This is a genomic window from Sporomusa aerivorans (assembly GCF_041428895.1).
Lineage (GTDB): Bacteria > Bacillota > Negativicutes > Sporomusales > Sporomusaceae > Sporomusa > Sporomusa aerivorans.
This window is the reverse complement of the sequence record NZ_CP156926.1, coordinates 1,937,611-1,995,281: the sequence shown is the minus strand read 5'-3', so window position 1 is coordinate 1,995,281 and position 57,671 is coordinate 1,937,611. Positions and strand designations below refer to the sequence as shown.

The following is a 57,671-nucleotide window of genomic DNA, read 5'->3' as shown; positions in this document are numbered from 1 at the left end:
GCAACGGCAAACCCATTGCGGCCGTTCATAGTTATCAAGAGATTATCACTGTTAAGTTCAATCGAAGTTCCATCGGCATCAATTGTGATGCTTTGTCCGGAAGATACCTTAAGCGCCAGTTCCACCTGATCGGCTTCAGTAATTGCTTTTTTAATACCCGCCAGCAACTTACCGTAAGTCTTCCCTAACACCGGCAAATTGGGCTTGGCCGTGTAACTTACATAGTCGGACATACTGGCATTTACCACTATTTCTTTGATATTGAGTTCTTCTTTAATGATGTCAAGATAGTAGTCCGGCAGTTCCTTCGTGCTGACGAGCATCTTGGGAAGCGGTTGTCTGTTTTTGATATTCGCAAGGTTCCTCGTGCTGCGGCCCAGTCCACAAATCCTATAAGCCAGCTCCATTTCTTTTTCCAGTTTGGCATCAACCAGCGTTTCGTCATATTCCGGCCACAGGCATAAATGTACGCTTTCCGGAGCCTGTGAATTGATACCGAATACAAGATTTTGATAAATTTCCTCAGTGATGAACGGCACAAAGGGAGCGGCAACAATCACCAGTTTTTTCAGGACGGTGTGCAGAGTACAGTACGCATCAATTTTGTCCTCGGTCATTTCCATGGACCAATATCTTACTCTATTACGCCGCACATACCAGTTGGAAAGTTCATCAGTGAATTCTTCAATCAGTTGTGCAGCACCGGTGATTTTATAAGCATTTAAATACTCATCGACCTTGTTAATCAGGGTGTTGAGCTTGGAGATAATCCATCTGTCCATAACGTGACTGCTCTGTCTGCCCTGATATTTCGCCGGATCAAACTGGTCGATTTCCGCATATAGCACGTAAAAGGAATAAACATTCCACAACGTATTGATAAATTTCCGCTGCGCCTCAATTACAGCCTCTTCATAAAAACGTGAAGGCAGCCAGGGAGCACTGGCAGTATAGAAGTACCAGCGCAGGGCATCGGCGCCTTGATTGTCTAATACGGTAAACGGATTTAGGACATTGCCTTTATGTTTAGACATTTTTAGGCCTTGTTTATCGAGTATATGCCCCAGTACAACGCAATTTTCAAATGAACTTTTACCAAAAACAGCAGTCGAAATCGCCAGCAGAGTATAGAACCAGCCGCGTGTCTGGTCAACAGCCTCGGAAATAAACTGTGCCGGGAAGTTTTGTTCAAACAGTTCTTGGTTCTCAAACGGGTAGTGATGCTGGGCAAACGGCATCGACCCGGAATCATACCAGCAGTCGATGACTTCACTGACTCGCTGCATCCTTTTGCCGCAATGATGGCAATTCATCTGTACTTTGTCAATGTATGGCTTATGCAGGTCGATGCCATCAGGCACATCCAACCCCTTTTCCTTAAGTTCCGCTATGCTGCCGATGCATTCCTTATGTCCGCATTCGCATTCCCAAATCGGCAAAGGTGTGCCCCAGTAGCGCTCACGGCTGAGCCCCCAGTCTATTACGTTTTCCAGGAAATTGCCGAAACGGCCTTTTCTGATGTTATCCGGATACCAGTTAATCTTGTCGTTATTTTCTAAGAGCTTATCCCGCAACGATGACATTCTGACAAACCAGGATATGCGGGGATAATATAAAAGCGTGGTATCGCAGCGCCAGCAGAATGGATAGGAATGCAGATATTTTTCCGCCTTATACAGAACACCATTTTCTTGAAGGAATGCCAGTATCTTTTCATCAGCTTTCTTGACAAATGTCCCCTGCCAGAGAGTCACTTCTTCCACAAAATTACCTTGCGCATCCACCAGATTTACGAGCGGCAGATCATGCTTTTGTCCAACCCGGTTGTCATCTTCCCCATAAGCCGGAGCGATATGCACAGTTCCTGTACCGTCACTCAGAGTAACAAAATCTCCGTGCACAACATAATAAGCTTTTTTCTCCGGTTGAGTGAAACGGAACATCGGCTCATATTCCCTGCCCAGCAATTCTTCCCCTTTGAACTCGCGCACCAGTTCGTATTCGCCTTCCAGGCAGTTTAGCAGTTCTTTCGCCAGAATTAAATGCTCTTCTTTATTGGTAACTTCAACATAATCATAGGCCCGGTTAACAGCCAACGCTACATTGCTGGGCAGTGTCCACGGGGTAGTCGTCCAAACGAGAATCGCGGTATTTTCCCCTTTGAGTCTGAATTTGACATAGGCCGAATTGTCTTTAACATCCTTATAGCCCTGTGCCACTTCATGAGAAGACAAAGCGGTGCCGCAACGCGGGCAATACGGAACAATTTTGTGTCCGTTATATAATAAATCTTTATCCCAAAGTTGCTTCAACGACCACCAAACCGATTCAATATATTTGTTATGGTAGGTAACATACGGGTTCTCCATGTCAATCCAAAATGCCACCCGTTCCGACATTTCCTTCCATTGTGCAGCATAGGCAAACACGCTTTCTTTGCACTTTTTCACAAAATCTTCAACGCCATATTTTTCAATTTCCGGCTTGCCGGAAATGCCCAGCTTCTTCTCAACTTCAAGTTCAACCGGCAGGCCATGTGTATCCCAGCCGGCTTTTCGCAAAACCCTATATCCCTTCATGACCTTATATCGTGGAATGAGATCTTTTATAACCCGGGTAACGACGTGACCGATGTGCGGAGCGCCATTTGCAGTCGGCGGTCCGTCATAAAATGTAAAATACTCCTTGCCCGCGTTCATGTTAAAGCTTTTGGCAATGACCTTTTTCTCTTCCCATAAGGCCAGTATTGATTTTTCCATTTCTACAAAATTATTTTTGGGACTTACTTTCTTATACATATTCTGTTGCTCCTTCCTCTTTTGCTAAACGCTTCAAAGTCTTGTATACCGGAGAATATCTATAATAAAGAAAACACGGCTTGCGCCGAGCCTTTGGCGAAAGCGGAAGCCGATGTTGCCCTTATCCAGGCGAAAGTTATACTTTCTATCAGGAGAACAAAAACGCTTCGTCCATTAGTCAGGACGAAGCGTTTACTTCGTTATACCACCTTAATATTCTCAGGTACTGCATACCTTATCCTTTAACGCAGGAATACGGATTAACCTACTAAGCATTCAGTCATCAGCTCTCAGGTGATTTTCTTCCGGCAACTCCCTGCAGGTTCTCAGCACTCCCCGCTCTCTGTACGGTTCTATTCCCGCAATACTCTTCCTGTTCACAGCTTTTCAAGAAATTATATTAAAATGTTATTCAAGATTATACTTCTTCAATTGAGGAATGTCAAACTTTCCTGCTCAATTATCCGTGGCGTTTGTCAAAAGGTACTTTAACAAGACTAGGGACGGTGGTTGCGTCTTTATCTCATAAGACGAACCACCGTCTCTGCGTCTAACTTTTTAATTGCCTTACTTGTTCCTTGCTCATCTTCATTTGTGGGGCTGATTGTAATATATTAGCAACAGCCATGACCTGTCCGCAAGCAATTATACACCCGCGAAGCTTATCTGCGGTTAGGCCAGTTGCTAAAATTGACAGACTTACTTAGAGTTGAACTCTTAATTCCGGCGGGAAACAACACCTGAAAACTACTTCCTTTCCCCAACTGACTGACTACCGCAATATTACCGTCATGTGCCTGCACAATCCATTTTGCGATAGCAAGACCAAGCCCAAATCCGCCCTTTTGCCGGGTTCTGGCCTGATCCACCCGGCAAAAGCGTTCGAAGATCTTCTGTTGGTCCTCCGCGTTTATGCCAATGCCGGTATCCTTTACAGATAATTGTACCATTTTATTAACCAGCTCCTCCGTAAGCTGTAAGCTTACATGAACAGCCCCGTCCCGCGGAGTATATTTTATCGCATTATCTAAAAGAAGTGTTAATAATTGCACCAGACGTTCCCGGTCAGCATAAATCATAGCCTGCTCGGGCACTTCCAAGGTAAGCGAAATTGCCTTATCCTGCGCTCGCTGTTCAAACTTTCTGACTACCCGTTTTGCTTCAAAACAAAAATCGAATAGACTTTTATCAATCTCAACCGTACCGGAATCTGCCCTGGCTAAAGTTAACATATCGCCAACCAATCTAGACAATCGGTTCATTTCATCTCTAATATCAGCTAATAATTGAACTGAAAAAGGAGACATCTTGTCCCCCTCCCGTTTATCAATAATTTCAAGTGCGGAACGAACAATGCTGAGAGGGGTACGAAGTTCATGAGAAGCATCGTCGACAAATTGCCTTTGACGTTCTAACGATCTACGTATTGGTATAATGGCTCTACTGGCTAAAAAGTGAGAAGCGAAAGCAACAACAATCATAAATAAGCCAACAGAAATACTTAATGCATGAACTAACTCACTTAAAAAGCTGTTATAAGCCTCAAGATTTTTTCCGGCATACAAGGTTCCTACAAAATTACTATCAAGATACACGGGATACGCCGCTACGGCAACCGAGATATTTTTTCCGTTAAATGTACTAATCTCAACAATATCACTATATATACCTTCCCATTGTGAAGCTTTCTTGTAAATTTCCTGCTGTATTTCAAGAGGCTCAGTAGTATTTCTCGCTTGTCCATTTGCATCTACAAAAAAGTAAAATATATTCCCGGGAACATCAATTGACCTGTGGCTGGGAGAAAAATTATTCCTGCTATTATTGCGGACATGGAATTCCTGCATGAACCAGTTCATATGTGCATTTGTTTCGTTCTGCGCCAGCATTATTACTTCTTCTTTTTGTTCTTTAATAAGTTGCATTGACAATAACAAATAGAGAATAAGCATACAGCCCAACAAGGATACTACTGTAATCCCGCTATAAAGTAACATCAGCCGGTTATACACTCTATGTAGCATATTTTTGCCCCGTTTTTAAAATTTGTACCCTACACCCCATACATTGCTGATAAACGATGGCCTTCCAGGTATATCAATCTTCTTACGAAGCAAACGAATATAGGCGTCAAGATTATTATCCGTTACGTCACTTTCCAATCCCCAAACCCGGTTAATTAAAAATTCCCTTGATAAAACTTTGCCTTTGTTGTCAGCCAACAGCTCCAGTAACTGAAATTCACGATTGGATAACTGTACTGTTGCATTGTCGCGTGTTAACGTTCTATTGGCACGGTTAAGAACCATGTCATAGACAGACAGCACTTCATCGGCGACAAACACTCTAGTTCGTCTGAATAAAGAACGAATACGGGCAAATAATTCGCTAAACTCAAACGGTTTAACCATGTAATCATCGGCCCCGGCATCCAGCCCGGCAACCCGGTCGGCCACTTTATCTCTCGCTGTTAACATTAAAATCGGAATGTAATTCTGATTGGTTCTAATTTGTCGGCACAGTTCTATGCCGCTAAGCCCAGCCAGCATCCAGTCAAGAATCAATAAATCATAGTGCTTCTGGCCTGACAGCCTAAGAACTTTATCTCCATTCACTCGCCAATCAACACTGTGTCCTTCAGATTCCATCATGTACTTAACAAGTTTTCCCAATCTTTCGTCATCTTCAGCCAGCAGAATATTCATAACCTATTCACTCCAACCGGATTTTATGAAGATAAGATTGCCTTTATTTAAATTATATCACGTAATACTGAAAAAAAGCTGAAATTCGGAAAAATTTGTATTTTAAGCATAAATTTGCAAGTCTCATTAGCTATATGTTTGAACTTTCAGTACTTTTTCAGAATTTTAGGCTAAAATTTAATTATAGAATATATATGCAACAGCGACTGAAATCATATAGCTGCAGATTCATTTTAATAGATTCAAGCAATCACCCTATTCTACTTTAGCAGCGCTTGTAGAAAAAATATCGCCGGGGAGCTGTACAGAACCTTTCGTTCCCCGAGTAAATGAAAGGAGGAAAAACTATGGAGAATGCAATTACTGCTCACAACAAAGTCAGCAAACCGGACTCTGCTGCAGACACGATTCTTAGATGCTGCGCTGTTGTGCTAATACTTTGTTTTGGCTTATTGGCTAACTATCTTTAGCTACGGTAACATTAACCGACTCAGACAACCTATATTCCTTTACACAAACCCGACATGCCGGCGGCATCATAATAATTAGCGCCAGCTACTATCTTTACAACTATGAGTCAGGATACTCTTTGCAGTAGACATTACGTTTACTGCATTGAGCCCTATTAGGTTGTAGGACGTCGGAGCCAACCATAAAAAATTCCGAAGGAGGCCATCTGACGTGAATGAAGACATAGCTATGCTTGTTGGCAAATGGTTGCTGGCTTTATTGCCTATTATTGTTTTACTTTTCACCATCCTTTATCTTAAATGGGATGCACCTAAATCCGGTGCAGTTGCCTGGTTTACCTCCATGCTAATCGGCTCTGTCATATTCGGAGCCGATAACCGGTTACTGGCATTAGCAAATAGCAAAGGCATGAGTTTATCGGCTTATGTACTCTTAATCGTATGGAGTGCAGTATATCTTTACAATATTGTAGAAAAGGTCGGTGCAGTTAAAGTTATCGGCGATAATATGATCAGTATTACTAAGGACAAAGCATTGCAGGTCCTCATTATGGCTTGGTGTTTTTCCTCCTTCATGCAGGGGATAGCAGGTTTTGGCGTACCAATTGCCGTTGTTGCACCTATTATGGTCGTAATGGGGTTTCAGCCCGTCGTAGCCGTGGCAACATGCTTAGTCGGCTATTGCTGGTCGATTTCTTTCGGGTCAATGGGTTCGTCCTTTTACACCATTCAGTTGGTTACTTCCATTCCGGCAGTAACTATCGGCACCTGGATGTCGATAATCTTCATTGTTCCTGTTTTCCTCTCCGGTTTTGGAACACTGTTCATCTTTGGTGGTAAATCAGCAGTCAAACATGGTATGCCCGCTGTATTAGTAACAGGTACCGTCATCTGTTCCTCAATGTGGCTGATGAACATATTAGATGCCGGCCAGCTTGCAACGATGATCCCCGCATTATTAGGTTGCTGCACGTTGGCCATAATGGCACGCACCCGGATTTATCGTGAAAATAGCCAAGAAGAAAGCTTTGTAATTGCCGCTGCAGAAACAAATACCTGCTCCACCGTCAAAAAAATGGGGTTCCATCTGGCATTTTCCCCTTACTATATTTTAATTGCACTTTCATTGCTTGCACAAATTAAAGGTGCAGCCCATCTCTTTTCCCCATTGAGCTGGGGACTTGATTATCCAGCCGAGCAAACGGTATTCGGTTATATGGTGAAGCCTGAACATATGTATGCACGTATTAACCTTTTGAACCATCCCGGACCGCTGATGATGATTGCCGCTTTGGGAGGCATTCTCGTATTTAAGCGTGCCGGATACTGGCGATCAGAGATCCTGGGGGAAGCAGCCGCCAAAACAATAAAGCAATGCATTACCACAAGCGTTGGCATCATTACCATGGTTATGATGGCAATCAGCATGAACGACGCTGGAATCACCAGCCTACTTGCTAATGGTATGGCTGGCGCAACCGGTAAACTGTTCCCGGTATTATCCCCTTATATCGGTGTGCTTGGCGCATTTCTCACAGGTAGCAATACCAATGCCAATGTAATGTTCGGCGCATTACAAGCTGAAACGGCCAAAGTGTTGGGTATAAGTTCAGTAATCATAGCTGCCGTCCAGTCAGTCGGAGCGGCAGTAGGTTGTTCGATTGCGCCGACAACTGTTATGCTCGGTTCTACTACGGTAGGAATGAACGGCCGGGAAAGCGAAGTTATGAGCCGTACTATACCGTATTGCCTCGGAATAAGTCTAATGGTTGGTATCTACGCATGGATTTTCTCGTATATAATATTTTAGTTTATTCTCAGTCTTGTCATAGAATTTTAGTGTAATATTATATAAACCAACAAACGCTAGTAACCCCCGGACCAGCCGGGGGTTACTAGCGCTTACGCAAAATTGGCTCTTTCGTTCGTGGCACTCTGCCGGGATTGATGCGGCATTATATATTTAAACGTTCTAACTTCCGGAACTACTCTTCTCAGCCTCTGTCTGCTCAACTAACTCACAGTGTTCTGAGCAACTGGTGTCTTCACTGTCACAGCGCGATTCTTCACAAACAAGAACTTTTTCAAGCTTGCTTTTATCATCTTCTTTATACACGGAACTCACCCCTTTTATTTTTTAATAGTTTTAAAAGCAGCCTATTCACAATCTACAGAATCATACCGTATTTACTAATTAATATTTGCTATTATTTAGTAATTAAAATATACACCTCACAGCAATAAAGGTCAATAGTTTTGTTGGTAAAATAATTAATTTTTAGAAAAAATCCGGGGTGCGGTTCCGTCTAATTTATTTAAACTTCAATTCTCCTCTGAAAACCGGCCCTTGGGCAAATCTTTCAATATAAATAATTTAAAAGCAAGCTTAGTTGTCATTATATTACTTTTATTTTACGGTTAAGAGCCAAGACTCAGCTTCATCAATGTTACCATAAACCCTAAAATCATTTCCTTTGTTTGATTCATTAAGGAACTCTTTGAATTTTTCGCTGATTTTTAGTTCACTTGTGAGAATCACGGCTACTTTTACCTGATAGTTAATAAATTTTTGCAACACCTGCCCTGCGAGGCCTGTTTTAAGTTTGAAAAAGTCATCCGAAAGCGCTTCAGCGTGCAGCATCAATAAATGAGTATTATTTTCAAAACAAGCAGTCAGCGGTGCTTCAGCTGAAGTACATTCAATATATTTTTTGCTATCCTTTTCTATTACTCTATAATTCATTTTGATGTCTCCTTATCCTTAACAATTAACACGCTTGACAGACACAAACTTCATCTAGTTTTCATAGCTATCCTTTAGGATTTGCTTGCACCGGGTTTTACATGCACTATATAACCCGATAAAAATTCTTTGTTAGCTGTCCTGATTTCAACGGGGATTGCACAGTAAACCAATAGCAAGATAAATAAAAAACCAGCATAAGCATGCTGGTCCAAAACAAAGTATGTTAGATCGAGATATTACGAAAGGAAGCCTTTCATATAGGCGAGTATACCGGCAAAGTAAAAGTGATTCGAAATAGTCATAGTCTTATTAAAACGTTGTCTCATCACCAATCCCAGACTTCATTCTAAGGCCACACTCGGTATATATGGCGCCGTTAACGTTATTTCGGTATGTACTCTTAAATCCATCGCTACCTACCAAGAACAAATACTCTCACCCCATGGGTACGCCCCAGCTCATATAGTTCTTCGTCTGAAGCGTCGATATGAACGTCAAACACCTTCCCTTTGACCGCCCCTCCGGTATCTTCCGCTATGCGCCTGAATACTCTGCCGTCAGGCATAACAATCTCGACTTCCGACCCTAGCGGAACCACTTCCGGGTCAACGGCTACAGTCCTGCCTGAGGTAGCAGTTGTGCCTGATGCTGTTTTGCCTTTGTCGTTATACCAAGTCACCTGGGCGCCGTCTATGTAGCGAGCCACCCGCTGCCCGCCACGGCTAGTTGGGTAAACTTCACGCTGGGCCGCCAGTTCACGCCTTAGAATTGCTATATCTTTTCGCATCTCATCAACCTCTTGCTGATTGACTTGGGCCTCGGTCGCTATTTGTGCTACTCTAGCTTCGCCTGCTTGCTTTTGATCTATGGCTGTCTTGTAATTGATGCCCACGCTAAGCAGTAAGGTAATTATAATCGTGCCAATAGTCAATTGTAGTCTCATCCTATCACTCCTTCAAAGGATATATTGAGGCTTAGCTTATATTATAGCGGTAAAATGGAGGTAATATCAATGGATAAATTTTCTTACCTTCATCATGGTCCAGCAAACTACTTAATTCTCTCAATGCTCCCCTTCCTTAAAGGGCGATGTTAGGGGCATTTAATTAATATAAAAAGACATTAGCCAATAAATTCGGCCAATGTCTATTTACAATAAATGAATCGTTATTTTTTTATGAAAACCCCGTCGTCAATTTCCTGAAAGGCCTGCTGCAATTCCTCTCGTGTGTTCATAACAATCGGGCCGCCCCAGGCTATAGGCTCCCTGAGCGGTTGACCGGAAAACAATAAAAACCGGGCACCCTGTTTTGTTGCCCAAACAGCAAGCTGCTCTCCAGCTTCAAAGAGTACCGCCTTGTGGCTTTCAATCATAGTTTGCTTGTCAGCATCAAACCATGCGGCTCCTTCGACCATGTAAATAAACAACGTGGCATTTTTATCTGTTGGGATTTGCCACTCGCATCCTGGTTCTACCATGACATCCAAGAACAAAGCTTTTACATAATCACCCGATGTCGCTCCTAACGTTTTTCCGTAGCTACCGGCTATAACACCAACAGTAGCGCCATTTTCCCGTACTTTCGGTATCATAGTCGCCGCAATGTCGCGATATTGCGGCTGTGTCATCTTATTTATACGGGGAAGATTCAGCCAGAGCTGAACCCCTAACATCCGCTCTGAGGCTTGCGGCATTTCCTGGTGCAAGATACCGCTGCCAGCTGTCATCCACTGGCAGCAGCCAGCATGAATGCTCCCCTTATTCCCTAAGCTGTCACTATGCTCAATATTGCCAGAAATCAAATATGTCACGGTTTCAATTCCCCGGTGCGGGTGCCACGGGAAACCCTTGATATAGTCGTCGGGATTGAGGGAGTCAAAAGCATCCAGCATTAAAAACGGATCAAACTCCTGAACATCAGCGCGCCCAATAACCCTCACAAGCTTTACTCCTGCTCCATCCATTTGAGTTGAACCGGTTACAATCTTACGAATTGTTCTTCTTGTAGCCATAATTATCATCCTTCCACTTATTAAATACACATTCGGATTTTAACTCTGCGAAGTCCACATACGTTTATAAATTGTTTCAAGCAATAGTAAGACAATACCTTCATTATTCCATATATTCGTACAAAGTAACACTTTCGATATTGTTGACAAATCTTCTCAATTCCTTGGCTTGCTCCCTGGTTATTTCTCCGGACTCAAACATCCTGCGAATCTCTGACCGCTCTATGTCCATTACTTTTATATGCATTTCTTCTTTTTGTTCCTCTGCCTTGCCGTTATGTCTTTCAGCCGGTGTTTTTAACCGGTCAATCATTCTTTTATAATCCATTATAACAACATGAACAAGATTGGCTCGTTCATGCTTTTTTTCATATTCCTCCAGAAAATGATATGCAGACTGCAAAGCCTTTAAGTGGATATTCTTACTTAAACGTAATTTAGCAGATTCAGATTTTCTATCATCTCTCCCCGAATATCCCTTGTACCGATTCCAATTTCTTGTTATTCTCCCAATCAGATATAATAGTCCAGAAGACGCGCTAGTAGAGAGAGCTTCTTCCCGGCGGTCAAGAAATTTCTCAACTATATCGAAAACAGCTTCACTAATCTCATGCCGCTCCATCATGCCGTTGATATATTCTCTTTCTTTTTTTAACGCTAGTAACCGTATTGCTTTTATTTCATGCTGACAATCATCGGTATCGTCTAAATCCGCTTCACGTTGAATGCGCTTAATCATGGTTTTATATTCGTCCATTAATTCATAGACTACAGATTTATTCTCATCATTCATTTCCGCATGAATCCTATTAATAGCTTCCAGAATAATTTTCCGTTTGGCTGCACTAGTATCCGTTTTATTTACCGCTTCATCCTTTGCTGACTTTCCAGTACTTAAAATAGGCAAAAATATTGTCGCCGCAACTAATGTAAAAAGAATTACGCCAGCTGCTATAAAAAGAATAAGTGAACGTTGCGGGAATGTAGTTCCACTTGCCAGAAAGTATGGTATTGAAAGGACTCCGGCCATTGTAACAGCACCGCGAACACCTGTTAAACTAATCATCAAATAGGTTTTGAAGTCTGATTTAGCCCCATTTCCTGCTTTATCGAAATGGTAATGGTAAAAGAAGATATACGACCAGCCTAAACGAATACCCAAAATAACCAGTCCAATTATACAGACATACCCAACAAGCATCCAATTATTTATACTCGGATCAGCTACTGCTTCAGTCATTGACGAAGGAATGTTCAACCCCAATAATAAAAATACCACTCCATTTAGGATAAATAATACAATAGACCATATATGTTCTGTCAATACCTGCTCTTCAGCTATTAGGGTTTCCGTCCGTTCTCTTACCAAGGCATGAACAATCCCGGCAACAACTACTCCAATAATTCCTGAAGCATGTAAAAACTCCTCGGTGATAATATAAATGACGAATGGCGTCAAAATCTGCAACAGTGAATGAAAAGTTACATCAACAATTCCTTGCTTTCGTAGAGTAAATCGTAGCCAGGTAATAAGAAAACCATTAATAAAACCAGAAATCGCACCAACTAGAAATTTATAGGAGAAATCAAGTATCGCTGCATGTATCGAGAAATAACTTGTTATAACCGCCGCTACTGCATAATTAAAGGCAACCAGACCAGAAGCGTCATTTATTAAAGATTCACCTTTAACAAGTGAGAGTACCTTTTCCGGAATTCGAATGCGTCTGGCAATCCCATTTACCGCTACAGGGTCTGTTGGCGATAAAATAGCTGTCAAAGCGAATGCTGCAGCGAGCGGAATGTCAGGTATCAGCCAATGAACAAAACAGCCTCCCATGATTGTTGTAAGAATAACAAGAATGATTGCATTGCTAAGAATAGGTACCCGCATTTTCCATAATTCTTCACGCGGGTAATGCCTGCCATCATTATATAATAACGGAGCAACAAACAATAACAAAAACCACTCCGTTTCAAGTTCAAATGGATTACCCGCAAATACCAATGCAAGGATTATACCAATAGCTATTTGAATGAGTGCTGCTGGTATAGACGGAATGTAGTGGCTCACAATATTCGAAAGCAATAAGCTGAAAAGTAATAGTAAGATTATCATCAACAAATCCACATTGATTCTCCTTTTCATCTCTTAATGAAATATAATATATCCAATATACCTATAATCTTCCGCCATATGCTAAAGAATAAAGCAGACTAACCTTCAGGGTGGGGTTTTAACCCCATCTGAAGGTTAGTCGTCGGCTAAACAGCAATAGCCGCCTGCCGGCGCGTCCCGGTGGGCGACTTTTTTGTCACTCTACTACATTATAAAACATATTATGTAAAAACAGGAGGTGTCAAATGTGTCTGAAGAAACTCGTGATGTCATTAGCGCATTTAAAAAACGACTGGAAAGATTGGAAAATCAAATCGGCGAAATAGATAGGAATGTTAACGAGATCCTCCGACTAGCTCGTAAAAGAGAAGAGGGAGAGAGCCAGGAGGATTGATCTTATTCCCCGCCCTGCACCCCAGGTTTTTTATTTCAAAAATAACAGCGATATCACACGTAAGCCTGTGGATATCGCTGTTATTTCTTTGCTTAAGCTTGAGGTTATAAGAGTGCCTCCCGGCACCCCTATCCACCTTTTCTTCCAAACCTCGCTTGTCTGGTTAAGGTTAAATAACCAGAACGACTATCCTGCAATGCACAGACAGTCTTTAACTAATAAAGCCGGACAGTTCTTTATTGGTATCCCATATTTCCGGTGTAAAATAAAGCGCAGGCCGCAGGATTGCACTTTCAACAGTCTATTGGTATATTAAAAGGCAGCAGACAAATAGTCTGTAAAGAAAAATGATAAGGAATTGAACGATGAGGAATTCGGCAAAAAAAGAATTGGACGAGGAAATCGCGGCAACAAATCAATTAGCCGAGGGTACTGATGCCCAGGCATTTTGGGACCCTGATGCCGTCCTCGATTTGGTTTTAAGTGATATTGAGTTATTGCTTGAGCAAAAGTATCCTGTTCTTGCAAAGCATACGGATCTTTTTAATATAAGCCGGTTGAATTTTTTGCTAGGCGGCCAGTTTCGTATTGCGCGGCTGGCCAGGGAGCAGGGAGTTCTGATTCAGGACTGCGAAATGTGCATCCACTATGATAAGGAGTTGTCTTATTGTCAATATTACCGGCTGATATTTACGCAGAAAGATGATCTCTATTATTACAGTGGATTATGCCCGGCTTTAAAAACCGATTGATACCGGCTTATTCCGCCGGGCATCCCTGCCGCGCCTGCCCGCAGTTTTTTGAACGCTTTCATCAGTATCTCACAGATTAACACAGCAAGGGAGGCCCGCACTTGCTAATCCAACCCGCTTAAAGGCAATAAAGGAACAGCTGTCGACAAATACAAGCCACCTGTTAAAATGTCATTTTGTACCCCATCATGTAGTTGGCCGGTGTGAAATAGTAAGCGTTAGAAGTCGACCGGTAGGAGATATCATCCCTGTCAAGCAAGTTGTTCACCGTTAGGAAAAGACTCTGGTTCTTTGTCATCGCATAATTTACGTTTAAATTTGTAACTAAATACGGTTTGGTATCAATGCCGCTCAGTACCCGCTCTGCCATATAAGAAGCATTTAGGGCAGCGCTCAGCTTGTCCTGCTGATACGTTACGCCGCCTTTAAGCTGCCAGCGTGAGTAATCTCGCTGCCATCCGGATGAAACGCCTTTATTGATGGATTCGGTTTTGGGATTGCCGTAGCTGACGGCATAGTTGTAACCAAAGGGACTGCCTGCTGCTTTAATTGTGCATTCCAGCTCGACACCGGTATTTTTTAAATTTTCGTTTTTATAGGTAAATTCTCCGGGCGTGCCCGTATATGTAGCCGTGATATTGTCGTCAATACCATAATGGAACAACGCAACACGCCACTTATGGTCGCCAGCATCTTTCTTCCAACCCAGTTCGTAGTGTGTGCCTGTCTGCGGCTTCAAGTCGGCGCCGGGCTCCGTTTTGTACATCTGATGCAAATCCGGCATTTTATAAGATTGCCCCACACTGGCATACAGATTCTCGTCTTCAGCCAGCTTATGAACAAACTGCATCTGGCCGCTGAAGTTGGTGTTGTTATAATCACCGGGCGCTCCGGTTGTCCAGGACTCGCGCGCGCTTAAGATCAGCGTATTCAGATCACTGACCTGCTTTTCATACTGGGTATAAGCGGAAAAGTTGTTTCTAGTCTGTTTTGACTCCTTATACGGGGTATATTCCTCCCGCTTAAAGGAACCGCCAAATAAGACTTTACCACTGTCTAACCCCCAGTCTTTTTGCAGATCAAGCCCGTAGTTTCTGTTCTTTTCCTCATCAACCGCACGTTTATTGCCCGAGAAAGTTAATGCGTCTTTTTCACGTGTCCGGTCTACATAATAAGCCGTTGTTTGGAAATGATCATCCCGATAAGTTAACTGCATATTATTTCTGTCAACATTCTGTTTTGTATCCGCTTTGCTTGTAATATAGCGATATTCTGATTCAATATGATTAACCGCTAAGTCTAACTTATCACTAAATGAATAAGTTAGGCTTAGATTATTATTCTCGGGGCCGACCCACTTCGTTCCATCAGTAGCGACCTTCTTACGAGTACCCCATTCCGAATATTGATAGCCGATACCCAAATTACCGGCTTGTAAACCAAGGGTATGCTCTTGCTGTCCATAATTGCCCCAGCCGGTCTTAAAATAATTATCGCGCTTTTTCTTGGTAATGATGTTGATGACACCGCCGGTTGCCTCACTGCCGTACAGAACCGAGCCGCCGCCTCTGACAATCTCTACCCGTTCGACGTTTTCAACAGGAATATCGGTTAAGTCATAGGTGGCGCGAACATTAAGCGGCACTCCGTTCAGCAGTACCAGCGTGCCGCCGGCGGCTCCTCTGATAACAATTTTGCTGTACATGTTGCCTAGGGACGAACCTGCCGTACCATATTGCTGCATTTCGATGCCGGTCGAAAACTTCAACGCGTCGTATAAATTACTGGCGCCAGTATTTTGCAAGTCCTTCTCAGTTAAAATTTCGGTAGAAGCCGCTACATCTACATCGCGTTTCTCATAACGCTGTGCAGTTACAATTACTTGTTCAAGGGAAAATTCACTTTCCTCCGCAGCAAATACCGGTATGGAAGAACAGCTTATCCCCAGCATAATTACTGAATAGATCATTTTTCCTAATATATTCTTTTTATTTTTTTTACTCTTTGTACTCATTGGCATCCCCTTTTTCATTCCTCGCATTAAGATAATTCCGCAGCAAAAAACGCCATTCTTCCCAGGCAATCAGAAAGAATGGCGTTACTCATTATAAGCACAAACCAAATAAACCCCTCCCTATCACTCGTAGGTGTAAAAGGCATTCACAAAGCAGGCAGTTCTCCTGGCTCTGGTTCTTCGCTCGCCCAAGCCTTCCCAAGACGCTTCGTCTCAGTGGCATATTTTGGGTTCGCTCCCCATTACAGTGGCGGGACCGCGCCGGTATTGCACCGTTCTTCCCTATTAAGCCCTTGCGGGCACCTGTTTCGTCCAATATGCAATTTTTTTTTGCTAGTATAGCAAACTTATTGGCAAAAGTCAATCAGCGATACCGTTCTCCGGCTCACCTCTAGCAGTAAAATTTTACTTTAGTTAATAGAAAGTGTGTTCTATCTCCTACTCCTTTATAACCACCCCAAATATATTAACAAGAGCAATTGCCTGTGCGGGAGCGATTATACAACCGCGAAGGTTATCTGTGGTTAGGCCCAGCTGATAAAACTGACAGGTGCTAAGATCGATTCCTGCAAGTTTAACGCCTGAAAATTGGACTTTATCAAGATTGCAATGTGAGAAGCTTACGTCAGTTAATGTGGCGGAGTAAAAGTCAGACTCAGTAAAAGAAGAGTTTTGAAGGCTGACTTTCTTACAATTGGTGTAACGCAGCACGGAATAAGCGGCATTGCAGTTATCAATAGCAACATTTCTCAAAGATGCCTCGGTCAGGTCAATACCAACCAGCTTGCAGTTGGTTAACCGGACACGGTCCATAAAACATTGACTGAAATCCACATTGGAGAGATCACATTGTTCAAAGATAGTGTCGGTTAGGTTGACGGAGGGCCAATGAACGGAATTAAAAACAACATTTTTAAATAAAACCTGGTTAATAGCAACGTTTTCAGCAGTCTGAACCTCTAATGTACAGTCTTGTATAAGGCTGAGTTCCAGGCAGTCTTCGTCGTGAAACCCGTTCTTATACGTCAAGGGTAATTCGGGAGGCAGATTTGGCGTTACTAATTTGGATTTAGCAAATTTTTTGACCATGATATTACCTCAAGCTAATAAAATCGTTCTGTTATTCTTCCTGTTAGCCTATCGCTGTCCTGTAACACTAAGGGCCTATTAACCTTATATTTACCGTTTAAATACAAAGATCCTGTTGAATTACTGTGATGCAGGATTTTGCACGTAGTCAGCAAATTGATCAATGCCCTTATATATAGTAGAATTCCGCTGTAAAGGTTGTGTGCAGGAATTTCTAAGAATAAATCGCATATTACTGATGGTCATTTACCAAAGCGCAAACCGGCAATCATCATTATGGATGATTGCCGGTCTATTTCTAAGAACGCAGGCTTGGGGAAATGAAACACAGGGACTCACAACTTCTACCGGGTTAAAAATTTGATACAAACCCCACTGAAACGCCGCGGGTATCATACCCGGGATTATGAGTTCTAAAACCGTTAGAAACATGCATTAGCGTATATCCTACATTTACTGAAGAGCTGTCATTGAATTTATAAATAAGTTTAGGCCCGACCCGCCACATAAAATTATAATATCTTCCTCCTGCCGGAAATGGTTTATCGTATAAAATAACTCCGCCGCTTATATCTAATGCTGCCAATAGCTTGCCAGAATAATGTTTTTCAGTGCGAATCATGTATATTGGTCCGATACCGACTGCGGAGCTTTCTTGAGAGTGTGTCTGGTTTTCAAGAGTTACGTTTCCAATCGGTCGAGTGATTGTAATCCCCCGGTATATGGACTTATTTTTTTTCTCAGAAATTTTCTCTAGTATATGCAGCGATACCGTATCCAGATCGCGGTCATTGTTGCTTGTAGTCAGGTAGTCCCAATCCAGCTCAAGCTTGGAATCAGCTGCATAACAATACTGTCCCGGCGTGAAAATCAGCAAAAAGTTAATGACTACTACTAAATAAATTAATCTACGCATATTACGACACTCCTCGTATGATTGCTTTATATTATTGACTATATGGCTACATTATGTAAAACCTCCAAAAATCCCTGTTGTACGCAAACATTATTAATATTCCATATATGTAATGATTTACCTGTTAAGTACAAAATTTTTTTTTACGAATGATAAACTCAGGACCTACACAGCGACTATCCGGGACTGCCCACGCAATAAAGCAGACTAAGCTTCAAGTGGAGTTTTAACCCCATCTGAAGCTTAGTCATCGGATAAATATTTCTTATGAAAACAAGCCACACTATGTTGAATATATTCAACGCAAAGGGGGTCTAATTACGTTCAAAATAAATGATCATGTTGTATACGGCGCAACGGGAGTATGCCGGATTACAGATATTATAAAAGATAAGTTTAGCAGCAGTAATGAAACTGAAACTGAATACTATGTGTTACAGCCTGTTTACAACACTAATGTGACCATTAAGACTCCCGTGAATAATTCCAATGCTGCGATGAGACCAATCATTTCAAAAGATGAGATTTTAGCATTGATAGCCATGATGCCCGAGATAGAACCCGTTTTAGTAGACAATGAGAAACAGCGCAGCGAGCAATTTCGGGCCGCGCTTAAAACAGGCAAGACCGAAGAATGGATAAAAATTATTAAGACGCTATATTTAGATAAAAAAGCGAAATCCGCCGTCAATAAAAAATTAACCAAGACAGAGGAAGGTATTATGAACAGTGCTGAAAAGCAATTAAATGAAGAATTTGCGACAGCATTGAACATTTCACCTGACGAGGTTGTTCCCTATATTCTCGATCGCATGCCGGAATAATCCCCCTGTGGAAACAGGGGGACAGGGACACTGTTTTCCGATACCGCTAAGGAACTGGTTGGTATTAGCAAACAGGGAACCATAATTCTACCCTGAATTATGGTTCCCTGTTTTTATCGTAATTCATATGCAGTTTGCGCCAACTTCACGCCTCATAATTTCACTGTTCAAATTGGGGGGGAACCCGCCGACTTTGGTACTTATAATGGTTATACAGCAATGCTGCAGATAATAGTAATGTTAGCATCTCAGCAACAGGTACAGTTAGCCATATGCCTCTTATACCGAATAATTCCGGTAATATGACAATACCCGCCCCTATCCAAACTATGCCTTTGCTCAATGCAATCAAGACCGCGCTTTGTGGTTTGCAAATAGCAGTAAAATAACCTGATGCAACGATATTCAATCCATTTACTATAAAGGCTGAAGCATATAGTTTGGCGCCGTATTCAGCAAAGTCAAGAACAGTATCATTATGCACATCTAAAAATATCACGATTATTTCTCTGGCAAAGGCAGAAATAGCTATGAAAAGTCCTACACCGATAACGAAGGCTGAGAAACCAGCAAGCTGCAATACTTTTTTCACCCGCTCCATTTTGCCACTGCCATAATTATAACTAATAATGGCGCCAACGCCATCTGATAATCCTATCAGAATATTATTCCCGATAAAAGACAAATAGCTAATAGCTGTGAAGGCAGCTACGCCGACTTCGCCTACATAACGCATAAGCGTAATATTAAATAAGAATGCCGTAACACCTGTGCCGATCTCGGCTAGGCCTTCCGATGAACCATTATAGATAATCTTGCATGCCAGCGTTTTTTTAAAACTGCCTTCAGACAATTTTAAAGTTGTTTTGCCCGTTATAAAAGGAAGTACCGCCATAACAAAAGCAATACTATAACCTAATCCTGCAGTCAACGCAGCCCCTTTAATCCCCAGTCCGAGCCGTGCAATCAACAAGTAGTTAAGCATCATATGACTTATAACGGCGACCACTAGAATCTGCATGGAATATACAGGCTTCCCCAGGATTTTTAACACATAGTCCAAAACAAACATGATTCCTAAAAATGGCAGGAATATACCTGTCCAGCTAATATACGTTGTTACCAGTACCAACAGTTGTTTATTGGCACCCAGGAAAACAGCCATCTGTTCAGTAAAACCAACGGCAATTACCGAGAGTATAAGCGATATGGCACCTACTGAGAAAAGAGATGTTTTAAAGGCGTCTCCCGCCTCTTTTATATCTCCTTCACCTAACTTCCGCCCTATGAAACTTTGTGCGCCAATACCGATGATTACACCAACTGCAATCATTACGCTGAAAAAAGGCATAGCAATGTTGACACTTGCTAACGCATTAACCCCAATATAATTACCGACAAAAAAACCGTCTACAATGGTGTTTAGGCCTAGAAATAACATCCCTGCAATCGCAGGAATACTGTATTTTAAAAATAATGAAATAATACTTTCTGTTCCCAGTACGTTTCCATTCATGTTTATCACCCCTTATGAGATGATAAACCTTGGAGCAACTCCAATGTCAAGGATTAGTTGCAATCCAAACTTCGTAGTAATCAAGACCATCTTTATGAGAACTTGCCATATATCTTCCAATCAGGGGACCGTTTACTTGTCTACCTTGTTTTTTTAGATAATCCAAAGCTTTGTTCAGTACATCATTCTCTTGTTCTGAGTAGTTTGTTCCCGCGATTGTATATAAATAATTCATCCCCTGTAAGGAAGAAAGCTCCTGTTGCTCCGCGCCATCCAGTAAATACAGATTTTCTTCATCAATGCTAATCCCCACTTGCGCTGAACTAAAATTGGGACTACCCATAAGTTCTGCCTGCGGGACTAATAGGGTATAGCGTATACGGTCATCTATCCAATCCTCTTTTTTATATTTTCGTATCAGAGTAATCAGGTCTTCTGCTTGCGTGCCAATCAGCTTAAATTTAAAGACCGGTGCAGAAACAATAAGAAATTCGCCTAACCGTTCTTCACACAGCTTATATTGATAAGCAGCCTGGGTAATCATATTCTTTAGCTTAGTTAATTCTTGTATCCTATTCTCGACTATCCTTTGATTCTGATAAAGTACATTCTTAATGTCGCCAATATCCATTTCCGTTATAATTTTTTTAATATCTTTAACAGACAGTTCCATATTGCGAAAGAATAGTATATCCATGAGGACTACCACTTCATCATAAGAGTAATACCTATATCCGTTCTCACTATTTTTCTGCGCTGAAAGTATACCGCTCTTTTCATAATACCGCAATGTATCTGTCGATACATCGAAAAGTTTTGCTACTTCACCGATAGTCCATTTTTCATTCATTTCGTATACCCTGCCTTAATAACTTGTGGTTATTGCGCTAGTTCGCGCATAGCCTTTATATCTTTTCTTCATTTCTATCTCTGTTAATTATACCCGCATCGTAGCAAGGTACACCATAACCAATGATGAAGAATTGCAGTTTTAGGCAATTTTTATGCAGTAACGGTAACGAGGCTGCCACTATAGATATTGTGCCTCGAAGAATACGAAGCATATGCCGTTTTTGCGTGAAAGATATGTAAAATATACTCGAAATCTTATTTTAAATAATATCCGCCGGCTGGAGTTACAACCCAAAATAAAATGCCACCCAAGTCCGGAGGCATTTTATGATTTATTCCTATACCAGACCTTCTTCTGGCTAACCGCAGTCAGCCATTTTGCATAGAAATTTTTTGGTTTCTGTATTGTTAGTGCATTTACAGGACAAATTGGCAGATAATGCCGTTAGAGAATTCGTCAGCCATCATCAATGCCTCTTTTTCGATTTTGTTGAACGTCTCAATACTTTTAGCGTAATCCTTATTAAGCATCGTGACAGCCTCCTCTTTTGTCAATGCCAAATGTGTAAACCACATATTTTTCATACGTTTCACAGACCAATTTGGATTGATACGATTTAGGAAACATACGATTTTCTCTGCGTTTTCATACCACCTTTTTTCAGCGTCCTCCACCGCTTTACTATTCCCAGCCTTTGCCGCCTTCACAAGCTCTGCTGCAATGACGAGATGGTCTGTTATCAGGCGTTCAAACTCGGATGCGATTTGATTCCCATAGGACCGGCAAAACACTCTCGCAAAATCAGGGGCGTTACGTAGAAGACGATTTGTAGTTTGCTCTAAATCAGGCAAATCAAACACAATACCCATAATAACCATTCTCGTCCAGTAAACATGCTGTGTCCAAAGCAGACGGAAACAATCCCTTAAATGAACTTCCGACTGGCTTAGACAGCAATTGCCGCTACCATAAGGTCTAGGCACATAGTCTCCCCCTTTACTCATAGTTATGTTACATAATATGTTGATGATTAGAGTAAGGTGATTAACAACCTGAAGGCCTTGCTGTCATAGGATTAGATTGCGACGAGCTTCAAAGTAAGCACAAGTCAGGAAGCTTCCAGTTGCTTGATATTTCCGATGTAAATAGGCATCACTGATTCAGTGATGCCTATGGGGCTAAAATTCATCTTCTTCATCTTCATCATCTTCATCAAAGTCCGGGAAAAATCCGAACGGGAAAAATCGGCGTCTGCCAAAGCCGCCAAAACGCCCAAAGCCACCAAATCTCCTAAAGCCGCCGAACCTGCCAAAGCCGCCAAAGCCTCTGCCAAAGCCTCTGCCAAAGCCGCCAAAGCGAGGTGGATCATCCATTTGTATGCCGCAATTTGGACAACAGTGCTGCCGGCGAGAATCAAATTCATGGCCGCAGCTGGAACAGACTTTCATAACATCATAACAGCAAGTTTCATACACCCTATATTTAGTAGTAAAAGTTCCTACACACCTTCTCTTACATCTAGGCGTACAGGCCGAACGACATTCACGGCTACCGCATCCCATGTCTATCCCCCCTCCAAAATCAGATTTGTTATATCTTATGTTTGATAGAACCAATATGTTATGTAATATAGAAAATAAAATTAGCCTGCCAAGAGCAGGCCTCTCCCATTTAGCCTCTATTTACACCCAAGACTTTACTGGAAAACACGTGAAAACACGGGGACAGGGACACTGTTTCAATAATGCCAGCTGTTGCAAGTTTCTGGAGGGGTGCGCAGGTATTGTTACCTCTGTCATCTTCCGGCCTGAGAATTGCATTTCAATCTGCAGTTTTCTCCCGCCCCACCACTCGTTTAGAACCAGTGAGCCTGTTTTGTTTGCTGTCGTTTTTGACAACTACGGCAGCAGCGAACCGTGAACCATCTCTTGTCTTAATCATTAATGAAATCTTCCTGTTGCTTGCCTTGACGCGCTAAATAACCTTTACCCCAAGTGCTGATTGATTCAAGCATGGGTTGAAGGCTCAAGCCTAGTTCTGTCAGAGAGTATTCAACCTTGGGTGGAACCTCCGCATAAACCTTGCGGGAAATAAGACCATTCTGCTCCATTTGCCGGAGTTGTTGGGTCAACATTTTTTGACTTATTCCGTTTATACCTTTTAACAAGTCACTAAAACGCTGGTTACTTCTGCTTAATAAGTTTCGTAAAATAAGAACCTTCCATTTATGCCCTATTAAATTCAGCGCCGCTTCAATGGGACAAATCTTAGTATTCACCATTCAGAACCTCCAGTAAAATCACCAATAGTTACTATTCGGTCTGTATCAAACAAAATAGTGCCTTCTTGCGAAAAGTAACTTTGTTTCTTATTATATTAATGAAAGTGGTTGCAGACAATATGTAATAGTTTGTAATATTTTATTTAAACCTTAAGGGGGACCAAAATATGAAAAAAATCAATACCGATTCTCTATTGGATTTTTCACTGGAAAAATCGGTGCGTAAAGGGCTTAGTCATGAAGGCAGTAAGCTTGATGTAGGATTACTGCTATATGCACCGGGTCAAAGCACGCCGGAACATACTCACAAGGATATGGACGAAGTTTTTTATGTTGTTGAAGGTGAAGGAAAATTAACTATTGACGGGGAAGAATTTGCCCTTAAAGAAAAAGATATAATCTTATCTCCACGGGGAGAAGGGCATGGTTTTTTCAATACCAGTTCAGGTAACCTAGTGGTTTTGCAGGTTAAAATTTTCTAAGTGTTCCTTAGTGCAAAAATTCTTTAATAAGGAGATATTTATGAGACGTGTCCGTGATACAGAAAAACAAGTTACGCGCACTGAAGCTATGAGTATTCTAAAAGCTGCCGAATACGGGGTGTTATCTACGGTCGACAAAGCTGGGCAGCCTTATGGCATACCTCTAAACTATATAGTGTTAGATGAGGCGATCTATCTGCATTGTGCTCTTGAGGGTCATAAGTTAGATAATATTTCCCAAAATAGCCAGGTATGCTTTACTGTGGTCGGATATTCGGAAATAGTGCCCAGCTCATTTACGGCCAAATATGAAAGTGTTGTTGTTTTTGGTAAAGCCATGTTGGCCGGTGAGCCTGAAAAGATCAAAATGCTAATAGAACTGGTGAAAAAATACAGTCCGGAATTTCAGGATAAAGGAATGAAGGTAATTGATGCTTTTAAAGATAAATGTGCCGTAATTAAAATTACAATAGAAGATATCACCGGTGTGAAGAAAAGATAGTTTGACTCTTAATGAAGCCAAAGAGGATGGCTCTACTGTTTCCTATAAGAAACAGGGATCCATCCTCTTGTTGTTATATTGTAGGCAAACAGGCCTTACTAGCTTGGCAGCCGCTAATATTCATTTATTTAGGCTTTTGTTTTTTAACAGCTTTATATTTATTTGCGGCTTCTTCGATCTCAGCCTTCAACTGAGTATTCTTCCGGCGACGGGCGACTTCAGCTGCTGCTATACCGTATTCAGTAGATTCTTTAAGATCCCGATTTATTTCTTCGAATTTTCCTTCTAAACTATGCGTAGAATAGGAGTTTTTATCAGTCTCTGCCGGTTGCTGGCCAAACGAGAACGCCATGCCTGAGCCGGCCATAGTCTGGACCTGCGGAAGTTTATTAATAGCAGAAAATAGCTTATTCATACTGGCATTATAAAGAACGCTTTCATGTTTGGCCAGCGCTTTTTCCCGCGCGCGTAGATTTTTAGCCATAGCTTCTTCCCGCTTTAATCTCTCCAGTTCAAGCTTTCTGGTCTCTTCTTCATACACAGCCAGTTGTAGTTGTTTATCGGTTGCTTGCAATTCTACGATGACATGCTGGGTATCTGCACGGTTGTTGTTATCGTCACTGTTAACGGTCGTCGCCGAAGTGCTGTTTCGCACCTCTTGTTCAAGCTTTTTTTGCAATCCGTCACGATATTCCCTTAATGCTGTTAAATTGTTTTTCGGATAGACCATTGCTAGCAACTTATTCAGACCCGCTTGATCTATAGACATGACATCCATCTCCCCAAAATCAGATTGCCGGAACGTACCCTTTATATAGGCATCGAATATTATCAGGAAAAAATTAAGAGTACGACGAAGAAATCAGGAAGGCAGGAACCTTTTACGTCTTTGAAAATTTAGCAACAAGGCTTGGCATAAAAAATCCTGGTTATAATAATAGCATTACTTAGAGCGTATTTATCACCTACACAGATATACTTATCCATTGACAGGGATACTTTCTTGGGGGGCCAGTCAAGTGGTGCATGATATCGCTATAATCCTTCGCACTCTTTTAATGCTGCTGTCGCTGCTGCTTATTGCGCGAATACTAGGCAGAAGGACGTTATCTGAGCTGACCTTTTATGATTTTGTAATCGGACTTTTTATCGGGAATATCGGTAGTTCTGTAATTACTGACGAAGAGTTTGGCATTCGTAACGGTCTCATAGTTCTGACAGTTGCAACATTATGGATTCTGGCGATTAGTATGCTAGCACTTAAGTCCGTACCGGCCAGAAAATTAATTGAGGCGGAACCGCTAACAGTACTGCGCAGAGGTAAGATTTTAGAAAACAATTTGAAGAAACGCTATTATAATGTCAATGATTTACTGGAAATGCTACGTGAACAAGGCATTTTTGACCCAAACGAAGTAGAAATGGCATTGATTGAATCAGACGGTCATCTCAGCGTGCTAAAAAAGCCGGAATATCAGTCCCCTTCTGCCAAGGACTTCGCCATTCAGAAACAAAACCTGACGCCAGCAAGTACTCTAGCCGGTACAGAGGTTATAATCAATGGTAAAATTATTGATCAAGGGTTAGTCCAAAGTGGTCTGACTTTGGATCAGCTCGAGTGTCAGCTAAGCAAAGCGGGCGTGACGGATTGGCAGGAAGTAACGTTGGCCATGGTTACACCTGACGGCCAGTTATACGTAGACAAACGTAACGACACGTAATAACAATAGTAGTAAAACGAGGGGCCAGGGACCGTGCTATAAGCTTTTCCCCAATGTTTCAGCTCTCGCTATTCCGTCGGTTTTCAGAATATCATCTTTGTCATGAAGACCCGGTACTATGATTATGCCGCTGTCCTTCCAACTCAGAAAATTAGCAATTAGCTTGTAGGACTTGATAATACCCTCGTAATGGTATTCATCCTCCTCACCGCCGCAGACTAAAAGTATGCAATCTTTTATCTTTAATGCCCTTTTGCCGATGAAAAAAGAATAGAACTTATCAATAGCAGCTTTCAGCTGTACCGGAAACGAGAACCAATACAAGGGTGTTGCAAACACAAGCGTATCTGCCTGCTCCAGAAGCGGCGCCAGTTCATTAAAATCGTCCGGAATAGAACAAGCGCCCCCTTTACTGTAACAAGTCTTACAGTCTAAACAGCCATTAATTTTTTTATCTGCCGTTGTATATTTTACAGTCGTGTGTCCCGCCTGCCGCGCGCCGGCAATAAATGCATCCGCCAGCTTGTCGCTATTGCCGCCTTTTCTGGGACTGCCAGTCAAAACAAGGATATTTTTTGCCATACTTAGATTCCCCCCTTAGATTTGTTTTTCTGGATACTATTCCTGTTATAATAGTACTCACTAATATCCCAATCAACAAGTACGCACTTATTTGTATTATAGTATCCTTTTATATACTTCACCACTTGCTAAATAAAAAGGCAACGACATCACACCCTATGCTGTGATGTCGTTGTTTTTTATGGTGAACCAAGCCGCAGCACTCCGCCTTAACATGCGCGCTGCAAAAAAATTCGCATACATCAGTATTTTACAGAATAACATTCTGCATTAAACATATTTAACAGAATAATATTCCGTTAAATCAATATATTCCAGAATTAATCGCTTTACTCGCAATTGCTGTTAAGTTTATAATTAATTCCGAGGTGAAAATCTTTGGATAATGTAGATAAAAAAATTCTTTGTTTACTGCAAAGCAATGCACGAATGTCTAATGCAGACATAGCACGCGAAATCAAACTTGCTCCCTCAGTTACTTTAGCCCGTATCCGCAAATTGGAGGAAAAAGGCCTCATCGCCGGCTATGAGGCTAAGCTTAATCCGCACGCGCTTGGCTTGGATATGCTCGCCTTTGTCTTAATTAAAGTAACTGGTGATAAAGATATCGAGAGTTCTTTAGTCGATATTCCCGGAGTTCAGGAAGTGCACAACGTCGCTGGCGACGACTGTTATCTCATCAAAATAAGAACCCGCAATACAGAATCCTTAAGCCAGCTGTTGAAAGAAAAAGTACGTGGAGAATCAATATCTACCAAAACTATTATTGTTCTCAGTACGTTAAAGGAGACTTCACAACTTATCTTTTAGCTAAGAATTAAGAAACGGAGGGATACATATGAATTTCTCGATTATTTTAGCTTTGTTGGCAGTCTATTTTGCCTGGGGAGGAACTTACCTTGCAATGCGGTTCGCAGTGGAAACATTGCCGCCATTTTTATTGGCAGGTATTCGTTTTACGCTAGCTGGCATGCTGCTGTACTTTTGGGAATTTGCCAGAGGTACAAAGAATCCGGAAAAAACTCATTGGCGTAATGCCGGCATCATTGGAGGCCTAATGCTCTTGGGCGGTAATTCATTGGTCGTTTGGGCAGAACAAACTATTCCCTCCGGGATTGCAGCGCTAATCGTCGCTACCGTTCCTTTATGGATAACGATATTCGCCTGGATATGGCAGGGAGGCGCCAAACCTAACAGGTACGTAATAGCCGGATTAGGCTTAGGTTTCGTAGGCCAAGTCTTACTGGTTTGTAACTCTTGGCAAAGCACAACGTATCAGCCTGAACAATTTTCCGGATATATCATATTAACTTTTTCAGCCTTATTTTGGGCAGCAGGTTCCGTTTATTCACGCCAAGCAGAGTTGCCTTCATCGTCGCTCATGTCGATTGCCATTCAAAATCTGACCGGCGGTATTCTTTGTTTGCTAGTTGGCATTTTTGCCGGTGAGTTAAGCCAATTAAATCTTGGCAATATATCAGCCCGGTCTTTATACTCATTGGCTTATCTGATTTTCATCGGCTCACTTATCGGATTTAGCGCTTATATTTGGGTATTAAAAAAAGCAGAGCCCGCCATTGTTTCCACTTATGCTTATGTTAATCCCATAGTCGCCGTTTTCCTGGGATGGTATTTTGCCAATGAAAACTTAACAATAAATGACGGCCTGGCGGCAATTAGTATAGTCGCAGCTATAATCCTAATCACTAAGAGCCAGAGAAAAGTTACTCAGCTTAAGCAAAGCTATTCATTTTCCGGCCTAGACGGCGATGGAATATAAAACTTTTTAAACTACCGGCCCAGCTTTCCGGTCATATGCTCGATATTTATTTTAAATACAGCAGTAGCTTCGATGCTTTTCTCTATGTAGGCCAGTCCCTGTGGACGATATTCGTTTGAATATTTTTCTACTAAGAGTATAAGGGCATCTTTTTTTTCTTGCTTATCAATAACTTCAGCCGCCTTTCCATAGATGACCACGCTGTCGTATTCTGTATCAAATTTATCGGGAATCAGCCTATAGTAATTTACTATTGAGAAGCAAACTTTATTATGAAACCTGATATTCTCCAATTTATTACCCGCTCTGGCGGAGTGAAAATATATTGCACCATTCTTATAGGCATAATTTAGTGGTACAGAATAAGGATAACCGTTTGCCCCTAAGATGGCTAAATTACCGAGCTGTCCCTCATTAATAATTTTAATGGCGTCCAAGTCGGCTAACTGTTTCTCTTTACGTCGCATTTCTTTAAACATTGTCATTCTCTCCTAACCTTAAAAATAGTTCCGCCAAGGTTTATTGCCTTTAGAAACTTATAGAGTAAACAGTTTTAGACGCAGATTGTAATTGAATTTTCCTTTTATGGCTAAAAGTCCTAAAATTCTAGGTCTAAATACCCAACTATTTCTTGACAATTTATTTAAATATATGCAAAAGTATATAGTATGTGTATATAAAATGACAATCTATATCCTATTGCCAAAGCTGTCTCAAAATAAGTAAGCAGAGATATATTTTTTAGAACAGTATCATATTGATTCTGAGGCTACCGTTTTAATAATTTATAAATTATGCAATCAGGCGTTGGCCTGCTTTTTTTATACATATGCTTGGTTATAACAGCGAAATCCCCTGTAAGGGCAGGTTGATTAATATATTATTAAAGGTTACTAGGTTTAACTTATTTGGTCAACGCGACGGAAAAGGGGGCAACATTCATGAGCAATCCTACAGAAAGCAGTAAAAAAGTAGAAATAAGCATGCGCTTATCCGAATTCGAAATTCCTCCCATGCAGGACATATTAATCATTGGCAAGAAGGCGCCCATCGGTCCGGAGGCAGCAAGGAGAATGGTTAATATTCTGTCGCCTGATCAGTATGAAATAAAAAAATTAGAGCATCCGGCTATTGAAGCGATTGTCATAAGAAAGTCCTTACTCAACATGTTGCCTCATGATAAATTAGTATCGCTAGTTTTAGAAGAGGGGGAAAAAATTGCTGACGAGACAATGATAATAAAGGTACAGCTGAACATTACTATCATTGTTAGCAAGTCAATAGATATATGATACGATATGTGTTTGATATAATGTTAAAAAAATATATTGTAGTTAATGTACTTGACGGTCTGCGGTATATTCAAAATCTAGTTTCCGAAAACCAGGGCGTTGGCTTTCCCGTAATGGAAGACAACCAAATTGTCGGTGTGTTAACTTATAAGGATTTATTGCAATCACATCCCAACCGGATTGCCGCAGATGCCATGTCAGGCCACATTGTCTATATCGATGCCCATTCCTCTATCTGGAAAGCCAAAGAGATGTTTGATTCCGGCGATACCGATCTGTTATTGGTTCAGGATAATAATCAGCTTGTGGGCATTATTACGAAATCTCTTTTAGAAGCTGAGTTGGGAAAGCATATTGACCTCTTAACAGGGCTGCCCAAAAAGGATTTTATCTATTATAACGCAATTCGCTTGCTCGAAAGCAAGCAAGAAATGTCTTTTGCATTTTTTGATGTTAATAACTTTGGCCTCATCGATAAGGTACATGGTCATGTCGCTGGCGACATTATATTACAAGAAATAGGGACAATCCTAAAAGCTAACATGACAGATCAAACATATGTATCCAGGTTTGGCGGCGATGAATTCCTAGTGCTTACCCCGTATTACGTTGATAAGTGCTATATTTTTGCCCAAAACCTGCTAAGAGCAATTTCCCGCTATTCATTTCATAATAACATACCTGTTACCGTTTCGGCAGGTATCGCAGAAAAAAAGGAGACGCAAGAGTGCTCGCAGAATATACTGGGCACCATATCTAATCTTATTAACCTCGCCAGCCTGGCCTCCACAAAGGCGAAAAAAGACAAATGCGAGCTAAGTGTCGCCGCCAACTATACTACCTGTAATTTTGCCGGTTAAATTGCCTGCGAAGTTTGTCATTCACAAAATCATAAAAAGCAGAGAGTCATAATTCGCCTGTCACGAATCATGACTCTCTGCTTTTTATAACTACTTCATTTTATTTAGAAGGGGTACTTCTAAATAATTTACAGCAACGCAGCTGCCTGCTCGATGGTAAGAGTGACTTCGTCGTTTTGAGCCACCGCTTTTCCGGTAAAGCGGTAGCCTACTTTTCCGGAAACGACAACGGCTTGCAACCAGCCTGTTTCAGTCAAATTTTTTCGCGTCTGTTCCATCTTGTAGACACCAAATATGAGCTGGCTATCCTCGGCTATGTTTTTAACTTTGCCAACTACAATCAAATGGGGGACGCCGACTTTGGAAACAGACGTCAGTGCAATGAACGGGGATGATAAAATCGCATCCTTCATTTCATCGGTAAGTGTGATATGACCATTCGTGGTTGCTAACTCTCGGCTCATAATTACCACTCCTCATTTCAGGTATTATTGGTACTAGCACTATAATACTTGCAATTATGAGGAGAAGCTGTTAATTATTTAACAATTCCCCGAGTTAAAAACACTTATTTTTAAGAATATAGTATCTTTTTTCCCGGCAAAGATAGTTTTTATCCGTTAATTCTTTTACAGATTGCGAAACCATCACTCTTGATGCACCAACCAATGCCGCAATTTCCTGTTGTGTTAACGGTATTGTAATCCGGATTCCCTTAGAACAGTTTTCGCCATGTTCCCGCGATAGACGAAGCATTAAGCTCAGGATTTTCTCCGCAGTTGACTGCCGATTTGATTCGGATACTTGTTCCCAGATAGTATATAGCCGGTTCCCGAGATTTTTTATAATTTCCCAGGCTATATCCGGTTGATCCTTTATTACTTTTTCAAACGTACAACGACTAATACTACGAACCTTAGCTTCTTCCAAGGCAATAGCGGTTGCCAGTTGAACAGCGCCAGGCCTGAATAATGCCGTTTCCCCTAACAGTTCTCCGGTCCCGGCAATCTGCAGGATTGATTCATTCCCGTCTTCCGAAATGCGCAATAATTTAAACCGGCCTTCTTTTATAACATAAATACGGTCCGACTCTTCTCCCTGCTGGAATAAAACTTGTCCTTTCTTAAACTGCTGCTTGCTGGCGGCAAAACAGATATGCCGAAAGAATTCTAAACGCAGACCGGAAAAAAGCGCACTGTCTCGCAAACATAAACAGGATTTGTTTGTCATCATTCGTTTTTTTTAACCTCAGCATTGATTTATTTGAGTTCTTTTAAGAATAAATAAAGGCTGATTATCGCTACCGCGATCTTTCTTCCATTTTGTTAAAAGGTTTACATCTTTCATTAGGCCATAAGTATATAATTAAAATTGCAACTCCCCATTTTCAAGGCTGTCTATAAGCTTAACCGCTACGGAGGCTGCATGTTATAAACAATAAACTTAAAGGGGGTGCCTTCGGTGACAAGCAAGCTTCTGTGCTGTAAAATATTGCGGCAGTTAAACCACTGCCAAAAGATTTTGACTGTACCTGTTATTTTACCTTAACAGAAGGTCAAATGTCTGTAAACTCTTTTACATTCGGACAGTAAAAAAACTTCTTTTATACACGCTGCACCTTAAATAGTTTCCACCCTCCAGCGAAAAGCCCCAATTGGTTTCATATATTAAAATACTGGATATAAGGAGAAAAGCGCATGAAAATACTAGGTATATCCGGCAGCCCTGTCCCTAACAGCAATACTGACCGTTTAGTATTGCAAGTGTTGCGGTCAAGCAGCCTGGATTTCGAATTTATAAAGCTAAGTAATGTACATGTTAGACCCTGTTTAGCCTGTAAGTCGTGTGTCGAAGACAACACTTGCAAAGTTAGTGATGATTTCCCTGAAATAGCTCAAAAAATGCGTGAAGTACAAGCAGTGGTAATTGGCGGCTATACGCCTTATAGAATGCTGGACGCCTATACAAAGGCCTTTTTAGAAAGGCTCTGGTCAATGAGACATAACCATAGTTTAAATGAAAAAAAATATGTTATCTCAATTATTTCAGGTTTATATAAAGAAGTCAGAGATGCGGCCCTTAATGCAATAGCGATAGAATTGCAGATGGAGCGAATGCATCATGTAGCCGAATTTGGCATTCAAGGTAATGTACCCTGCCTTACATGCGGCTATGGTGATGATTGTAAAAACAGTGGCATACCTCATATATTTACCAATAAAATAAAGGCCTCCCCAAACCACTGTGTTGACGTAGAAGAACAGCAGGTATGGGAAGAGGCCTCAAAAACAGGTCAGCTGCTGGGGCAATTTCTTAAAGGCGAAACTAATTTTATTCCCTGTATTAAGCCTGACTGATAATATGTATTTGCGATGAGGCAGTTAACATAGCCGCCAAAAAGCAAACAATCAATCCCGCCCCCTTTGACTTTTTCAGTAATGGGTTTCATTCTCGTAATACTTACTATTTTCCAATACGGTAAAAAATGTCTCTGCATGACTGTACCCGGAGCTTCTTATATGCCGGGAAATTGCAGCTGCCGTCCTATCCTGAATGTCTTGCCCCCGGTCAAACCACTTAATCTCAACCAGCGGACTTATTTCGGTCTGCTGTCCATCCATAATAAAAGAGCTGACAACGGCCTCAATTGTGAAATAATCGCGCGGACAGCCAATAATTTGCTGCAGCTCATCCACCAGTGATGTGCTGATGGCTTTTACTTTATCTAATTCCATTCCTTTGATGATAATCTGGGGCATGTCGCTTCCTCCTAATATTAAATTATAATAATACGCATACATTGATTACTAACTGTACATTCGCAGGGCTGGTAAAATCAAATCTCTGTACTATCACTGTCAGACATCCTAAGCAAAGCAGCGGCTGCTATGGAAAAATTAATGCACCCTTTGCGTCTGTTTCAATAAATGGATTCCAGGCGACCTCCCATAAGTATCCATCCGGATCTGCAAAATAACCGCTATACCCGCCCCAGAAAACCTGCTGCGCTTTTTTGATGATCCTGGCTCCCGACTGTTTTTCTTTTTGCATCACCGCATCGACTTCTTCAGCGCTATTGACATTATGCGCTAATGTAATACCTGTAAAACCTGATCTTACAGGGCTAACATTTGCATCTTTGGCAAGTTCATCAAACGAAAATAAAGCCAACCCGACACCCCCTAAGTCAAAGAAAATACTACTTTCCTGACTGCAGCTTGATGGCTTCCACCCCAATCCATCCTGATAAAATGCGCGGGACCGGTTTAAATCACTAACTCCCAAGGTAACTATAGAAAGTTTTTGCCGCATATTGAAAAACTCACCTCATCTTATTTGTTTTAACCAACCACATTCATAAATTCGAAACGAATGACCAGCCGCTCCAGATACCACACTAAAGCGCCAGGCTGAAGCTGTCCCTATCATTGTTTTGTATAAGCAGTTACTTTATTCTTATTTTTTTTGCTCGCATAGAGAGCCCCATCAGCCAATTCCAATAATTTATCTATCGAATTCGTATCCTGGGGGAATGTAGCCACCCCCATACTAACAGTACAACCATTCAAGGACTTTTCACAGGCTGAGCGAATTGCTTCCGCAACCGCTAATAGTCTTTCATCCGAATATCGCGAAGTATAACCGCAAATTCATCTCCGCCAAAGCGGAACACCGCCTGTTCGCCTGCTATCGACTTCATTATTTCAGTAATCCTTTTCAATATATAATCACCGGCCAGATGCCCGGATGTATCGTTTAAGCCTTTGAAATGATCGATATCCAATAGGCAAAGGCCTACACTCACCACAGTACAATTACTTATTTCCTGCTGCAAAATACAGAAGTGATTTTCGAAAGCCCGGCGATTATACGCGCCTGTTAGAGAGTCGATATCAGCGGCCTCCTCAAGATCGTTATGAACTTCCTCCAGTTTTTCAACCGTCTTATTATAAACATGAACAATTTCATGGAACTCTTTTTCATAGCTCCGGGAGTCAATCTTTTTGTAGTTACCGTCTTTTAAAGTATTAAATGCCTGCACCAGTTGATCGAGCGGCTCAGTATAACGCCTTGCCGTATATATGCCAACCAGAACAATGACAAATATCCCGGCGATCGACAATGACAAAATCTCGTAGATCATAATATTTCTGTTTTTTATTATATCGGCAGTCGGTGTATTAATTGTAACACTCCAGCCTAAGTCCGGCACTTTGCTATAGCCTACGAATTGGTCGCTGCCTGAAGAATCCTTTAAGATTCTTGATCCTTTCCGGCCATCCAGCCGATCAAAAATTACAGCTTTTTGGCCAATTCGTTCTTTATTAGGATGATAAACGATATCGCCTCGCCGGTCCAGAATAGAAATATACCCATTTCTCCCAAATAACGTATTATCGAACATGGATGCCAGTGAATTGCCATGGAGTTTAACAAGCCCGACAACGACGCCGTCAATTGTTTCATTTTTGATGATGGGAACTGCAATGCTTACCACTTTAAAACCCCTGGCACTCGTAAAAACGTCGCTAATATAAGTTCGGCCCTGGATTGCTTGTTTAAAATATTCTCTTTGTGATAAATTTGAAACCATAGGGCTATATTGATTGCCGGATATGAGCAAAATATCTCCCTGGCGATTAAGGATTGTAATTACGTCTACTTCAGAAAAAACCGTGTTGATTTTATCAAGTGTGTCCTGATTCTCCCTGATTTTTTCATCTGCGGCAATTACTTTCAGCGACAGCGCAATTTTTTTAAAATTCTCCGCTAATTGCATACTAACATTATTTGCAGCTTGCTCATTAATATCTAATAATAAAGCATCGGTATCCGAAATAAAAATTTTATCAAATACTATGAATTGAGCTAAACTATTCAAAACAACCAGAATGCTAAGCAGCAATGTAAATTTATATAATAAACGCATTTGATCAATCCAATCTAAGAATATCATTTGCCACAAATGAAAAGTATTACTTAATTATAACAAATATCAAGGATCAGGAAAACTCGATATAAGGTTAAGATTTCATAAAGCGGGCTTGTATATTTTTACAGCTTTGCGTCTGTAGTTGCACTACATTGCAATGTCTATATTATAGCCATTGCTTTTTTTCCGTGATTCGCGGCCTGACGGCAGTAATATCTTCAGACATAAGAAACTCCGTACAAAATCACTCAGATTTTGTACGGAGTTTCTTGAAACAAGGGGACAGGGACCTTGTTTTTTACAACCAGGTCCAATAGCTATTTTTGCACTCCCTAATCCCCGTTCCTAACAAGAATACGATGCTTGCTTTCCCGTTTAGGCGGCCTTCCTGCTGAGCTGGTTTCAAGCAGCGATTACATGGGCAAATATTAATAGCCTGCTTCCTCACCAATCACCCACACATGAATGTCTGAAGCCGGCGGCCGTTTATGAATAACGGTAGTTACATTACACAGGCGGGTCGGTCCCTGACAGTCGACACAACAGCCGGTCTTTACACACGGATTAGGCCTGTTCAACCGTTTATTATTAAGCGGCGCCGCCTTGGAACGAATACGCTCCTCTGCTTCATCAACAGTACCTGCAATTTTATTAACACCGGCAAGAACGATAACTTTTTTGGGGCCAAATATCATGGCCGCCACCCGATTGCCTGTGGCATCGGTATTGACCAGCCTGCCATCTTCGGTAAGAGCGTTCGTACTTGTCAAAAATACGTCACAAGTAAGCTGCTTGCGCCTGATATCCAATATTTCCTCCGGACTCAGACCGGGCTTATGGTGGCAATAAACGGTGTTGCCGCGCGCTTCTAACTTTTCCACTACCTCCAGCTGGATCAATGTCCATGAACCGCCAATACCAACAGTTGCATCCGGCGGGATGACGTTAAGGAGTTCTGCCAGCGCTGCCTGCGCAGTTGGGTAAAAGGATGCGTTAAATCTGTTTTTCAACAGCGCCTCTACTGTCTTCATTGCAAGGGCCTGCTCCTCAGCATTCAATTGTTCTGTCATTATTGATTCCTCCCTGAGTTAAAGAATTATGCTTGCAATAGTAACTCTAGCATGATATTCTTTAGGCGTAAAATTAATAGTACGTATTAAAACAATAGAAAATAATTATAGGATGTGTACTCTTGGAAATCAGACAACTGCAAACACTTATTGCCATAAAAAATGAGGGGAGCTTTGCACAGGCTGCACAACACTTAGGTTATACGCAGCCAACCTTAACAGCTCACATTCAATCCTTAGAAAGAGAGCTGAAGATTAAATTGTTCGACCGGCTTGGGCACAGCATCCGCTTAACACGTGCAGGCGAACATTTTATCAGTTATGCGGAACGAATTCTCAAACTTGTAGACGAAGCCGTTGATTCTGTTTCTGAAAAAGCGGCTTACGGCAAGATTATTATTGGCGCAAGTGAAACTTTTTCCGTGGTCCGCCTGCCGGCACTGTTAAAGGATTTTCGCCGCGAGCATCCGTCTATTGAAATAGAGCTTAAGTTTGGAGATATTGCTAAGTTCTATACCGATCTTAAAAATAACGTTATTGATATGTCGGTTATCCTGACCGACAAGGTTCCCTATTCCACGCTCTCTACAGAAATACTGTGTCCAGAACCAATGTCATTTATTGCTGCTGTCGATCATCCGCTTGCGCAGCAAGCGACCATTGACATTTGCGACTTTAGCGCCGAAGACTTCATCGTCACGCAAGAAGGATGCGCGTATAGGACCTTCATCGAAACTCTGCTTGACGACAATGATATAAAACCCCGTTCCTTTATGAAGGTAAAAAATATCGAGGCAATAAAGCAGTTTGTCATCAGCGGACTGGGAATCGCTATTTTGCCGAAGATTTATGTAGAAAAAGAAGTATCGGCCAATCTTTTGGCTGAACTTCCCTGGAATGGCCGTGACTTCGGGATGTACACCCAGATTGTTTATCATAAGGATAAGTGGCTAACGCCTGCCATGCTAAGCTTTCTCAAGTTAATTCGCAGCAAATTCGATTTTCCCCGCAGCCAGCAGTAACAGCTGAGCCCCCGTGATGTACGGAAAATTATAAGAGATAAACAATAAAGAGAAACTCGGGCACACTGCTAAATTGCCTGAGCTTTTCTATTTTTTACCAGTCTATCAGAAGTCCACTCCAGGATAAACGCAGGAGCGCCCTGTCTGTCACCTTAAACATCGCCTGCCAGTTATATTTTATTTCAACCTGTTTTGTAAACAAGGGCAGTGAATATTCATATAATGCTATGGGTAATTATTGTTCTCTATACTGATTTCTCTGCTCACCATCCAATTCATTACAGACCTTACCAGCCTAAAGGGCAACGAACTCGTTAACCCAAAAAAGAAAGGAGCGCCGGGATATGCAAAACCCTACTGCCGAACAACCTTCAATTGCAGCTTACGCTGCATTGCCTACGAGTTTTGAAGCTAACTATGGCCAGACAGAAGCAGCGGTAAAGTTCATGGCCAGGGGGAGCGGCTATACCTTGCTTTTGACTGCCGAAGGAGCCATACTGGTAGTGCAATGTAACCACACCAGGCGTAAAGTACACAGTCTCAGCAAGAAAGATATGATCAGGCAGGCAAGAGTAACCAAAGCAACCTTGTCGATGAATTTAGCGGGCGCTGACCCTCAGCTGCAGGTGGAGGGACTGGAGAAACTGCCTGGTATTGTCAACTATTTTATCGGTAACGACCCTGCACAATGGCGTACAGAAATACCGACCTATAAAAAAATCAGGTACCGGAATGTCTATCCCGGGGTCGACATGATCTATTACGGCAAACAAGGGCAGCTGGAGTATGACTTCGTGCTAGCTCCCGGCACAGATCCATCGATAATTACTCTTGATTTTCAAGGTCTTGATCAATTAGAGCTGGCTGACTGCGGCGACTTGGTGCTGCATGTCTCCGGCGAACAAATACGGTTGCGCAAACCCTTAGTTTACCAGGAAAGTGATGACACCAGACAGGAAATTTCCTGCAGCTACCGGTTAAAGGACGGCAACCGGATTGGTTTTAACGTAGCAAATTATGCTACTGACCGCCCCTTGATAATCGATCCTGTGCTAATCTACTCTACCTATCTTGGCGGCGGCGAAGAAGACGCCGGCGCTTGGATTGCAGTAGACTCAGCCGATAATGCCTATGCAACAGGAATAACCACCTCCATAAACTTTCCAACCCACAATCCGCTGCAACCAATGTCAGGAGGAGGAACCGATTCCTTTGTGACCAAGATCAATGCCTGCGGTACTGCGCTGATTTATTCAACGTATCTAGGCGGCAGCGGCTTCGATTTTATTACCGGCATTACTGTGGATGCAGGCGGCAACGCTTATGTGGCAGGTGTTACCGATTCAGTGAATTTCCCCTTGCAAAATGCGTTACAGCCGTTTTATGGGGGCGGTATTTCCGACGCCTTTGTTACTAAAATCAACGCTTGCGGTTCAGGTCTTGTTTACTCGACATATCTGGGTGGCAGCGATGAAGATGCGGCCATCAATATCGCGGTGGATTCTTGCAGCAATGCTTACGTGACCGGTTTTACCGCCTCAGCGAATTTTTCGACGAAAAATGCGTTGCAACCGGTTTTTGGCGGCGGTGAATACGACGCTTTTGTGACCGAAATCAATGCTGGCGGCTCCGGCCTTGTTTACTCAACTTACCTGGGTGGCAGCGGCGATGATGAAGGCTTGGGCCTGACGGTTGACAAATTAGGTAATGCCTATGTTACCGGCCGGACCAATTCGGCCAATTTTCCAACGAAATGCGCTCTGCAGCCTTCCTTTGGCGGGGGCGAATTCGATACTTTTGTGACTAGGATTGCAGCTTGCGGAACCGGTCTTGTATATTCCACTTATCTAGGCGGCAGCGGCCAGGATGAAGGTATCGGCATAGCGGTGGATTCCTTGGAAAATGCTTATGTGACAGGCTTTACAAATTCCTTGAACTTCCCGACGTTAAGGGCATTGCAGCCGAATTTCGGCGGCGGCGAATTTGACGCCTTTGTAACCAAAATCAGCGCCTGCGGCTCCTTCCTGATATATTCCACCTACCTTGGCGGCAGCGGCTTAGACGAAGGTTTCGGCATCGCTGTGGATGCTTTTGGCAATGCCAACGTGACCGGTTTTACAAACTCGCTTAATTTTCCGACCCATAACCCGTTGCAGCCGACCTTTGGCGGTGGTCCTCTTGATGCCTTTATCACCAAACTCAGTGCCAGCGGCGGCTGTTTTGTCTACTCCACCTATTTCGGGGGCAGTGGTCGGGAAGAAGGCATCAGTATAGCTTTGGACTCTAGCGGCAATGCCTATGTGACAGGCGTTGTCAATTCACTGGATTTCCCGACTAAGCATTCGCTCCAGCCTGTGTTTAGCGGTGGTTTAGTCGATGCTTTTGTGATAAAAATCTCCTCACGCTAGGCATGGTAATCTAAAAATACAGGGGCAGAGGCGCTTAACGCCCCCTGCCCCATATTTGCTATGCATTCCCTGTTAAACCATGCTGAAATAAATTCGTATTAAACGTCTTGTTCAAGTATCATTGCATAAATTCTGATGCCGGCAGTAAAAAGCAGACTTTATTTCGTAAAAATGAGCCACAATATTATTAATCGTCACTATCATACCTGCTTATATTCATGAAGGAGGTCATTATGCAACAGATTGTTCCCCATTTATGGTATGATAAAGCAGCAAAAGAGGCGGCCTTATTTTATATCAGCTTATTTGACGACTCTAGCCTATTAAAGGTGGCAGTACTAGAGAATACACCTTCCGGAGATGCAGAAATTGTAAGCTTTGAATTGGCCGGACAGCCCTTTAAGGCAATAAGCGCAGGCCCCTACTTCCGCTTCAATCCGTCCATATCCCTGCTGGTGGCCTGCTACTCTGTAGAAGAAGTCACCACCAGATGGACAGCGTTATTAGCGGGCGGATCGGCATTAATGCCGCTTGGTGAATATCCCTTTAGCAAGTGGTACGGCTGGGTGCAGGACCGCTATGGTTTGTCCTGGCAGCTGATGCTTACGGACAGCGGAAAAGCTGTTCAAAAGCTCACGCCAAACTTGCTTTTTTCCAGTGACGCCTGCGGGCAAGCCGAAGAAGCAGTAAAATACTACACAACAATATTCCCGGATTCAGAACCAGGAATAATCAGCAGATATGGTGCAGGAGAGGCCGTATCGCCAAAGGCCAGGGTGAATTATGCCGCTTTCAAACTTGGCGGTCTTGATTTTTCAGCAATGGATAATGCTTTTGACGTGGACTTCGGTTTCAGTGAAGCATTTTCTTTCATGATAAACTGCAAGGATCAAAACGAAATTGACTACTTCTGGGATAAGCTGTCCGCTATTCCTGAGGCGGAACAATGCGGCTGGATAAAAGACAAATTCGGCGTATCGTGGCAGATTGTCCCGGAAAGCTTGGACAAAATCCTGTTTAACGGGTCAAAGGATGAGCTCCGCAGCGTTACCGCGGCGTTCTTACAAATGAAAAAGTTTGATTTGAATACGCTGGAGAATGCGCGTAAACAGAAAAATAAAGCTTAGAAATTTCCGGCCATTATATACAGCGCAATAAACAGAAAGATAAGCAGTGTTTTCATAACCGTAATTACAAAAAGATCATAATAGGCTTGCTTATGGGTCAAACCACACACTGCCATTACGGTGATAAGACCACCGTTGTGGGGCATAGAGTCCAGCCCGCTGGAAGCCAGCGCGGCAAAACGGTGCAGAACATCGGGCGAGATACTGGCAGTTTGCGCCCAGGTTAAGTAATCCGCCCCCAGCATACCAAGTGCGATTGTTATGCCGCCTGACGCCGAGCCGGTAATTGCCGCCATAATATTGACGGTAATAGCTTCCGAGACCAGAGGACCTGCCCCGATTTTAATATCCAGGAGGAAAGCTTTAATTACCTGGAAGCCTGCCAGGCTGGCCACCACACTGCCATAGCCATACCCGGAAGCGGTATTAAGCACGGCTACCAAGGAACTGTTTGCCCCGCTATTGAGGGAAGCCGCAATCCCGCCTGTTCGGCGAAACTGATCCCGCCCAATGTAGATTGCGAGCAGAATTCCTAGAATCAAGGCAATATTTAACGACCAAATTGCCCGTACTTTATCTACGCCGGTACTCAACAGCGACAGTTTCAAAACTTTGAAGGGCAACAGAATTTCTTCATTCCATTGATAGGCCCAAGACCATTTGAAGGGATTGCTAAGATATAGATTAGCCAGCAGAACGACAACAAGCGGCAGAAACGCCAGCAGTTGGTCCGGCATTCGCCCTTCCGCTTTTTCCTCAGGCTCATTTATCGTATGTGTTCCATAACCTTCATTTTGTCCCGCAGCCTGGCGCTGCCTGTATAAGAGCCAGGCCCAGCCAAGTAAAAAAATAGCCAGCCCGCTGACCGCACCCAGCATGGGGGCGGCCCAGGTGGTAGTACCAAAAAATGCCGTTGGTATAATGTTTTGAATCTGCGGCGAGCCCGGAAAGGCTCCCATACTGAAGGTAAATGTTCCCAGCCATAGAGCCGCAGGAATAAATCGTTTCGGAATGTTCGCCTCCCGGTACAAGGCACTGGCAAATGGGTACATAACAAAAACAACAACAAATACACTAATTCCGCCATAAGTAAGAAAAGCACACCCTAGTATTACTGCGAGGATAGCATTCTCCTTGCCCAGTTTTCTGGCTATAGTTCCGGCAATTGCCCGGGCCAGTCCACCCTCTTCCATAACCTTAGCGAAAACGGCCCCCAACAGGAAAATGGAAAAATACATTTTAAAATATTCGGCGGCCTTAGTCATAAAGATTTCCGTATATACCGGCATCAAACTAAAATTACTGGCTGCAGCAGCCAAAACGGCGAACAGGGGAGCGAACAAAATAATGGAGTAACCTCGGAAAGCAAAGAACATTAGTAAGATTAAACTTAGTAGGATTGTAAACAGTTCCACAGATCATCCTCATTTCACTTCATCATATATAGTGCATACTGACATTATATCGTATTGTAAAAAGCGCGCAAGTACAATGTAACTACGGCCCTAAAGATTCAAGATCCTAAAGCCCTGCTCGCAGCCTTAAGAACAGTAATGACCGCCGTTCAAAACTGACGGCGGTCATTACTTCTTCATTGAGTATCAAAGGGAGGCTGGCGGGAACTATCAGCAGATTTTGCTGCCAGGGTACTATGTTTCCGGCTGTAAGCGAAGTACACGCACATGCCGATAATGTACCAGGCTCCGAAAAACATCCGGGTTTCTACCGGTAAATTGGCAATCAGATAACCGCATAGCAGTATAGCCAGCGGCACAACCACATTAACGGCCGGGCAACGAAATGGCCGGGGCATATCCGGTTGGGTTCTGCGCAGCACCCATACACCTGCCGAGACTAACATAAAAGCAAACAGTGTTCCCATGTTGCAGAGTTCGGCAATAATATTGATAGGCAGTAAACCGCTCAGTATAGCCACAACGGTGCCGGCAATCATTGTAATCACATGAGGCGTATTATATTTGGGGTGAATTTTCACCAGGTTTTGCGGAATCATGCCATCGCGGGCCATCGCCAAAAATACCCGGGTCTGGCCATACATAAATACTAAAAGCACTGTGGTAATGCCGCAAATAGCGCCCAGGGCCACAAGGGCACTGCCGAAGTTCATGCCAATGGCACGCAGGGCATAAGCTACCGGTTCACTGGTGTTCAGGCTTGAATAAGGCACAATGCCGGTCAGGACAGCCGCAACGGCAATATAGAGCACAGTACAGATAATCAGCGAACCGACAATGCCAATGGGAATATCCCTGTTGGGATTTTTGCATTCCTCAGCAGCAGTGGACACAGTATCAAAGCCGATATAGGCAAAAAACACGATGGCGGCACCTGTAGCCACACCGCCCCAGCCGAAGGGCAGAAATGGCTGCCAGTTTAGCGGATCGACATGGGGAGTGGCGATGAACAGGAAGAAAGCTATACACCCTAATTTAATAAATACCAGAATTTTATTAAGCGCAGCGCTCTCCCGGGTTCCCAGTATCAATAGATAAGTAAGAAAAGTTGTAATGATAACCGCAGGAACATTCAGAATACCGCCGTCTGCCGGGACGGCGGTCCAGGCTGCGGGCAAATCAATTCCCGCCGATCTAAGCAGCCCGACCATATACCCGGACCAGCCGGCCGCTACCGCCGCCGATCCAATCGTGTATTCACAGACTAAAGCCCAGCCCACCGCAAAAGCGACTATTTCACCCATGGAAACATAAGCAAACGTATAGGCACTCCCAGTGACCGGCACCATAGCTGACAGCTCTGAATAGGCCAGAGCGGCGAAAGCGCAGGCCAGACCAGATAAAACAAAGGAAAGCATGATTCCCGGTCCTGCATATTTTGCGGCGGCTACTCCTGTGAGAACAAAAATGCCGGTGCCAATAATACAGCCGATTCCCAGCAAAACCAGATCCGTCGCCCCCAGCGACTTTCTTAAACCACTTTTTTCGGTGCCCCGGATCAGTTCTGCAATATTTTTTTTACGAAACAGACTCATTTTTTCCCTCCTCTTCCCTGAGAATATTCAATGAATCGCCGTTTATCCGCCTGCGTAGCGCCCGCGGCAACAATCCCCTCCCCACCATTTAGCGACAGCCCAATTGGGTATGCTTGACAATCATTCGGTGCGGGAGGGGAAATACACATTACGGTAAAAAGGTTTTCTTCACTTTGCCAATTAAAGCAATCCGTTTTTCTGCCAATACTTCGGCGGCCTTATAGGTTGGAATCCCGTCCTGTCTGGAGATAGCGATAATTTGTTCGATCGTATTGTAAATACCGTCTACTTTTCTCAGGGCCCGTTCACGGCTGTAGCCGCCTTGCAATTCGTCGGCTACATTGATTACGCCCCCGGCATTGATTATAAAATCGGGAGCATATAAGATTCCCCGGTCATGCAGAATATCTCCGTGTCTGGTTTCCTTGAGCTGATTGTTGGCGGCACCGGCAATAATGCGGCACTTTAACAGCGGGAGGGTTTCATCATTGACGACAGCCCCTAAGGCGCAAGGCGCAAATATATCACACAAAACTCCATAGATTTCATGCGGCGCAACTGCTTTGCCACCAAAATCAGCAACCACACGGTTAATATTTTCCCCGCTGATATCTGTTACAACAAGATTGGCCCCTTCTTCATGAAGATGCTGGCAAAGGGTATAGCCAACATGTCCCAGTCCTTGTACGGCCACAGTTTTTCCCCGGAGCGAATCAGTACTCCAAACGGCGGCCGCGCAGGCTTTCATACCTTTCCAGGTTCCATATGCAGTAACAGGTGAGGGATCAGCCACACCAAGCCCAACGACATGTTCAGTTTCCATGCGGATATAATCCATATCTTCGACGGCGGTACCGACATCTTCCGAGGTAATATACCGCCCGTTCAGGCTCTGGACAAAGCGGCCAAAGGCCCTGAACAACGCTTCACTCTTATCCGTCTTGGAATTACCGATAATAACAGCTTTTCCTCCCCCGATGTTAAGACCGGCGGCTGCATTCTTATAGGTCATTCCCCTGGCCAGACGCACCACATCAGTTATAGCCTCTTCCTCGCACTCATATTGCCACATGCGTGTACCGCCCAGCGCCGGTCCAAGTGTAGTATCATGGAGACAAATAATGGCTTTTAAGCCCGAGGCCGGGTCATGGCAAAAAACCAACTGCTCATACCCATGTTGTTCCATTCTTGTGAAGATTCCCATCACAAACCCCTCCTTGTAAATAGTAGTAATCAATCTGATAATTTTTAACCGCAAGAAATGTGCCATACTAAGCCTGCCCGTAAAATCCCAGTCTTGGCCAGTAAAACAAAAAAAATCACTGCAAGACCTTGCAGCAATTGCAAGGTCTTGCAGTGATTTTTTTTGCACTCTCAGATCCTACCTGTCATTATTCCGGACTGCCGCGGCTTAGCCCGTATTTCTCCAGTTTGTAGTACAGGGTACGCAAAGAAATGTTAAGGCAACAGGCGGCTTCAGCCCGGTTGCCCCCGCATCTGGCAACTGCAGCGGTAATGGCCCGCCGTTCCGCTTCTTCCATTATCTCTGCCAGAGTCTGAACGGAACCGTCAGCGCACTCCCGCTCAACACCGGGTTCTTTTCCGGAAGCGAGTGGGGGTAAATGGACCGGCAGAATTATGTATTCATTAAAATGCATATTAATAAGGGCGCGGCCCAGAACATTTTCCAATTCCCGCACATTACCCGGCCAATTGTATCCGTCCAGCAAGTTCGCTGCAGTTTCCGCAATCCCCTGTACGCTGCGTCCATATTCCCGGTTGAGCTTGGTCAACAAATGCCGGCACAACACCGGCAGATCCCCGCACCGCTGGCGCAGCGGCGGTATCGTTATTGGGAAAACACTGATCCGGTAGAAAAGATCTTTGCGGAAGTTCCCTTTTCTCACTTCATCTTCCAGGTTTTTGTTAGTGGCAGCAATAATTCTTAAGTCAAGCTCAAATGTCCGGACGCCGCCAACCCGGGTTATTTCCCTTTCCTGCAGAACTCGCAGTAATTTGACCTGAATCGAAGAAGGAATTTCGCCTATTTCATCCAGAAACAGAGTGCCGCCGTCAGCCTCTTCCAAAAGGCCCTTTTTTCCGCTCTTAAGTGCGCCGCTGAATGCCCCGGCCTCATAGCCAAACAGCTCGCTCTCCAGCAAGGTTTCCGGTATTGCCGCACAATTTACCCGGATAAACCGGCGGTATTTTCGCTGGCTGCCATTATGAATGGCATGGGCAAATAATTCTTTTCCCGTGCCGCTCTCTCCCGCCAGGAGTACAGTTGCAGGCGTAAGCGCCGCCCGGCAGGCATTTTCCACCGCCGCCTTCATAACCGGTCCCGAAGCCACAATATCATGAAAAGTATAACGGGCCTGTTCCTGACTCATCAGCGCTTGCATGCTGTTAGGCTCTGCGGAAAGAAATTTAAACTCGGAAACATCATGGGCCATGGCCACACTGCCGCGCAGCCGGCCATCGATAATCAACGGCGCCGCATTGATGATAACCTCGCGATTGGCCGGTCCAACCTTTAACGGTACACCCCGCACCGCTTCCATAGACTGCATGACACGCAGATGAACACTCTCGCCCTGGCGGATGTCGACGGTAGGAGGCTTACCTACTACTTCATCCTTACGCATGCCGATCACCCGTGTATAGGCAGGGTTGACCATGATGATCTTGCCTTGGTCATCCACCACGGAAATGACATCCTGTGAAGTATTGATGATAGCTTCCAGCAAATTTTTCATTTCTTTAATACAAGTCATTTCCTCGGCTAGCTGGCGAATTTCCGTCATATCGCGAAATACGGCCACCGCCCCCACGATACGGTTGTTTTCATCCCGGACCGGCACACGGTTGGTAAGGATGCAGATGCCGCCGGTCTCCTGCTTTTGGTTAAGCTCAGGCAAGCCGGTCTCCAGCACGCAATGAAGGCGCGAGCCGGGAATAATGTCCCGGGCATATTCACCATAGGCTTTCCACGCCTTAATTCCCAGCAGTCGTTCAGCTGCTGTATTAAAAAGTATAATGATGCCCTTTCTATTGACAGCTACGATGGCATCATGGGTTGAATTTAAAATATCCTGCATTTCCCGGCTGCTTATACTCCAGTCAATACTTGGGATTAATTTGTGTACTTTCACCACACACAACCTCCCGGTTATTTTGCAGATTGAACGCCACTAATACTACCATATTTCTCCAAACAACATTTAATTCCTCTCGTGGTGATGGACATTAACTGCCAATATTGACCAAAAATTTTTAAATTAAAAACTCCAAAAAGGAAAATAATATAATAAACGGAATTTAAATTACATATTCATCGCTTCAGAAAGCATTTTCTTTAGCTTTGGCATTCGTTTATACAGTTTAGGAGTGGTATATTAGTATGAATGTACTGGAAACAAATAGATTAATGATCAGAGAACACTCATATAATGACATAGCCAAGCTCCACCAAATTTTTTCCAACCCCCTGACAATGAGTTTCTGGCCTGCACCATTCACATTACAGCAGACCGAAACTTGGGTAAAGAGTAATATTATACGGTACCATGAGCTAGGGTTTGGGAGGTGGTCTGTCCTGTTGAAAGAAACTGGTGAAATTATTGGCGACTGTGGCATAGTAATCTCAGAAATAGACGGTAAGCAAGAAAATGACTTAGGCTATATAATCCATTATCCATACTGGCATAACGGATTCGCTGTTGAAGCGGCAGACGCTTGCAGAAACTATGCCTTCACCGAACTTAAATTTAACAGGCTATGTGCAAATATGCCGTATAACCACGCCGGTTCGAGGAAAACAGCCGAAAAGATCGGTATGACAAAGGAAAAAGAATTTTATAACAGAAGAAACAGGGATATTCGGACCTTTTTATATTCTATTGCAACCAGCCAATAGTTTTAGAACAATAAAAATCCTGCTCCCATACATATGGATGCAGGATTTGTGCTTCTTGTAGCGGCTGGACAGAAACAGGCTTCTATTTTAGCGGTTCAAATAGCAGGGCGATGGTTGTGCCTTGCGAAGAGGAATCCACCTCAATACTGGCGCCATGTCTTTCGGCAATGCGATAGCAAACTGGCAAGCCTAAGCCTGTACCATAGTCTTTGGTGGTTAGGAACGGAGTACCCAGTTTTTGTATTACCTCGTCCGGTATCCCTATCCCTTTATCGTGAATTGATATTATAACCTTACCATTTTTTTCATACGTACGAATGCGAACTTCCCCGCTGTCCTGCATAGCCTCAAAGCCATTGCGCACCAGATTCAGGATCATCTGCCGGATTTCTTTTTCATCAAACAGATTATCCTGAATCTCACTTAATTCGACAAGCAGCTGATGCCCTCGGCAGGAGGCATCAGCTTGCAAAAGCGGCTGCAAAGCTTCAATAACATTGTTAATATTGCCGATCTTCATTTCGACAGCCTTGTTTTTTGCTAATGATAAGAACTCGGTAATGATACTGTTTGCCCGGTCCAATTCACCAATCATTACACTAAAATGCTCACGGTATTTGGTAAAATCATCTTTTAACTGTAATAACTGCAAGTAGCCCCGAACGGTTGTCATGGGATTACGTATTTCATGCCCAATGCTGGCGGCCATTTCCCCGACAATATTGAGGCGGTCCATGGTAACCGACATCTGGTTTAAACTACTATTCAGAACATCTGTTGTCTGTTGTAGTTTTCGTTCATGATAGGCTGTCGCGGACAAGCAGTTGGCAACATTATAGAGAACATTGGCAGCGGCCTCAATACGTTCTTTCGTTAATATAGTAACTTCGTTGACAGCTGCAATATATTCGTCTTCATTAACGCCAATTTCATTGGCAATTTTTCTATATTTCTCTTCAATAGGTTTCCCTGTCAGCACCTGTCCGCCCAAGATTGTACCAATAAGCCTGCCTTCCAGCACAATTGGAGCAGCAAAGTCAATAAGACCGGCATGACATTCATATACTACCGGTTTTCCAGTTCGGGCCGCCTTCTCACCCCCTTTTCGGTGCGATGCGGCGCAGCGTTTGTCGCCGCACGCGGTGGAGTGAGTATAGTTCATGCAAAATTTGGTATATTTACTGGGAGAAGTAATCGGCTTACCATCAACATCGACAGTTATGCTGGCTAAGCCAACGCTTTCTGCAAAATCGTCCTGAAAACGCTGCAGAAAATTGAGATCAATTACATCGATCAGCCTGATCATGTTGACGTCATCAGGCTGCCTTTTGTCTTGACTGTAGCCTTGCGTCATAGCTCCCTCTCATTATTCGTAATAATTCACCAAATCTATGCCCATAAAAAGTAAACATATATTGCAATATATCACTATTCTACCAAATATTTGAAATTCCTTTATTTTATTTTTTCACCAATATTGCGTGACATTTGTCCTATAACATAGCAGGAAGGCAGCCTCAGGCGCCATTATGAGATTGCCTTCCTGCTTATAAAATATATCCCGCCTCATCCCCGGCTGACTACGCTTACTTAAGCTCCATTGACAGAATAGGGTAGTTTTTGCCTGTAGAGTCCACCGCCGAGCGGCTTACCACTCTAAAGCCCATATGTTTGTAAAAATCAACGGCTTGCGGATTTTGTTCATTAACGTCAACCTTATTAACATTTAACCGGTTTATAGCATACGTTAGCAGCTCTTTTCCGATTCCTTCGCCACGACGGCAGTTATCAACAAATAGCATTTCCAGCTTATCGCCCGCTACGCCCATGAATCCATTGATGATCTGATGCTCATCCCGGTTGCAAAATAGCTCTACCACATGAAAGTACTCATTTAGAATTAAGGGTTTATATTGCCGGATATCTTCTTCGGTTACAAAGCTATGTGTTGCCCGGACCGCATTTTCCCAGATGGTTATAAGTCGTTCAAAGTCATTCTCCGATGGTTTTGTAATCATACCTGCTTCCTCCTCAATTCTCTGGAAAAAACACGGGGACAGGGACTCTGTTTCAGGTGAAAAGTTACGGTTAGTGCTTTAACACAGAAAGCTCCCACAGATACAATGATGCAACAGAACCGTACGGTGAATATCTTTTTCTATACCTTACGAATTTTTCTTGCGGGAGATCTTTGAGCCCATATAAATTCATCATACCTCTGCGGATGGCTAAATCCCCGTAACTTACCACATCAGGACGGCGCAGCGAAAAAATCAGCAGCATCTCAGCAGTCCATATACCAACGCCATTAAGCGCGGACAACTTTTTTATTATCTCCTCATCAGTCTGAGTATGCAGTGTCGCGAAGTTCACCGCACCGGCTATTGCGGCCTCGGCAATTCCCTTTATATATCCAGCTTTTCTTACACTCATACCGCAGCCTTGGATTTCAGACAGGCTTGCCTGGGCAATGCCTGCCGGTGAGATAATACCAACAAGACCCGCTAACCTGTTCCATACGGTTTCTGCCGCCTTATTGGAAATTTGCTGACTTACAACGCTTGAAACAAGTGCAGTAAATGGTTCAGGAGTAATCTCGCGTTCTATCATACCGATCCTGTCTATGGCTGCACCAAGTTTCTTATCCTTGCGTTTTAGGTATTCCAGCTCTTTTTGGCCATATTCAAAAATCCGCATTTGTTCCCAAACTCCATTTTAGTTTTATTTTAATTTAAAATGCAAAATGCATTAACTAATTATAACAGACTAGGCGAAATAAAAATACGTGAACCTCGCCGCCAGCGAAGTTCACGTTATTTTTATGCCATAGGATTACTATTAGAGATAATCGAAAAAATTGTTTAATTCGTTTCGGATTTTACACTAACAACCCGATATATAAATAAAGCGATCAATGCGATAAATACGCCCAGACCGAGCCAATCAGCCGTAGGCCCGAAATCCTTGCCGGCGATTGCCAGCGGCGAATCGCTGCCGCCGCTTGTTACCGAGAATACAATGATGATAGCCATGAGAACGCCCATCAGACTTTCACCAACAATAAGCCCGGACGCAAACAATACCCCGTGTCGATTGCAAACTTCCACATCTTCTTCAACATTTTGCGGACTCCGCTGCTCCGCCCGCTTCCGTAAATACCGGTACACCAGGTAGCTCATGACCGCCCCGATGATAAGCGGCATCTCCAGAGTAGGCGGCAAATAAATGCCCATTCCGACCGCGAGCGGCGGCAGGCAGTATCTGGCCGAGTTCTTTTTCAAGAGTAAATCTACGATTATGATGACCACACCGACGCCTACACCAAAGAGAATATAATTCCAGTCTAAATTATGACTGAAGATCCCTTTGGCAATCGTAGTCATCAAAGTTGCCTGCGGTGCAGACAGAACTTGACTTTCGTCCATACCGGCGCGCGGCATGGCGCCGACAAAACCGTACGCTTCATACAACAGATTCAATACCGGCGCAATGGCAAAAGCGCCGATGATGCAGCCTAAAAACAAAGCTACCTGCTGCTTCCAAGGCGTAGCGCCGACTAAATAACCGGTTTTTAAATCCTGCAGGTTATCGTTTGAGATAGCAGCGATGCTGACAATAACACTTGTCGTGAAAATAGCTAAAGCAATGGCAAATTTAGTACCTATCTCTGTATCAAAAAGACTGACTGCAGAACCGATTCCCAAAACCACCAGCGAGGAGATAATAATTCCCAGTATGCCAATACCGGAAATAGGACTGGCTGATGTACCGATTAAGCCGGCCATATAGCCACATGCAGCCGCCACAAAGAAGCCCATACAAACCGAGACGGCAACACCGGCAATAACAAAAATCCAGGTAGCGCCTGCCGAAAGATTTGCATCGGCAATAAAGGAATAGAATGTCCCCAGTAAGCCGATAACAATAACACCCAAAATTATGGCTGTCGTTTTCGGCGATAAGTCTGTGTCCATGCGGTGCAAGCTTTTTCCGGTGTCCGCGCTGCTCATAGCTTGCAGCGAGATACGCATGCCGTCGATAATGGGTTTTAATAACGTAATCAACGTCCAAATGGCCGCAATGCCAATCGTTCCCGCACCGATAAGGCGCACCTTTTGCGCCCATACAGCCTGGGCAAATGCGCTGGCGCTCTGTCCTGCCGCCGGTGTCATTACAGAAGTGAGGTAGGGTACAAATACACCCCAGGCCAGAATGGTCCCCGTTAGCATGGCCATGCCACTGGCAATGCCAATCAGATAGCCTGCCCCCAGCAAAGCCGAAGAAAAGCCAAGCGGCAGCTGTGAGGTAATTTTACCGAAAGTAAACCAATAGTGCACTGCCGAGGAAAGAAGGTGAAAACCATCCGCACATAAAGCAATAATAGCTGCGACAATGCCTCCGGACATAATATCCTTTATGCCGTTGTCTTTGGCTCCGGCTGCGTCGCCGCTGCCAACTTTCAGAATTTCGGCCGCTGCCAAACCTTCCGGATATGGCAAATCACTATTGACAATCATAGCCCGGCGCAGTGGAATAGTGAACAGCACGCCGAGACTGCCGCCGCAAGCACAAATCATTAAAGTCTGCCAGAAAGCAAATCCCTGCCAATACCCAATCATCAGTAGGCCGGGAATGATAAATATAACTGCCGAAAGAGTGCCTGCTGCCGATGCCTGAGTCTGAACCATATTATTTTCTAAAACATTAGAATCGCTGTATATCTTCAAAATTGCCATAGAAATAACCGCCGCGGGAATAGACGAAGAGAACGTCAAGCCTACTTTTAAGCCCAAATAAACATTGGAGGCCGTAAAAATGGCTGTTATTAGCATTCCCAGTAGCATTCCGCGAAACGTAAGTTCAGGTACGTTCAACTCATGACTCATAAAATCTACTTGTTTCATAAGTATGCTCCTCATTTTATTTTTTTGCCAACCCTAACCCTTTGCATTTTTTACAAAACTGCCATATACCGCCTCCCCTCTCTTACTGCAGAGCTCGTTTGATTATGGTAGTAGCCCTTGATAAATACCAGAAGATTATTTTAATAAATTTCTATTAGTAAAAGCAAACTCCTGCATAATTTTAGGAAAACATACGCAATAGAGAGACAAAAAAATCATTGTGTTCACTTTTGTCTTCATTCAGAGGACAACACCTTTACAGATGCAAAAAGCCGTTTCGGGATAGAAATAGCTTTTTGCTTTATTCTAAGAAACGCAGAGCTAATATTTATGTTCTACGCTTTTATTAGAATATATATTAGTACATTTAATTATGATAATCATTCTTTTGTTCGGCTAAAAATTTCTTACCTGATAAAAAAACGCCCCAGTCCTGCTGCTGCTAACAGTGGACTGGGGCGCAAACACCCGGATATATCTTTGTTGTCTATTTAATACCTACGTTAAACCGGCCAACAGCCGTTTGCATTTCTTGAGCCAAACGGGATAATTCTTCTGAGGAAGAAGCTATTTCCTCCATTGATGCAGACATTTCCTCCGCCGCGGCCGAGACAGTCTGGGCTTCCGAAGCATTCTCGCGACTTATGTGCTCAATTTGTTTTACAGCATTCAGCACCTTATTGCTTTCTTTCCGGGCACGGTCCATGAGATCATTGATTTGAGCCGCTTCGTTCTGCGTTCTCTTGGCTGCGCCAACAATTGATTCAAACACCTGACCTGCTTGTTCGACCACAGCAGTTCCTACCCTGACAGCTTCCGTTTCGGCTGCCATATCCTGAACAGCCAGTTGCATCTTATCTTGATTTTCCGTTATTAAAGAGGTGATTTCCTGGGCTGCCTGCTGAGATTGCTCGGCAAGCTTGCGAACTTCTTCGGCCACAACCGCGAATCCTCTCCCGGCTTCACCCGCACGCGCAGCTTCAATGGCGGCGTTCAGCGCCAAGAGGTTGGTTTGGCCGGCAATACTTGAAATAACGTTGACAATATCGCCAATCCGCCCGGAACTGGCTGCTAACAGGTTCACAGAGTTCTCAACCTGGCTGGCGCCTTTCTTGATCGAATTCATCTGCTCAATTGCATCTTGTATTGATCGCTTTCCTTCTTCGGCTGACTGCTCAGTAGCCCTGGAGGTCTCAGAAACTTTCTCAGAGCCTAAAGCAGCAGAACTAACTTCTTTGTCAAGATCGGCAACTGTGCTGGTTGTAACAATTACAGAAGAAGCTTGCTTCTCGGTTCCGCCTGCCATTTGAGTAATTGACTCGGCCACCTGGCCTGACGCGCGGGCTGATTGTTCGGCACTAGCCGTTAATTGTTCCGCCGATGCCGCTATCCGGCCGGCTTTCTCTTGAAAACTTATTGCCAATGAGCGGATCGAGTCGTTCATAGCAATAATTGCGTCTGCTAAATCGTCTAACTCATCGCGAGTAGATATTGTTTTGGTAATGGGTCTCACATCTCCGGCCGCAATTCTCTGAGCATCCTTTACACAGGCTAGTATTGGCCTGGAAAATGATCTTGCCCAGTAATAGGCGGCGACAGCTGCAAGCAAAGTTAACAGCAGCGAAACTGCCAATAGACCAAGCCCGGCATTATTTGCCTTCTTAGCTATTTCCTGCTGATCTATAGCCAAAGTAGTAATCCAAAACCGGTTACCCGGTATTTCTGTTGGCACCATTACTACAAACCGCTCTGATCCTTGAAAATTATAGCTGCCAGTTACTATGCTGCGGGTATCGGCAGCCTGCTTCCACAGAACTTTAAGACTATCGTTCTCTGGCAATTCATTTAAATTAAGCTTACCAATCAGCTCATTATTCGTACCGTGGGCAAGAATAAATCCTTCGTCATTAACTATGTAGCTGAATCCCGATTCACCAAACTTTATTGCCTGCGTTTGCGTCTGAATCTTCTCTAAGGGCACATTACCCCATATGGCGCCTTTAAAGCCACTGTCTAAACCAAGCCAGGGAACCAGGATTTGAATCGAGGGTTTCCCTGTCGATCTGGATATAATGAGTTCGGATGCGAGCGGCGTATGCTCTTGTAACATCCTTTGGAAAAATTTTCGGTCCTTTATATCCGCAACCCCGCCATCAGGGGCCAGTCTCTTGGCATCAGGGGCGCTAATCAATACTGTATCAAGGACGTTTTTATTCTTATTTACAAACCGTTTAATTGCAGGCAATGCATCTGCAGGTGTGGACGCATCGGCCACATCCCGGGAATCAGCAAGTCCTTGAATTAAAAGTTGTACTTCACTAATCGCGCTTAATGTTTGTTCAGAATTCCGTTTCGCCTGTTCGGTCATCACTTGCACCGCCAGGTCTTCCGCCTGGGATTTCATAAGCCACCATCCCCAGCTGGCAACAAACGCAAGGGATGCAAAAGATATAACCGCTATTGCTAATGCAAGCTTTCCACGAATACCCAGACGCTGATTAACTGAAATATTCAATACTAGTACTACCTCTCTTTCTAAAAATATTAGTGGAATATTGTGGATATAAATACTCCTATTAAGAAACTTTGCCTTATAAAATATTTCCTCAAATAGCATCATTTCCCTTTTTTCGCAATAAATCGTAAATTATTGCAGAAATATGACTTATAATATAGAAATATGTCAAATATACAGACGTTACGGGAATGATTAATAAATAACGAAGCCGTGCTGAAACGTTGGGTTTCAGCACGGCCTCTCTACATTGTGAGTTGCTCTAGCCAGGGAGCGTAACGCTTACACTCATGATTCGTTTGTTTATGCAGCCGATCCGACAGGCGTCAACGGAGTACCCTGAGTCTGGTCAGGAGTAGCTTTATACCAGGCGGCATACATGGTAGGCAGCACCAGCAGTGTCAATACGGTGGCCCCGAACAGGCCGGCGGCAATAGCCACTGCCATGGGCCCCCAAAAGATACTGGAGACCAGCGGGATCATCCCCAGAATGGCTGCCGCCGCCGTTAAGAGGATGGGACGAAACCGGATCAGAGTGGCATTAATGATGGCATCCCACAAGGTTTCACCGGCCGCCTGCTGCTGATCAATCTGATCCATAAGGATAACCGAGTTGCGCATAATAATTCCGGCTAAGGCCAGAATTCCCAACTGGACGACAAAACCCATCGGCTTGCCGGTAAGCAAGAGGCCAATCGTAACTCCAATGATACCCAACGGCGCCGTTAAGAGCGTTAAAACCATTTTGGGTATATTCTGCAGTTGAATCATTAGCAGAATCATAATGGCGATAATCATCGCCGGCACAGGCTCGGAAATAAACTTAGAAGCCTTGATGCTGGACTCCTTGGAGCCATCGTATTCAATGCTGTAGCCAAGCGGCAGCGAAGACCTGAGTTCGTCGAGACTGTTATAGATCTGCTCCGTTATATCATCGCCGGTAAGCCCGGGATGGATTTCGGCCTGCACGATGATCATGGGCTTCAGATTGTACCGGTAGATAAGCCCTTCCTCGGCGGCGAAACTAATTTTGGCAATTTGATCCAGCGGCACATATTTGCCGTTGCCGATATGAATGTTGAAGTCTTTCAGGCGGGAAGGATCGTTGCGGTCTTCGGCGTCAAAGCGAAACACCATACTGATGGTTTTGTCACTCTCCCGGAATTCGGAAATGGGTGAACCTGAAAGCTGGGCCTGCAGGGAAGTAGCCAGTGACTGCGAGGCAACTCCTAGTTTTCGGGCTTTGTCCTGGTCAATTTCCAGGTGGACAATTTTGCTTTGCTCATACCAATTTAGGTTGGTACTTTTTATACTGGGGTTAGCCGCCATGACAGTTTCAACCTGCTTGGCAATTTCACGGACCTTATCATGATCGGGGCCTTTCACCCGCAGCATCACCGGGTAGTCGGCGCTGGGGCCGTTGGCAATGACCTTGGTATGAGCCCGGACCTCGGGGAAATCGTCGCTTAAGAGCTTGTCAAACTTACGCTGCAGTTGGTCACGGGCCGCAGCGTCTTTGGCGACAATTACAAACTCGGCAAAGTTGGTTTTATTAAAAGTCGGCTCAAAACTCAGGACAAATCGGGGAGCGCCTTCGCCCACGTGGTACGTATAGTAGGTGATCAACGGATCATCTGCCAGTTTTTGGGCAAACTGGCGGGCAATTTCATCGCTTTTGGCAACACTGGCGCCTTCCTGCAGTTGTAACTGGACAATCAGCTCCGGCCGGGTGGACGCCGGGAAGAATTCCTGTCTTACCAGTCCCATTGCGCCGACCGACGCCAGAAAGCAGCCTACAGTAGCCGCTAGCACCAGTTTCCGGTGCTGCAGGCACCAAACTAACATTTTTCTAAACAACACATAAAACTTGGAGTCATGCAGATTGGTTTCTGCTTCGTCATGTTTTTTCGGCTTGGCTTTGATAAATAAGTAGCCCAGGAGGGGTGTGGCCGTACCGGCCACAATCCAGGAGGTTAAAAGGGAAATAGCTACCACCGAGAAGATGGTGGCGCAATACTCGGACGCGCTGCCGGGAGCAAACCCGACCGGAATGAAGC

At 43.5% G+C, this 57,671-nt stretch carries 53 protein-coding genes, 1 riboswitch and 1 other annotated feature (2 of these 55 only partly in view); of the genes, 17 read left to right on the top strand and 36 right to left on the bottom strand.

The features are described from left to right. From ileS to SATMO3_RS09065, 3 genes are all read right to left on the bottom strand, one after another. Positions 1-2,798: the 5' portion of an isoleucine--tRNA ligase gene (ileS, locus tag SATMO3_RS09075; protein ID WP_371380234.1), read on the bottom strand. It extends 304 nt beyond the left edge of the window; the window shows 2,798 of its 3,102 coding nt (coding positions 1-2,798); its start codon is at positions 2,796-2,798; the stop codon falls past the left edge of the window. Positions 2,799-2,974: 176 nt separating this feature from the next. Continuing rightward, positions 2,975-3,188: a binding site (T-box leader), on the bottom strand. 272 nt (positions 3,189-3,460) lie between these two features. Further along, on the bottom strand, positions 3,461-4,822 hold the full coding sequence (locus SATMO3_RS09070) for a sensor histidine kinase (protein WP_371380232.1): 1,362 nt from the start codon (positions 4,820-4,822) through the stop codon (positions 3,461-3,463). Between the two features lie 15 nt (positions 4,823-4,837). Then, positions 4,838-5,503: a response regulator transcription factor gene (locus SATMO3_RS09065; protein WP_371380230.1), complete on the bottom strand. Its 666-nt coding sequence runs from the start codon at positions 5,501-5,503 to the stop codon at positions 4,838-4,840. Positions 5,504-5,850: 347 nt separating this feature from the next. Here SATMO3_RS09065 and SATMO3_RS09060 point away from each other — a divergent pair, with 347 nt between their 5' ends. Together SATMO3_RS09060 and SATMO3_RS09055 are read left to right on the top strand one after the other, a co-directional pair. Continuing rightward, positions 5,851-5,973, top strand: a complete 123-nt coding sequence (locus SATMO3_RS09060; protein ID WP_371380229.1) for a hypothetical protein — start codon at positions 5,851-5,853, stop codon at positions 5,971-5,973. Between the two features lie 211 nt (positions 5,974-6,184). Further along, positions 6,185-7,783, top strand: a complete 1,599-nt coding sequence (locus tag SATMO3_RS09055; RefSeq protein WP_371380227.1) for an L-lactate permease — start codon at positions 6,185-6,187, stop codon at positions 7,781-7,783. A 162-nt stretch (positions 7,784-7,945) separates the two neighbouring features. Here the strand turns inward: SATMO3_RS09055 and SATMO3_RS09050 are convergent, their stop codons facing one another. The 5 genes from SATMO3_RS09050 to SATMO3_RS09030 all read right to left on the bottom strand — a co-directional run bounded on the left by SATMO3_RS09050 (position 7,946) and on the right by SATMO3_RS09030 (position 12,863). After that, positions 7,946-8,089: a hypothetical protein gene (locus SATMO3_RS09050; protein ID WP_371380225.1), complete on the bottom strand. Its 144-nt coding sequence runs from the start codon at positions 8,087-8,089 to the stop codon at positions 7,946-7,948. Between the two features lie 291 nt (positions 8,090-8,380). Continuing rightward, on the bottom strand, positions 8,381-8,716 hold the full coding sequence (locus tag SATMO3_RS09045; protein ID WP_371380223.1) for a DUF4180 domain-containing protein: 336 nt from the start codon (positions 8,714-8,716) through the stop codon (positions 8,381-8,383). A gap of 415 nt (positions 8,717-9,131) precedes the next feature. Continuing rightward, a complete protein-coding gene (locus SATMO3_RS09040) occupies positions 9,132-9,662 on the bottom strand; it encodes a 3D domain-containing protein (RefSeq protein ID WP_371380221.1) in 531 nt (176 codons plus the stop codon). A 224-nt stretch (positions 9,663-9,886) separates the two neighbouring features. Continuing rightward, positions 9,887-10,732: a pirin family protein gene (locus SATMO3_RS09035; protein WP_371380220.1), complete on the bottom strand. Its 846-nt coding sequence runs from the start codon at positions 10,730-10,732 to the stop codon at positions 9,887-9,889. A 103-nt stretch (positions 10,733-10,835) separates the two neighbouring features. Then, positions 10,836-12,863, bottom strand: coding sequence for a Na+/H+ antiporter (locus tag SATMO3_RS09030; protein ID WP_371380218.1), 2,028 nt, complete (start codon positions 12,861-12,863; stop codon positions 10,836-10,838). A gap of 235 nt (positions 12,864-13,098) precedes the next feature. On the opposite strand from SATMO3_RS09030, the gene SATMO3_RS09025 reads away from it, so the two are divergent. Next, positions 13,099-13,245 (top strand): hypothetical protein, encoded by a 147-nt coding sequence (locus tag SATMO3_RS09025; protein ID WP_371380217.1) that lies wholly within the window; start codon positions 13,099-13,101, stop codon positions 13,243-13,245. A gap of 365 nt (positions 13,246-13,610) precedes the next feature. Further along, positions 13,611-13,997 carry a hypothetical protein gene (locus SATMO3_RS09020; RefSeq protein ID WP_371380215.1) on the top strand — a complete coding sequence of 129 codons (387 nt, stop codon included), beginning with the start codon at positions 13,611-13,613 and terminating at the stop codon, positions 13,995-13,997. Positions 13,998-14,160: 163 nt separating this feature from the next. Here the strand turns inward: SATMO3_RS09020 and SATMO3_RS09015 are convergent, their stop codons facing one another. The 3 genes from SATMO3_RS09015 to SATMO3_RS09005 all read right to left on the bottom strand — a co-directional run bounded on the left by SATMO3_RS09015 (position 14,161) and on the right by SATMO3_RS09005 (position 18,016). Next, entirely contained in the window at positions 14,161-16,011 is a 1,851-nt protein-coding gene (locus SATMO3_RS09015; RefSeq protein WP_371380213.1) for a TonB-dependent receptor plug domain-containing protein, read from the bottom strand. 138 nt (positions 16,012-16,149) lie between these two features. Continuing rightward, positions 16,150-16,333, bottom strand: a riboswitch (cobalamin riboswitch). Positions 16,334-16,449: 116 nt separating this feature from the next. Continuing rightward, positions 16,450-17,100, bottom strand: coding sequence for a pentapeptide repeat-containing protein (locus tag SATMO3_RS09010; RefSeq protein WP_371380211.1), 651 nt, complete (start codon positions 17,098-17,100; stop codon positions 16,450-16,452). A gap of 352 nt (positions 17,101-17,452) precedes the next feature. After that, positions 17,453-18,016 (bottom strand): acyloxyacyl hydrolase, encoded by a 564-nt coding sequence (locus tag SATMO3_RS09005; protein WP_371380209.1) that lies wholly within the window; start codon positions 18,014-18,016, stop codon positions 17,453-17,455. Between the two features lie 236 nt (positions 18,017-18,252). Between SATMO3_RS09005 and SATMO3_RS09000 the strand changes: the two genes are divergently transcribed. Next, entirely contained in the window at positions 18,253-18,840 is a 588-nt protein-coding gene (locus SATMO3_RS09000) for a CarD family transcriptional regulator (protein ID WP_371381692.1), read from the top strand. 160 nt (positions 18,841-19,000) lie between these two features. On the opposite strand, the gene SATMO3_RS08995 is transcribed toward SATMO3_RS09000, so the two are convergent. From SATMO3_RS08995 to SATMO3_RS08975, 5 genes are all read right to left on the bottom strand, one after another. Next, positions 19,001-20,356: an MATE family efflux transporter gene (locus SATMO3_RS08995; RefSeq protein WP_371380207.1), complete on the bottom strand. Its 1,356-nt coding sequence runs from the start codon at positions 20,354-20,356 to the stop codon at positions 19,001-19,003. A 46-nt stretch (positions 20,357-20,402) separates the two neighbouring features. Next, a complete protein-coding gene (locus SATMO3_RS08990; RefSeq protein ID WP_371380205.1) occupies positions 20,403-21,206 on the bottom strand; it encodes a MerR family transcriptional regulator in 804 nt (267 codons plus the stop codon). Between the two features lie 419 nt (positions 21,207-21,625). Next, positions 21,626-22,192 carry a hypothetical protein gene (locus SATMO3_RS08985; RefSeq protein WP_371380203.1) on the bottom strand — a complete coding sequence of 189 codons (567 nt, stop codon included), beginning with the start codon at positions 22,190-22,192 and terminating at the stop codon, positions 21,626-21,628. Positions 22,193-22,317: 125 nt separating this feature from the next. Further along, on the bottom strand, positions 22,318-22,632 hold the full coding sequence (locus SATMO3_RS08980; protein WP_371380201.1) for a hypothetical protein: 315 nt from the start codon (positions 22,630-22,632) through the stop codon (positions 22,318-22,320). 510 nt (positions 22,633-23,142) lie between these two features. Beyond that, positions 23,143-23,487 carry a winged helix-turn-helix transcriptional regulator gene (locus SATMO3_RS08975; RefSeq protein WP_371381691.1) on the bottom strand — a complete coding sequence of 115 codons (345 nt, stop codon included), beginning with the start codon at positions 23,485-23,487 and terminating at the stop codon, positions 23,143-23,145. Positions 23,488-23,657: 170 nt separating this feature from the next. On the opposite strand from SATMO3_RS08975, the gene SATMO3_RS08970 reads away from it, so the two are divergent. Further along, positions 23,658-23,972, top strand: coding sequence for a cupin domain-containing protein (locus SATMO3_RS08970; RefSeq protein ID WP_371380199.1), 315 nt, complete (start codon positions 23,658-23,660; stop codon positions 23,970-23,972). Positions 23,973-24,012: 40 nt separating this feature from the next. Then, positions 24,013-24,474 carry a pyridoxamine 5'-phosphate oxidase family protein gene (locus SATMO3_RS08965; RefSeq protein WP_371380197.1) on the top strand — a complete coding sequence of 154 codons (462 nt, stop codon included), beginning with the start codon at positions 24,013-24,015 and terminating at the stop codon, positions 24,472-24,474. A gap of 124 nt (positions 24,475-24,598) precedes the next feature. On the opposite strand, the gene SATMO3_RS08960 is transcribed toward SATMO3_RS08965, so the two are convergent. Beyond that, complete coding sequence (locus SATMO3_RS08960) at positions 24,599-25,243, bottom strand: hypothetical protein (protein WP_371380196.1); 645 nt, start codon at positions 25,241-25,243, stop codon at positions 24,599-24,601. A gap of 250 nt (positions 25,244-25,493) precedes the next feature. Here SATMO3_RS08960 and SATMO3_RS08955 point away from each other — a divergent pair, with 250 nt between their 5' ends. Continuing rightward, positions 25,494-26,195, top strand: a complete 702-nt coding sequence (locus tag SATMO3_RS08955) for a YetF domain-containing protein (protein WP_371380194.1) — start codon at positions 25,494-25,496, stop codon at positions 26,193-26,195. Positions 26,196-26,231: 36 nt separating this feature from the next. Here the strand turns inward: SATMO3_RS08955 and SATMO3_RS08950 are convergent, their stop codons facing one another. Further along, positions 26,232-26,777, bottom strand: a complete 546-nt coding sequence (locus SATMO3_RS08950) for a flavodoxin family protein (protein WP_371380192.1) — start codon at positions 26,775-26,777, stop codon at positions 26,232-26,234. Positions 26,778-27,155: 378 nt separating this feature from the next. Here SATMO3_RS08950 and SATMO3_RS08945 point away from each other — a divergent pair, with 378 nt between their 5' ends. Both SATMO3_RS08945 and SATMO3_RS08940 read left to right on the top strand, forming a co-directional pair. Next, a complete protein-coding gene (locus tag SATMO3_RS08945; RefSeq protein WP_371380190.1) occupies positions 27,156-27,587 on the top strand; it encodes an Lrp/AsnC family transcriptional regulator in 432 nt (143 codons plus the stop codon). Positions 27,588-27,615: 28 nt separating this feature from the next. Beyond that, on the top strand, positions 27,616-28,557 hold the full coding sequence (locus tag SATMO3_RS08940; RefSeq protein ID WP_371380188.1) for an EamA family transporter: 942 nt from the start codon (positions 27,616-27,618) through the stop codon (positions 28,555-28,557). Between the two features lie 11 nt (positions 28,558-28,568). Here SATMO3_RS08940 and SATMO3_RS08935 read toward each other — a convergent pair whose 3' ends face one another. Further along, entirely contained in the window at positions 28,569-29,036 is a 468-nt protein-coding gene (locus tag SATMO3_RS08935) for a pyridoxamine 5'-phosphate oxidase family protein (protein ID WP_371380187.1), read from the bottom strand. Between the two features lie 462 nt (positions 29,037-29,498). Here SATMO3_RS08935 and SATMO3_RS08930 point away from each other — a divergent pair, with 462 nt between their 5' ends. Together SATMO3_RS08930 and SATMO3_RS08925 are read left to right on the top strand one after the other, a co-directional pair. Next, positions 29,499-29,849, top strand: a complete 351-nt coding sequence (locus SATMO3_RS08930) for a hypothetical protein (RefSeq protein ID WP_371380186.1) — start codon at positions 29,499-29,501, stop codon at positions 29,847-29,849. Between the two features lie 20 nt (positions 29,850-29,869). Further along, a complete protein-coding gene (locus SATMO3_RS08925; protein WP_371380184.1) occupies positions 29,870-30,709 on the top strand; it encodes a GGDEF domain-containing protein in 840 nt (279 codons plus the stop codon). 128 nt (positions 30,710-30,837) lie between these two features. On the opposite strand, the gene SATMO3_RS08920 is transcribed toward SATMO3_RS08925, so the two are convergent. Next, positions 30,838-31,173: a pyridoxamine 5'-phosphate oxidase family protein gene (locus SATMO3_RS08920; RefSeq protein WP_371380183.1), complete on the bottom strand. Its 336-nt coding sequence runs from the start codon at positions 31,171-31,173 to the stop codon at positions 30,838-30,840. A gap of 94 nt (positions 31,174-31,267) precedes the next feature. Beyond that, a complete protein-coding gene (locus SATMO3_RS08915; RefSeq protein ID WP_371380181.1) occupies positions 31,268-31,942 on the bottom strand; it encodes a Crp/Fnr family transcriptional regulator in 675 nt (224 codons plus the stop codon). A 464-nt stretch (positions 31,943-32,406) separates the two neighbouring features. On the opposite strand from SATMO3_RS08915, the gene SATMO3_RS08910 reads away from it, so the two are divergent. Next, entirely contained in the window at positions 32,407-33,066 is a 660-nt protein-coding gene (locus SATMO3_RS08910) for a flavodoxin family protein (RefSeq protein WP_371380179.1), read from the top strand. Between the two features lie 75 nt (positions 33,067-33,141). On the opposite strand, the gene SATMO3_RS08905 is transcribed toward SATMO3_RS08910, so the two are convergent. The 5 genes from SATMO3_RS08905 to SATMO3_RS08885 all read right to left on the bottom strand — a co-directional run bounded on the left by SATMO3_RS08905 (position 33,142) and on the right by SATMO3_RS08885 (position 36,712). Next, entirely contained in the window at positions 33,142-33,468 is a 327-nt protein-coding gene (locus SATMO3_RS08905; protein WP_371380177.1) for a DUF1904 family protein, read from the bottom strand. A 127-nt stretch (positions 33,469-33,595) separates the two neighbouring features. Then, positions 33,596-34,021 (bottom strand): VOC family protein, encoded by a 426-nt coding sequence (locus SATMO3_RS08900; protein WP_371380175.1) that lies wholly within the window; start codon positions 34,019-34,021, stop codon positions 33,596-33,598. A gap of 113 nt (positions 34,022-34,134) precedes the next feature. Beyond that, a complete protein-coding gene (locus SATMO3_RS08895; RefSeq protein ID WP_371380173.1) occupies positions 34,135-34,257 on the bottom strand; it encodes a hypothetical protein in 123 nt (40 codons plus the stop codon). Positions 34,258-34,316: 59 nt separating this feature from the next. Then, positions 34,317-35,639: a diguanylate cyclase gene (locus SATMO3_RS08890; protein ID WP_371380171.1), complete on the bottom strand. Its 1,323-nt coding sequence runs from the start codon at positions 35,637-35,639 to the stop codon at positions 34,317-34,319. A gap of 431 nt (positions 35,640-36,070) precedes the next feature. After that, on the bottom strand, positions 36,071-36,712 hold the full coding sequence (locus tag SATMO3_RS08885; RefSeq protein ID WP_371380169.1) for a lactate utilization protein: 642 nt from the start codon (positions 36,710-36,712) through the stop codon (positions 36,071-36,073). 122 nt (positions 36,713-36,834) lie between these two features. Between SATMO3_RS08885 and SATMO3_RS08880 the strand changes: the two genes are divergently transcribed. The 3 genes from SATMO3_RS08880 to SATMO3_RS08870 all read left to right on the top strand — a co-directional run bounded on the left by SATMO3_RS08880 (position 36,835) and on the right by SATMO3_RS08870 (position 41,269). Further along, on the top strand, positions 36,835-37,734 hold the full coding sequence (locus SATMO3_RS08880; protein WP_371380167.1) for a LysR family transcriptional regulator: 900 nt from the start codon (positions 36,835-36,837) through the stop codon (positions 37,732-37,734). 344 nt (positions 37,735-38,078) lie between these two features. Continuing rightward, positions 38,079-40,142 (top strand): SBBP repeat-containing protein, encoded by a 2,064-nt coding sequence (locus SATMO3_RS08875; protein WP_371380165.1) that lies wholly within the window; start codon positions 38,079-38,081, stop codon positions 40,140-40,142. A 233-nt stretch (positions 40,143-40,375) separates the two neighbouring features. Further along, positions 40,376-41,269: a VOC family protein gene (locus tag SATMO3_RS08870; protein ID WP_371380163.1), complete on the top strand. Its 894-nt coding sequence runs from the start codon at positions 40,376-40,378 to the stop codon at positions 41,267-41,269. Here the strand turns inward: SATMO3_RS08870 and SATMO3_RS08865 are convergent. The 4 genes from SATMO3_RS08865 to SATMO3_RS08850 all read right to left on the bottom strand — a co-directional run bounded on the left by SATMO3_RS08865 (position 41,266) and on the right by SATMO3_RS08850 (position 47,431). After that, entirely contained in the window at positions 41,266-42,684 is a 1,419-nt protein-coding gene (locus SATMO3_RS08865) for a GntP family permease (RefSeq protein WP_371380162.1), read from the bottom strand. The genes SATMO3_RS08870 and SATMO3_RS08865 overlap by 4 nt on opposite strands. A gap of 176 nt (positions 42,685-42,860) precedes the next feature. Beyond that, positions 42,861-44,279: an amino acid permease gene (locus tag SATMO3_RS08860; protein ID WP_371380161.1), complete on the bottom strand. Its 1,419-nt coding sequence runs from the start codon at positions 44,277-44,279 to the stop codon at positions 42,861-42,863. Positions 44,280-44,427: 148 nt separating this feature from the next. After that, positions 44,428-45,483, bottom strand: a complete 1,056-nt coding sequence (locus tag SATMO3_RS08855; protein ID WP_371380159.1) for a Glu/Leu/Phe/Val dehydrogenase — start codon at positions 45,481-45,483, stop codon at positions 44,428-44,430. A 187-nt stretch (positions 45,484-45,670) separates the two neighbouring features. Next, entirely contained in the window at positions 45,671-47,431 is a 1,761-nt protein-coding gene (locus SATMO3_RS08850; RefSeq protein ID WP_371380158.1) for a sigma 54-interacting transcriptional regulator, read from the bottom strand. 248 nt (positions 47,432-47,679) lie between these two features. Here SATMO3_RS08850 and SATMO3_RS08845 point away from each other — a divergent pair, with 248 nt between their 5' ends. Further along, complete coding sequence (locus SATMO3_RS08845; protein ID WP_371380156.1) at positions 47,680-48,195, top strand: GNAT family N-acetyltransferase; 516 nt, start codon at positions 47,680-47,682, stop codon at positions 48,193-48,195. Positions 48,196-48,277: 82 nt separating this feature from the next. Here SATMO3_RS08845 and SATMO3_RS08840 read toward each other — a convergent pair whose 3' ends face one another. The 6 genes from SATMO3_RS08840 to SATMO3_RS08815 all read right to left on the bottom strand — a co-directional run. Further along, on the bottom strand, positions 48,278-49,549 hold the full coding sequence (locus SATMO3_RS08840; RefSeq protein ID WP_371380155.1) for a PocR ligand-binding domain-containing protein: 1,272 nt from the start codon (positions 49,547-49,549) through the stop codon (positions 48,278-48,280). Between the two features lie 232 nt (positions 49,550-49,781). Next, a complete protein-coding gene (locus SATMO3_RS08835) occupies positions 49,782-50,213 on the bottom strand; it encodes a GNAT family N-acetyltransferase (protein WP_371380153.1) in 432 nt (143 codons plus the stop codon). 70 nt (positions 50,214-50,283) lie between these two features. After that, complete coding sequence (locus SATMO3_RS08830) at positions 50,284-50,892, bottom strand: DNA-3-methyladenine glycosylase (RefSeq protein ID WP_371380151.1); 609 nt, start codon at positions 50,890-50,892, stop codon at positions 50,284-50,286. A 164-nt stretch (positions 50,893-51,056) separates the two neighbouring features. After that, on the bottom strand, positions 51,057-53,099 hold the full coding sequence (locus SATMO3_RS08825; RefSeq protein ID WP_371380149.1) for an OPT family oligopeptide transporter: 2,043 nt from the start codon (positions 53,097-53,099) through the stop codon (positions 51,057-51,059). Between the two features lie 487 nt (positions 53,100-53,586). Further along, positions 53,587-55,614 (bottom strand): methyl-accepting chemotaxis protein, encoded by a 2,028-nt coding sequence (locus SATMO3_RS08820; protein ID WP_371380147.1) that lies wholly within the window; start codon positions 55,612-55,614, stop codon positions 53,587-53,589. Between the two features lie 303 nt (positions 55,615-55,917). After that, positions 55,918-57,671, bottom strand: partial view of an efflux RND transporter permease subunit gene (locus SATMO3_RS08815; RefSeq protein WP_371380145.1) — the 3' portion only. It continues 1,339 nt past the right edge of the window; the window shows 1,754 of its 3,093 coding nt (coding positions 1,340-3,093); its start codon lies beyond the right edge, outside the window; it ends in the stop codon at positions 55,918-55,920.

Bases quoted from the DNA above. Each gene is read 5' to 3' on its own strand.
- SATMO3_RS09070 (WP_371380232.1), bottom strand. From the start codon at position 4,822: ATGCTACATAGAGTGTATAACCGGCTGATGTTACTTTATAGCGGGATT.
- SATMO3_RS09065 (WP_371380230.1), bottom strand. From the start codon at position 5,503: ATGAATATTCTGCTGGCTGAAGATGACGAAAGATTGGGAAAACTTGTT.
- SATMO3_RS09060 (WP_371380229.1), top strand. From the start codon at position 5,851: ATGGAGAATGCAATTACTGCTCACAACAAAGTCAGCAAACCGGACTCT.
- SATMO3_RS09045 (WP_371380223.1), bottom strand. From the start codon at position 8,716: ATGAATTATAGAGTAATAGAAAAGGATAGCAAAAAATATATTGAATGT.
- SATMO3_RS09040 (WP_371380221.1), bottom strand. From the start codon at position 9,662: ATGAGACTACAATTGACTATTGGCACGATTATAATTACCTTACTGCTT.
- SATMO3_RS09035 (WP_371380220.1), bottom strand. From the start codon at position 10,732: ATGGCTACAAGAAGAACAATTCGTAAGATTGTAACCGGTTCAACTCAA.
- SATMO3_RS09020 (WP_371380215.1), top strand. From the start codon at position 13,611: ATGAGGAATTCGGCAAAAAAAGAATTGGACGAGGAAATCGCGGCAACA.
- SATMO3_RS09015 (WP_371380213.1), bottom strand. From the start codon at position 16,011: ATGAGTACAAAGAGTAAAAAAAATAAAAAGAATATATTAGGAAAAATG.
- SATMO3_RS09010 (WP_371380211.1), bottom strand. From the start codon at position 17,100: ATGGTCAAAAAATTTGCTAAATCCAAATTAGTAACGCCAAATCTGCCT.
- SATMO3_RS09005 (WP_371380209.1), bottom strand. From the start codon at position 18,016: ATGCGTAGATTAATTTATTTAGTAGTAGTCATTAACTTTTTGCTGATT.
- SATMO3_RS08995 (WP_371380207.1), bottom strand. From the start codon at position 20,356: ATGAATGGAAACGTACTGGGAACAGAAAGTATTATTTCATTATTTTTA.
- SATMO3_RS08990 (WP_371380205.1), bottom strand. From the start codon at position 21,206: ATGAATGAAAAATGGACTATCGGTGAAGTAGCAAAACTTTTCGATGTA.
- SATMO3_RS08980 (WP_371380201.1), bottom strand. From the start codon at position 22,632: ATGAATTTGATTCTCGCCGGCAGCACTGTTGTCCAAATTGCGGCATAC.
- SATMO3_RS08970 (WP_371380199.1), top strand. From the start codon at position 23,658: ATGAAAAAAATCAATACCGATTCTCTATTGGATTTTTCACTGGAAAAA.
- SATMO3_RS08965 (WP_371380197.1), top strand. From the start codon at position 24,013: ATGAGACGTGTCCGTGATACAGAAAAACAAGTTACGCGCACTGAAGCT.
- SATMO3_RS08960 (WP_371380196.1), bottom strand. From the start codon at position 25,243: ATGTCTATAGATCAAGCGGGTCTGAATAAGTTGCTAGCAATGGTCTAT.
- SATMO3_RS08950 (WP_371380192.1), bottom strand. From the start codon at position 26,777: ATGGCAAAAAATATCCTTGTTTTGACTGGCAGTCCCAGAAAAGGCGGC.
- SATMO3_RS08940 (WP_371380188.1), top strand. From the start codon at position 27,616: ATGAATTTCTCGATTATTTTAGCTTTGTTGGCAGTCTATTTTGCCTGG.
- SATMO3_RS08935 (WP_371380187.1), bottom strand. From the start codon at position 29,036: ATGTTTAAAGAAATGCGACGTAAAGAGAAACAGTTAGCCGACTTGGAC.
- SATMO3_RS08930 (WP_371380186.1), top strand. From the start codon at position 29,499: ATGAGCAATCCTACAGAAAGCAGTAAAAAAGTAGAAATAAGCATGCGC.
- SATMO3_RS08925 (WP_371380184.1), top strand. From the start codon at position 29,870: ATGTTAAAAAAATATATTGTAGTTAATGTACTTGACGGTCTGCGGTAT.
- SATMO3_RS08920 (WP_371380183.1), bottom strand. From the start codon at position 31,173: ATGAGCCGAGAGTTAGCAACCACGAATGGTCATATCACACTTACCGAT.
- SATMO3_RS08915 (WP_371380181.1), bottom strand. From the start codon at position 31,942: ATGATGACAAACAAATCCTGTTTATGTTTGCGAGACAGTGCGCTTTTT.
- SATMO3_RS08910 (WP_371380179.1), top strand. From the start codon at position 32,407: ATGAAAATACTAGGTATATCCGGCAGCCCTGTCCCTAACAGCAATACT.
- SATMO3_RS08905 (WP_371380177.1), bottom strand. From the start codon at position 33,468: ATGCCCCAGATTATCATCAAAGGAATGGAATTAGATAAAGTAAAAGCC.
- SATMO3_RS08900 (WP_371380175.1), bottom strand. From the start codon at position 34,021: ATGCGGCAAAAACTTTCTATAGTTACCTTGGGAGTTAGTGATTTAAAC.
- SATMO3_RS08895 (WP_371380173.1), bottom strand. From the start codon at position 34,257: ATGGGGGTGGCTACATTCCCCCAGGATACGAATTCGATAGATAAATTA.
- SATMO3_RS08890 (WP_371380171.1), bottom strand. From the start codon at position 35,639: ATGCGTTTATTATATAAATTTACATTGCTGCTTAGCATTCTGGTTGTT.
- SATMO3_RS08885 (WP_371380169.1), bottom strand. From the start codon at position 36,712: ATGACAGAACAATTGAATGCTGAGGAGCAGGCCCTTGCAATGAAGACA.
- SATMO3_RS08875 (WP_371380165.1), top strand. From the start codon at position 38,079: ATGCAAAACCCTACTGCCGAACAACCTTCAATTGCAGCTTACGCTGCA.
- SATMO3_RS08870 (WP_371380163.1), top strand. From the start codon at position 40,376: ATGCAACAGATTGTTCCCCATTTATGGTATGATAAAGCAGCAAAAGAG.
- SATMO3_RS08860 (WP_371380161.1), bottom strand. From the start codon at position 44,279: ATGAGTCTGTTTCGTAAAAAAAATATTGCAGAACTGATCCGGGGCACC.
- SATMO3_RS08855 (WP_371380159.1), bottom strand. From the start codon at position 45,483: ATGGGAATCTTCACAAGAATGGAACAACATGGGTATGAGCAGTTGGTT.
- SATMO3_RS08845 (WP_371380156.1), top strand. From the start codon at position 47,680: ATGAATGTACTGGAAACAAATAGATTAATGATCAGAGAACACTCATAT.
- SATMO3_RS08840 (WP_371380155.1), bottom strand. From the start codon at position 49,549: ATGACGCAAGGCTACAGTCAAGACAAAAGGCAGCCTGATGACGTCAAC.
- SATMO3_RS08835 (WP_371380153.1), bottom strand. From the start codon at position 50,213: ATGATTACAAAACCATCGGAGAATGACTTTGAACGACTTATAACCATC.
- SATMO3_RS08830 (WP_371380151.1), bottom strand. From the start codon at position 50,892: ATGCGGATTTTTGAATATGGCCAAAAAGAGCTGGAATACCTAAAACGC.
- SATMO3_RS08825 (WP_371380149.1), bottom strand. From the start codon at position 53,099: ATGAAACAAGTAGATTTTATGAGTCATGAGTTGAACGTACCTGAACTT.